We start from the raw sequence: 57,671 nt of genomic DNA on the forward strand, positions 1-57,671 counted from the left end.
CTGGAGCGCAGCGGTGTGGGGAAAGGCACGCGGTTGCTGGTGATCGGCGCCAATGGTGCTGTCGGCAGCGCGGCATTGGCCCTGGCGAACATTCGCGGTGCCCAGGTGCTGGCCGCAGTGCGGCGTCCTGAGCAGGTTGCGGTGTTGCAGGGGCAGGGCTTCGAGGCGATTGCCCTGGGCACGCCGGAAGAACTGGGTGCGGCGGTGAATGCCGTGTTCAAGGGCGGTGCCGATGTGATTTTCGACACCACGGGGTTCTGGCTGCCGGCGGCGGTGGCAGGCCTGGCGCCGTTCGGTCGCATCGCCATTATCGCGGCACCGGTGGACGGCCATGTGCAACTGCCGGCACTGGCCTTGTATCGCAAGGGCGGCTCGGTAGTGGGGATCAATTCGCTGCTCTACAACTGCGAACAATGCGCGGTCATGCTGGAGCAGTTCGGGCGCTTCTTTGACGAGGGCTTGCTGCCGCTGCCCACCGGCCTGCGTGAGGTGGCGCTGGCCGATGGGGTGCAGTGCTTCGACGCGGTAAACCAGGGCAGTGCGGACAAAATCATCTTCCTGCCCTGACGGCGCCTATGGGTGGATCCTCACGCTTCTGGAACGCCTTTCTCCCATGCTGACCAGTTCTTGAGGATCGCCTGCACCAACGGGTTACCCGTGCGGTACAGGTTTTCCAGCGCCGGCACGAAGCCCCCTTGATCGGCGTATTTGAGCAGGTTGTCCACTTCGCTGTAGCCAGGGTACGGGCGGTCGAAGTCCGAGCCGGCACGCACCACCGCCAGGCGCTGGATATCCACCAGGCCTTCGCGGCTGGCGCGTAGCAGGGCTTCATAGGTGGAATTGTCTTCCTGCTGGGTGGTGCAGTACTCGCCCTTGTTGTCGGTCAGCAACTGGGTCCAGACTTCGGCGCGTTCGCTTAAACGAGTGCCCGAGAACCAGGTGTTGCCCGCCAGCGTGTCGCAACGGGTGACTTGTGGCGGCTGGTTGGCAGGGGCGGCAGGGTAGTGCTTGCGCCAGGCGCTGGACTCCTTGCTTTCCGTCAGCTCGACTTTCTGCGACAAGGCGAAGGCCTTGGCCTGCAACTTGGGGTTCAGCTCAAACACTTCGGTCTTGTAATCCAAGGGTGGTTTTTCGTTGGGCCCCTTGGTGTTGATGCCGATATAGCCGGTCGGCCAATCCTTTGGGGCATCCCGTGAATCCAGCTCCCATTGAGTGCCGAACTCCACCAGGTAGTGCGCCCAGGCAGCGGTGCCGAGGGTGCCGTGCTTGGGGTTGATACCGGCGATTCCGGCGATCAGGAAGTAGCTCTGGCGCAAGTCGAACTTGGGTGACAGGGCCAGGGCGAGGGTGGACGCGGCGGCATTGGTCTGGCCCATGCCGGTCACCAGCAGGCACACGTCCTGGGTGTTGCAGCGGATCACCGGGTACTCAGCCGACAAGCCTGGCACGCGCACTTGCTGCTTGAGTTCCAGTCGATCGATCCAGGTTTGCGCTTCCGGGGCGAACATGGTGATCAGCATGACCTTGGGTTTGATCGGCGCCGGTGCATCCGCCAGCACCACGTGGGGCAGCAGGGCCAGGCCGACAGCCATCGAGAAGCCGGTAACGGAGAGACGGGTAAACGCTTTCATCTAAAGCTCCTTGATTAGAATTGGTAGCCCACGCCGGCGTAGTAGCCCCAGCCGTCGGACCGGGCGCGAAAGTTGCCTTCGCCGAAATTCAGCTCGCTGCCGTCTTCCCAGTTGCCGCCGTTATGGAAATAACGACCGACCAGGGTAAAGCGCAGGTGGGTAAACGAATACAACAGCACATTGGTCGCCACCACGGAGTTGGCGGTGCGCGCCGGGTTGTCCTTGTGCAGGTCCGAACCGAAATCGTAGTTGGTGAAGCCGATGTAAGTCAGCGAGGCGCCGTTATCGAACTTGCCGATGGGCACGATGTACTTCATTTGCGCGCGGTAGCCGTCCCAGGAATATTCGTTACTGGCGCCATAGTTTTCCCACTGGTAACGCCCGTAGAAGTTGGCCGACAGGTTGACCCGCGAGTGGGTGTCGATGTCGGTGCCGAGGCCGCTGTACAAGGCATTGGCGCGGTTTTCCTTGTTGCTGCCGTGGTCGTAGATCCAGTCGAACGCCACGTACCATTCCTTGAATGGCCCGATGGCCAGGCTGCGGCCCGCCAGGTAGTCGATGGAGATGCGCGGCTCGTGCTCCATGAACACTGGCGAGCCATGGTCCCACACGCCTTTGTCATTACTGTTACCGATCGTGAGGATCTTAGGCACGTCGATATAGCCGTACAACTCGAAGGGTCCCTTGCGGCCGAAGTACTCGTATTCCAGATAGATGTCATCTTGCGGCTTGGGGCCGAAGCTGATGTCTTTGCTGCCGATCAACGTCAGGTCCTGGTTGAACCAGTCCGACAGGTACGCGCCTTTTTTTGCCGGGCTGGCTTCAGGGCTGAGGGTTTCGCCCTGTGCTGAGTCATCGGCGGGTTTCTCCTGCGCCAAAATGGGGGCGCTGAGTACTCCCGTAACGGCGGCCAGTAGCAGGGAAACACCAAGGGAAGCAGGGTGCCAAGAGGAGTGATGCATTGAAAATCCCTATTCGTACGCGGTTTGGACCCGATTCTTCGGGTGGGGGTGAACTGGGTGGCCAAGTTCGTACCGCAAACGTTTGCACAGGCTGTACCAACTTTGCTCAATCGATTGATCAGCCTGAAAAAAAATGGGATTAGTCGACCTTTTGGTCAGAATTGACTGGGTGTCATTTTTTCAATGCGTTGGAACAGATGCATCGCCGTTTCCCGCCGATAGTCACTCGGCGTCTGGTTCATCTCGATGCGAAAGTGCCGGTTGAAATTGGACAGGTTGGCGTAGCCCACTTCAAAGCAGATGTCGGCCACCGACATGTCACTTTGCAGCAACAGCCGGCAGGCGCGTTGCACACGGAACTTGCGCATCAGGTCGATGAACCCGTGGCCGGTGTTGCGCTTGAAGAAGCGCGAGAAGCCTGGTTCGCTCATGTCCAGCTGTTGTGCGATCACCGACAAGCGCACATCGCCCGTCAGCTCGCGCATCAAATAGTCAAACGCCTTGTTGATGCGCTCGGCGCTGCGCGCGTCCAGGGTCGGCGCATAGCACGGGCTGGCCAGGGCCTTGACCTGCTGCGGCGGGGCGTTTTTCAGGGTGTCGAGCAATTGCAGGAACAGGATCAACCGGTGCAGGCCATGGGCGCTGCCGATGGCTTCCATCAGATTCGCTGCGGTGACGGCAGTGTCGCCTATGAATTCCAGACCGCGACGAGCCTGTTCGAACAATGCCGACAGGTCCCCGAGTTCCGGCAAGGTCTTGCGCAGGGCGAGGAGGGCGGCGCCGTCAAATTGCAGCACCACGTCGCGGCCGCTCAGGGACTCGCCGGGCGCCAGCTCGCCGATCCAGTCGTGGGGCAGGTCGGGGCCGATCAGCGCCACATGCCCGGCACTGAATGCACCGATATAGTCGCCGGCCACCAGTTTGCCGCTGCCTTGGCGGATCAGGTGGATTTCGAATTCGGGGTGGTGGTTCCAGCGCGCCAGGTCATAGGGATAGTCGTGTTCGAACCAGCGAAAGCAATGATCCGGTTCGGGCAGGATCACTTCGAGTTCAGCGGGGCGATGTTCGAACAGTTGGGCGCGACTGACGGGCATGGTGATGCCTCTGTTAGAGGTTGGATCGTCTCAAAATACGCGGGTTGGTAACGGACGCGCTACCCCCGGTTTCGCCCGGCACTGATACTTTTTTAACTTCCAGTCAGCGGTTAAAAAAGTATCGGTCGAGCATTCGCCATGCGTTTGTGAGGGCTTGGCCAAGCTGCTGTAATCGGCGCTCAACAACAAGAAAAACAACAGGTGGAAACCGCTATGTTCAAGATCCCGCAAGCGTTGTTCCTGCTTTCTGGCCTGGCCTTGGCAATGCCCAGCCATGCCGCCGACATCGTCACCATTGCCACGGTCAACAACAGTGACATGATCCGCATGCAGCGCCTGTCCAAAGTGTTCGAAGAACAGCACCCGGACATCAAGCTCAATTGGGTGGTGCTGGAAGAAAACGTGCTGCGCCAGCGCCTCACTACCGATATCGCCACCCAGGGCGGGCAATTCGACGTGCTGACCATCGGCACCTACGAAACCCCGCTATGGGGTGCCAAGCACTGGCTGGAACCCCTGGCCCCACTGCCGGCCGATTACGACGCTGACGATATCTTCCCCTCAGTACGCCAGGGCCTGTCGGTCAACGGCACCTTGTATGCCTTGCCGTTCTATGGCGAAAGCACCGTCACCTATTACCGTACCGACCTGTTCAAGCAGGCAGGCCTGAGCATGCCGGCGCACCCCACCTGGACCCAGCTCGGTGAGTTCGCGTCCAAGCTCACCGCCAAGGACAAGGACCAGTACGGTATGTGCCTGCGTGGCAAGGCTGGCTGGGGCGAAAACATTGCCTTGCTGAGCACCATGGCCAACGCCTTTGGGGCACGCTGGTTCGACGAACAGTGGAAGCCCGAACTGACCAGCCCCGAGTGGACCGCTGCCGCCAACTTCTACGTCAACACCCTCAAGCAATACGGGCCGCCGGGCGTGTCCAGCAACGGCTTCAACGAAACCCTGGCGCTGTTCAACAGCGGCAAATGCGCGATCTGGGTCGATGCCAGCGTGGCCGGTTCCTTCACCACCGATAACACTCAGAGCAAGGTCGCCGACCGCGTAGGTTTTGCCGCCGCGCCTACCGAAGTCACCGATAAAGGGTCCTCGTGGCTCTACGCCTGGTCCCTGGCGATTCCGGCCACCTCCAAGCACAAGGACGCCGCGAAGGCCTTTATCAGCTGGGCGACTTCCAAGGACTACATCCAGTTGGTGGCCGACAAAGAAGGCATCACCAACGTGCCGCCAGGCACCCGCCAGTCCACCTACAACGAGGCGTACCTGAAAGCGGCGCCCTTTGCCCAGGTGACCCTGGAGATGATGAGGCACGCCGACCCTGCACACCCGTCGACCAAGCCGGTGCCGTACGTGGGCATCCAGTACGTGACGATCCCTGAGTTCCAGGCGATTGGCACGTCGGTCGGCAAACTGTTCTCGGCTGCGCTGACCGGCGGCATGTCGGTTGACCAGGCCCTGTTGCAGGCGCAGTCCAGCACCGAGCGCGAGATGAAACGCGCCGGCTACCCGAAATAATGTTCACAGGACACCTCAATGAAACGACTCGAAGGTAAGAGCGCGCTGATCACCGGATCAGCACGCGGGATCGGCCGCGCCTTTGCCCAGGCCTACATCGCCGAGGGCGCCACCGTGGCCATCGCCGATATCAACCTGCAACGCGCCCAGGCCACCGCCACCGAACTGGGCCCGCAAGCCTACGCGGTGGCAATGGATGTCACCGACCAGGCCTCCATCGACGGCGCGATTGCTGCCGTGGTGGCCCAGGCCGGCAAGCTGGATATCCTCATCAATAACGCCGCGCTATTCGACCTCGCGCCTATTGTCGACATCACCCGCGACAGTTACGAGCGGCTGTTCTCGATCAACGTCGCCGGCACATTGTTCACCCTGCAGGCCGCCGCGCGGCAGATGATCAGCCAGGGGCACGGCGGCAAGATCATCAACATGGCCAGCCAGGCCGGACGGCGGGGCGAGGCGTTGGTGGCGATCTACTGCGCGACCAAGGCGGCGGTGATCAGCCTTACCCAATCGGCGGGGCTGAACCTGATCAAGCAGGGCATCAACGTCAACGCCATTGCCCCCGGCGTGGTCGAGGGTGAGCACTGGGACGGAGTGGATGCGTTGTTTGCCAGGCATGAAGGGTTGGCGCCAGGCGAGAAAAAGAAGCGGGTTGGGGAGGCGGTGCCCTTTGGGCGGATGGGGACGGCGGCGGACCTGACCGGGATGGCGATCTTCCTGGCCTCGAAGGAGGCCGACTATGTGGTGGCCCAGACCTATAACGTCGACGGCGGCAATTGGATGAGTTGACTGCAGGCCGAGCAAAAATGCGGGAGCGGGCTTGCTCGCGACTGCGGCCGTTTGAAGAACCGCGGTTTCTGTAGCGATGCCGCGGTCATGGTGTGGTAGAACGGCAGCTTGACGCTGCCATCAGCCACTGCGTTAAGTGGATGCCAGGCCACAGGAGAACGACCATGCCCCTTGCGAAAACCGCCATTGCTTCATTCGACGTGGATGCCCAGAAGAGCTTCACGCCACTGTGCCCCAACGAGCTACCGGTGGCGGGCGGTGACCAGATCGGTGCCGAACTCAATTACATGGCCAGCCTCGCCGGCCACCGCGTCGGCAGCAAGGACGCTCACACCCCGCACGCGCCCTGGGTGGTGTCGCAGCACAGCGAGATGCTACAACCGACGGGCCTGGCCCACGCCGATGTAACCTGGGTGAGCCACTGCGTACCGGGCACCGAAGGCTTCACCTTGCTGGACGAGTTGCCCACGCCCTACGACTACGATTACTTCATCTGGAAAGGTGTCGAACCCGACCTGCACCCCTACGGTGCCTGCTACCACGACCTGCACGACAAGTTGTCGACCGGCGTCATCGAGTACCTCAGGGCCCAGGGCGTTAGCCGCGTGATCGTCGGCGGCCTGGCCCTGGACTACTGCGTCAAGACCACCGCGTTGCAACTGCTCAGCGCTGGCCTTGAAGTGGTCTTGCACCTGCCGGCGTGCCGAGGCATCACGCAGGAGGGCGGCGTACAGGCGGTCAATGATCTGCTCAAGGCCGGTGCCCAGATCAGCAGCAGCCGCGAAGAACTGGTGGCGTTGGCCACACGTTGATGGCCGAGGTCGACTTGATTGGCTGGAATGATCGCTGTCGTGTGTCAGCCCGTTCCTATCTCAAGGCGTCCTCTTAAGCGTCTACGCGGCCACGGATCGGAACAACGCGGCCGCCCGTCGTTCTGCGCTCAACACTCGATGCAATATCGATGGATTCGTTAGTGTGAGTGCAATGATAAATAAAGTCGGCGCGATCACTGTTGTTATTCATGTTCTATTCTCTTAGTGCGCAACCTTGCTTGCCTTACTGACTTCAGATGATTGATGGCCGCGCGCTTTCGATCACCCGTCCAGTACTCTGCTTTTGGTGTACTGTTAAAAGACTTACCTACCAGAGGTTTCCAATGTCTAAGCTTGCCGAATTCCGCCAGCTCGAAAAACACCTCGCCGAACAACTCCAGGCACTCGAAGCGTTGAAGGGTGATGCTGGCCTCAAGAAAGAAATCGAATTCGAAACGAAGCTTCGGGATTTGCTCGCGAAATATGGTTACAGCTTGAAAAACGTGATCAACCTGCTGGATCCGCAAGCCGGCCGACGCGCCTCTTTAGCCGCGCCGAAAACCGGTACACGCAAAGCCCGCCAGGTTAAGGTCTACAAGAATCCGCACACCGGCGAGACCATTGAAACCAAGGGCGGCAATCACAAAGGGTTGAAAGAGTGGAAAGCTGAACATGGTTCGGCCACCGTGGAATCCTGGCTCGCCCAATGATCATCGCTTGAGGTAAAAATGGGCCCAACGAGGGCCCATTTTCAGTTAACCGCTGGCTGGCTTGAACCTCGACACGGCTGCCAATCGTCCCTTCGTTCAATCACACGTTCAGGGCACTTCGACTTGGCATCTTAATGACGGTCAGCCAGCAGTTTCTTTACCTCGTCAATGATCAAGTCGATATTAAACGGTTTCTCCAACACAACATTGAACAAGTCAGATCTCTGCATGCCAATGTGCGCCTGCGCGCCGCTGATCAGAATAATCGGCAAGTGTTTAACGGAGGGCAGGGCTCGTACGGCTTTGGCGAATTCGAGTCCATCCATCACCGGCATCATGAAATCGGTGATGATCAAGTCGGGGCGCTCTCTCTCAAGCACTTCAAGTCCCTTTTGACCGTGGCCTGCCTTCACGACCATGAACCCCTCATCCTCTAGCGCGAAGCCAAGAATGTCAGCGATCAAATACTCGTCGTCGACGACCAGAATGGTGGTCATGTGAATATAACCCGAATCAAAGACTTAGGAAGTTGAACCAGGCAGCGATGAATGACTGGATGTGGGTGGCTCATTGCTTGAAGCCTTTTTCAGATCAACGTCTTGGTCACGGATCACCATCTCAAAACGAGAGGGGTCGTAGGAGCTGTCTCGTACTTTAAGAATAGAGAGGGTCCTGCATAGTTCAGACTGATTCTCGAAGAAGCGCATAAGCATCAGGTTATCAACGAAACTGGACAGGTCAGAGTTGGGTGCGCTGACCTCCGAGCCGAAGAGATCACGCATTTCCCAGGACGCGAACACCGTTACTCCTCTGGCGCGAAGCTCGTTCATCAGCGCACTTAGAAAGTCGGTGATCCGTGCTGGGTTGGTCGAAACCCGCGTCATGCCGCTGAGGCTATCGATAAAAACACGCTTGATGCCCTTTTCCTCGACAATTTTCAGGAGTCGGGCGCCCAAGCCATCCAGCAGGCCTTCGGTGGTGGGTTGCCAGGCGATGCTCAAGGCGCCGCTTTTTTCCATACCTTCTACATCGACCCCCAGGGAGACACCTTTCAAGCGCAGCCGCTGTGGGCTTTCATAGAATCCAAACAGCAAGCCGGGTGCTTCAGGCGTGGACTCGCCGAGGAACTTGAGCCCCAGGGTCGTTTTACCTATTCCTGAGGGGCCCATGACCAGTGTCACGCTGGAGCTGTACAGACCGCCACCCAGTATGGTGTCTAACGAGGCGACGCCGCTGGCGATGCGCGTCAAGTCGGCACTGTCGAGTGCTGACGGGTGGCTGTAGAGGCTTTCCAGCCGTGGATAAACCACTAACCCATGATCGTTGATTTCACACTCGTGGAGGCCCGTCATCGCTCCGCTACCGCGAGTCTTTCGCAGTTGAATACGACGTACTGAGCGCGTGCCATAAAGCTCCTCACCCATTTCGATCACACCATCGACCATCGTGTGCTCTGGACTACCGTCATCCAGGCGGGAGCTGGTAAGAAATAACACGGTGCAACCCGCGAAGGCGGCGTGGCCTTGTAACTCAGAGATGAATTTTTTGGTGTCAATGTGCGAGTCAGCTCTGGAGCGTGCGTTGAGTAAACCGTCCACCACCATCACGGTTGCTTTCTGACGGCTTATCTCGCGCCGAAGCAGCTTCACTACTTCGTCAAGACCTTCGTTTTCCAAGGTGTCAAATGCGCTGACGAACTGGATTTCGGCGCCTACTTTGGAGGCGTCGTAAAAGCTGAGGGTAGAAAGAAATTGAAAAAGCCGGTCGTGCGATTCAGCCAGGAGCGTCGCAACCAGTACCCGCCCTCCATTATTCGCGTGATGGAATCCAAGTTGGTTGGCGAGGATCGTTTTGCCGGACCCTGGACGGCCCTGAATAATGTATGAGGAGCCCGCAACCAGTCCCCCCTTGAGCAGAGCATCCAGCCCTTCGATTCCGCTTTGAAGGCGTTTAAGCTTTTCCACAATGCGACCCTGATATGAAGACAGGCTATTCAAGCCGAATTAAGTTGAATGCTAACGTCAATTGCGTGTTGGGGCCATCCATCCCTTGGACAGGGATGGGCATGGTAGCAGGTGCCTATTTTTCCGTCGAATGACGGCTCTATTGTGAGTCTTGGCAACGGTGTCGCCCCTGCTAGACCGCTTGTTTTCGCATGAGGTGTTGAGAGGACAATGACGGAGCTCGGCAATTCAAATCATTTTCGAGTTCTGGCCAACAGCCTCTTGCACGGAACGTCGCGAGTTCTAAAAAACGGCGCTATTTGCCGTACAGCATTGTTGCGCAGTGACCAGGGGTAGTATTTGGACTTGGCAGGCAGGCATTAAACGCTTAACGCGCGCCAAGGCTTGATTCCAGAATGAAGCGGTTGCCTGGACCCTACGATCAAACCAGCCGTATCCAGTGAACGTCATCAGCAGTGATCCCAGCACATGCGGTAATCGTTGCTGCGGCTTATCGCAGCCGACCCTCTTGAAGCGACTACAGCGACTGGACTGCTTATTTGCATGCTTGTCGTCACTGCACAAGACTCACACGTATCTACTTCACACTCCCAGCGTTTGCGGCCTTGTTTCGACGGCAACGCTGCGAGCAGTAGCGGACCTCATCCCAACAGCGCGCCCATTTCTTGCGCCAGGCAAAATCTAATCCGCAGACCGCGCACTTTTTGACCGGCAGTTCGCTCTTCTTCACAACGATTCCCCTGCATCGAGCCTGGCGAGCAGTTCCTGGCCGCGATCCCACAGCGCTTGTTGTTTGGGTTCAGTCATCCGGTCGAGGTTTTTGTAGACCATGCCCAAGCGCTGATTGCTGCGCAGAAGGTCTGCGTGGCGCATCAGGAAATGCCAGTAGAGTGAATTGAAAGGGCAGGCGTCGTCGGTCGTGCTTTCACTGACCTTGTAGACGCAGGTGCGGCAGTAGTCAGACATGCGCTTTATATATTGGCCACTGGCGCAATAAGGCTTGGAACCCAGGTACCCGCCGTCGGCGTGCATGACCATACCCAGTGTATTGGGCAGTTCGACCCAGTCGAACGCGTCCATGTAAATTGCCAGGTACCAGTCGCAGATCTGAGTCGGGGTGATGCCTGCCAGCAGCGCGAAGTTGCCGGTCACCATCAACCGCTGGATATGGTGGGCATAGGCATGTTTCAAACTTTGGCCGATCGCCTGGCTCATGCACTTCATTTGGGTGTTGCCCGTCCAGTAGAACGCTGGAAGCGGCCGGTTGTTGCCAAACAGATTGCCGCCGGCGTAGTCGGGCATTTTCAGCCAGTAGACGCCCCGTACATATTCACGCCAACCTATGAGTTGACGAATAAAACCTTCGGCGGCGTTTAATGGAATCCTGTGGGCCCAATACGCCGACTCAACGTCACGGCACAGCTGACGCAGGTCCAACAGGCCAATATTGAGCGCGGCGCTGATCCGGGCATGAAACAGGAAGGGTTCATCACTGGCCATTGCATCTTGGTAGTCGCCGAACGCTGCCAGCCCCCAGTCGAGGAAATACTCCCACAACGCCTGGGCATCCGCGTGTGTAACCGGGTAGTCGAACGTGTCGAAGCTGCCATAGTGACTGGAGAAATGTTCGGCTACCAACGCAAGCACATCCTGGGTGATCGCATCTGGCTTGAAGCGGGCCGGCGACGGCGGTATGACGCCCTTGGGCAATGCCTTGCGGTTGTCCGCATCAAAGTTCCAGGCGCCTCCGACCGGGCTCCCATCGCCATTGAGTAATAGCCCGCTTTTGCGACGCATCTCGCGGTAGAAGAACTCCATGCGCAGTTGCTTCTTGCCCTTGGCCCAGTCAGAGAATTCGGTGCGCGTGCAAAGGAAGCGACTGTCGGGATGCCATTGGATGGCCAGGCCACAGTCCTTGAGGGCGTGTTCCAGGCGCCAGTCGCCGCACTCCGTGATATGTATTTCATCGGAATGCGTCAATGCCTGCCAGCGCTGCAGTTCGCCTTTGACGGATCCACTGTTTTTCGGATCATCAAGCGTGACGTATTGCACCTGGAACCCTTGCTGTCGTAACGCTTCGGCGAAATGACGCATGGCACTGAAGATCAGGATGATTTTCTGCGGGTGATGGGGCACATGGCTGGCTTCTTCCATCACCTCGACCAGTAGAACCGTGTCACGGTCCTTGTTGAGCCCTTGCAGTGAGGCAAGGTCGAAAGATAACTGGTCGCCCAAGACCAGGCACAGCCGGTTCGACTTCTTCATTCAGTAAGTTCCAGCTGAGTGTGGGTGCCAGGTAGCCGTCATCGGAGGAAAGTCGTTTGCAGTGGACACCAAAGAATCATTAATGCGTTGGGTTCTGAAGCATTGGGGACGTGGATTGCCATTGAGCCAGTTGAACCTTCAAGTGTTCGACTTCCGCTTCCAGTTCGCGCACACGCGCGACAGCCTCGAATTCGGCGCTCACGTCCTTCTGGATCCCGATGTAATAAGTCAGTTGATCAGCGTCGTTGAATACCGGGGTAATCGACAGCTCATTCCAGAACGCACTGCCGTCTTTACGGTAGTTGCGAATGATCTGCCGGCAAGGGCGATGGTTCTTTATCGCTTCGCGAATAACGGCCAAGCCGGCTTGGTCCCGGTCATCGCCCTGCAGGAAGCGGCAGTCCTGATACAGGATGTCGTCGACGCTGTAGCCCGTCAGGCGCTGGAAGGCGGGGTTGGCATAGATCAGGATGTTCTCATCGCCTTCCTGCTCGGCAATCACAATGCCGTCATCGGAGGTTTCAACCATCAATTTCAGCAGTTCTGCGTCGATCATTTTCAGAGCCCCTATGAGTTTCAAGCCATTCTATAACAACCTGGCTGATCTGGATTTCCAGAAGTGCTAGGGCATTTTTCCATGGTGGCTCGGCCGTTTGGACACTCGAACGCGTACCCACAAGCCACTGTTACACCCGTTCGCAGTCAAACGTAGTCGGCTCAAGTGTTTTTCGTACCAACCCACACTGTCGACGTGTATTGAATACCGGAGGGCACCCCGTTTAGACCCTTTATTGCCGATGGCCCTGCGAACGTCTTTCGAGGGTAAATCATCGACGCTGGCGGGCGTTCTTTCTTCGTAAAATAAGACTGCCTTGAAAAACAAAGACACTGCCAGGCGCCGCGCCGCCAGCATCACGTCGATTGTGAACCGATGCCCTTTGGCCAGGTAGGACACGCTGTGATGAGCGCGCCAAGAAGGGCAGGTTCCGTCCGAAATTTTTACGGCTTCTTTACGGTAGAGGGCGTTGCTCGCAACGATACTGGCGTCGATTTTTTGATCCTCTACGCGCCTCGTTTTTCCGATGGCCCTGAAAGAGTGCAATGACCAAGGATTGCGTGCATTCACTCCCCCTGATAACTGAGAGATGCGCCCCTTGAGTGAGACAGCGACCGCCGTAAATGAACACACCCCTTCCAAGACGTCAGGGGTGGGCTTGCTCGTCGCTGCGGTCGGGGTGGTTTATGGGGATATTGGCACCAGCCCCCTCTATACATTGAAGGAGGTTTTTTCCGGCCATTATGGCGTTCAGGTCAATCACGACGGTGTGCTGGGCATTCTGTCACTGATCTTTTGGTCATTGATCTGGGTCGTCTCGATCAAGTACGTGCTGTTTATTCTGCGCGCTGACAACCAGGGCGAAGGCGGCATCATGGCGTTGACAGCGTTGGCCCGCCGCGCAGCAGCGCCTTATCCGCACATGAGTAAAGTCCTGGTTCTGCTCGGCCTGTTCGGTGCAGCGCTTTTTTACGGGGACAGCATGATCACCCCCGCGATTTCTGTGCTCTCGGCGGTGGAAGGGTTACAGCTCGCCTTTGACGGAATAGAACACTGGGTCGTGCCACTGTCGGTGATCGTCCTAGTGGCGTTGTTCTTGATACAGAAACATGGCACGGCTCGCATCGGTGTCCTGTTTGGCCCGGTCATGGTGCTATGGTTCGTGGTGTTGGGTGCCCTCGGGATCTACGGTATCTTGCAGCGCCCCGAAGTGCTGCAAGCGCTCAACCCTGCTTGGGCGGTACAGTTTTTCGTCGCCCATCCGGGAATAGGCGTGGCAATACTGGGTGCCGTCGTATTGGCGTTGACCGGCGCCGAAGCACTGTATGCCGACATGGGCCACTTTGGTCGCAAACCGATTTCGCGTGCCTGGTTCATGCTGGTATTGCCTGGCCTGGCGCTCAATTACTTTGGCCAGGGTGCCCTGATCCTGGAGAACCCGGAGGCGGTGCGCAATCCATTCTATTTGCTCGCGCCTAGCTGGGCGTTGCTCCCCATGGTCGCGCTTTCCACACTGGCTACCATCATCGCTTCTCAAGCAGTGATCTCCGGTGCTTTTTCCCTGACGCGCCAGGCGATCCAGCTAGGGTACGTGCCCCGGATGTTTATCCAGCACACCTCCAGCCAGGAGCAGGGTCAGATTTACATCGGCACCGTCAACTGGGCATTGATGGTGGGTGTGGTACTGCTGGTGATCGGCTTCGAGTCTTCCAGTAACTTGGCGGCTGCGTATGGCGTGGCTGTCACAGGCACTATGTTGATCACCACCATTCTGTCTTCAGCCGTGGCCCTGCTGCTCTGGAAAACACCGCGCTGGGTGGCTATCCCGCTGCTGCTCGGTTTTCTACTGGTCGACAGCTTGTACTTCGCGGCCAATGCGCCGAAGATTTTCCAGGGGGGTGCGTTCCCGGTGATCGCCGGTATCGGGTTGTTCATCTTGATGACCACGTGGAAGCGGGGGCGCAAAATCATCGTCGAGCGGCTGGACGAGACCGCGCTGCCCCTGCCGTTGTTCATCAGTAGCATCCGTTCGCAGCCGCCGCACCGGGTGCAAGGTACAGCGGTTTTCCTGACCGCCAGGGCGGATGCCGTTCCCCATGCACTCTTGCACAACCTCTTGCATAACCAGGTGCTGCACGAGCAAGTGGTGCTTCTCACCGTAGTGTCCGAAGACAGCCCTCGAGTGAGTGCAGACCAACGGTTTGAGGTCGAAGCTTATGGAGAAGGGTTCTTCCGTGTCAGCCTCCACTTCGGTTTCATGGAGGAGCCCGACGTTCCCATGGCCTTGAAGCTGTGTCATTTGAATGAGCTGGATTTCAGCCCGATGCGCACGACCTATTTTCTCAGTCGTGAGACAGTGATCCCGACCCAGCGTATTGGCATGGCACGCTGGCGAGAAAACCTGTTCGCGTTTCTGCTGAAGAACGCCAACAGCAACCTCAAGTATTTCAAATTGCCATTGAACAGGGTGATTGAACTGGGTACTCAAGTGGAGATGTAACACATTCGTGCGTCACCATTCGCCTTGCTTTCGGTCAACCCCTGTCGATGACGGTTCACGACGCGCCTACCAGGGTAGGCGCTCTCCGTCGTAAGCAAAGAAGTGGCCGCTGTCGGCAGGCTCCAAGCGGTCAATCAGCGTTAACAATTCGCGTGCAGCGATGTCTGCTGGTCTCGCGGCAGAAGCCCCACGAAAGGGCTGTGACAAGCCCGAGATCACCGTGCCGGGATGCAGGCTCAGCAAGCGCGCCTGGGGACGGGTTCGTGCCAGTTCGATTGCCGCGGTTTTAATCAGCATGTTCAATGCCGCCTTGGAAGCGCGATAGGCGTACCAGCCGCCCAGGCGGTTATCACCGATGCTACCGACCTTGGCAGAGAGCATTGCCATTGCGCCCTGAGGGTCTAGCAACGGCAGGAAGTAACGCAACACCAGGGCGGGCCCCACAGTATTGACTTGAAATACCGAATGCAGTGCATCTGCTTCAATCGCGGCGTAACTTTTTTCAGGCTTTATTCCCTCGCGATGGAGCAGGCCGGCTGCATGCAAGATCAACTGATACGGTGCTTCTCCAGTCAATTCTGCGGCCGCTCTGGCGATACTGTCCGCATCCTCCAGGTCCAGGCATGGAACGCTGTTGCGCCCCAGCTCACGTACGCCCGCACACCGTGGATCCTGATTGAGCCATTCACAAAAAGCCGAGCCGAGCGCACCACTGGCGCCAATCACCAAGGCACGATAGCCCTCGCCAAGGGAATTCATCTTGAACGCACTGTTCATCTAGTCTCTCCCACCGTCTGGCGCGATGTGTTGGCGTTAACCCAGTCGTCCTATCAGTTGCAGGAACTCGTGACGTGTAGGGGAGGATTCACGAAAGGCGCCCAGCATCACCGATGAGGTCATCACCGAATTTTGTTTCTCTACGCCCCGCATCATCATGCACATGTGCTTGGCCTCGATCACCACCGCCACGCCGGCGGCATCGGTGATGTGCTGAATGGCGTCGGCAATTTGTTTTGTGAGGTTCTCCTGGATCTGTAGGCGGCGAGCGAACATATCCACCACTCGGGCGACCTTTGACAGGCCCAGCACCCTTCCGGTGGGGATGTACGCGACATGAGCCTTGCCGATAAAGGGCAGCATGTGATGCTCACATAATGAGTACAGTTCGATGTCGCGTACGATGACCATCTCATCATTCTGCGATTCGAATAACGCGCCGTTTACCACGCTTTCCAGGTCCATCGTGTAGCCGTTGCACAGGTACTGCATCGCTTTGGCCGCCCGCGTGGGCGTGTCCAGCAAGCCTTCGCGCTCAGGGTTCTCGCCTACGCCGACGAGAATTTCACGGTATTGATCTGCTAATGACGGGTTCATGTTGATTCCTCGCAGCGTTGACTCAGGTTCTTCGTTGGGCCAATGACAAGACGAAGTTTTCTAGACGTGCTTTATTTTCGACGCGGGCTTCTTGTCGGACTCGGGTTCTGACTGCGCCACCGTGCAACGGTTATCGACACAGCGACGACCACCGTCCGGGTGAGGTAACCACGCCAAATGGGGACGTAAGCGGCAGAAAAGGCGATAACCCAATTCAAACAGCGGGCGCAGTGCACGCCATGTCAGTGGCGTGGCCCAAAACCCCAAGCCAGCGGCTCGCCAGCTCCACAGGGTGGCGTCCAGGCCGGTTAGCCAGCGACCATCAGCGAAACGCGCATGCAGTGAGGACTGCATCTGCTCGACTGTGAAACCAAGTGCCTTGGCGTCAAACCCAGCGCTGCTGATGTCGACAAACAGCAGTCGATTATCAGAGGCGTGCCGTTGCAGGATCCGGATTTCGCGCGCACACAGCGGGCATTCACCGTCAAAGTACAGCGTCAGCGGCCAATCCGTATTGTTGTACATGGTGTATGGTCTTGTATAGGTTTTGTACAAGATATGCTTAAAGAAACGGACTGACAATGAGCATGAGTGTTTTGCCGTGCCATGGACCCTGACGCGCCGTTGCGTGGGCGGATCGCCCGTTCGTTCGACAGGGAGGTTCCTGGCGGCAAGGTACGCTAGGGCGTGCGCGTCATCGGGGGAGATGCCCAACAATTAAAAAAGCCGCCCCTGAGATCAGGGGCGGCCTGGTTGTCCTGCCGGGCAGGTACTCAATTCCCTCTGTAGGTAGAGAAACCGTACGGGCTGAGGAGCAAGGGAATGTGGTAGTGCGGGACAGTGCCGTCCACCTCAAAAATCACCGGTACCTCCGGGAAGAAACTCGAGGTGTTGTGGGCGGCGAACCATTCACCGGTTTTGAAGGTGACACGGTAAGTGCCTTTCTCCAGGGCCTGACCTTCCGGGTACAGCCCGGTCACACGACCTTGTTCGTTCGTCGTTGCATGGTTGAGCATGTTCCAGCTCTTCCCGGACTGTTTTTCCAGGGTGACATTGACACCCGCTGACGGCAGGCCATCTTGTAGGTTGAGCACATGCACGCTGAGCGGGTTGGTTGCCGCTGATGCCAGCGACGATACGACACTCAATACGATGCCAGCGAACAGCGTTTTCAATACAGTCATGATCATGTCCTTAGTGTTTGACGGCAGGTAGGATTTTGTTGATAGCGGCTAATGCACACCCTTCATCGGTTGCTGCCCCACCGGCACCGGCCATTCCGATAGCCCCGATGACTTGCCCCTCAAACAGCAACGGCACGCCGCCGCCTAGCAGCAACAGCTCATCCAGGGTGTTGAGGTTCTCAGCATCCGGCGTCGTGCGGGCACGTTCTGCCAATAGCCGTGTTGGGGTCTTGGTCGACAGCGCGGTGTAGGCTTTTCGCTGAGCCGCCAGCGTGTTGTGCGGGCCGACATCGTCGTCGCGTTGGACGGCGACCAAGTTGCCGCCACGGTCGACGACTGCGCCAACGGCGGTGCGCCCCTGGGCATGACAGGCTGCCAGCGCGGCATTCAATAAGTCATTGGCCATTGCCAGTGACACGTCCTTGCGCTGCACAACGTGGTCGGGCGCTGCAACGGCGAGCGCAGAGCTCATTGCGAGAGGCACCAGCAATGAAGTGGATAGGCTTTTACGCATGCTTTTTCCTGTGTTTGGTCTGGCTGAGTCATTGCCAGGCATGATGACCCGAGCGCTCCGTCAGAATGATTGCCTCATCATTACCAATATGTAATGTAACGAAACGGTCTGGCGCGCTAGCCTATGCGCCAGCCTTGGAGGAAAAGATGCGTATCCTGGTCGTTGAAGATGAAGCCAAAACAGCGGATTACCTCCACAAAGCCCTGACTGAATCTGGCTACGTGGTCGAAGTCGCCCTGGATGGCCTGGAGGGCCAGTACCTGGCGCAGGAAAGTGAGTTCGACTTGATCATTCTGGACGTCATGCTGCCGGGCCTGGATGGATGGCAATTGCTTCAGGTCATTCGGCGCAAGTGGCAAACCCCGGTGCTTTTTCTCACCGCCCGGGATTCCGTGGAAGACCGGGTCAAGGGGCTCGAGTCAGGGGCCGATGATTACCTCGTCAAACCCTTTTCCTATGCCGAGTTGTTGGCACGTGTACGGACCTTGCTACGCAGGGGGCCGCCCCGTGAGGTCGAGCAGTTTTTGGTCGCCGACCTGAGCCTGGATCTGTTGCGACGCAAGGTCACGCGCAGGGGCGAACGCCTGATCCTGACCAACAAGGAGTTTGCCCTCTTGCACCTGCTGGTCAGCCGAGAAGGGGAGGTGCTCTCGCGCTCGTTGATTGCCTCGCAGATCTGGCAGATGAACTTTGACAGTGACACCAATGTGGTCGATGTCGCCATCCGTCGACTGCGGGCCAAGGTGGACGACCCCTATGCGCTCAAGCTGATACACACCGTGCGAGGCATTGGCTACATGCTCGAGGTGCAATCCTGAAACTGTTTCCGCGTGCCCTGAGCCTGCGCCTGGCGGTCATGTTCGCGCTGGTCAGTGCGCTGCTGCTGGGTTCCATCGGTTTTTATCTTTATCAATCGTTACAACGGGAAATCGCCTGGCGCGATGACCAGGCGCTGCTAGGTCGCCTGGAGCGTATGCAAGCGTTGCTAAACGACAGCGCCAGCGTCGAGCAACTACGACATCGACCCAAGCTCTACGAAAATATGCTGGGCAACCGTGACAACCTGCTCTGGATTGTCGACGGCTCCGGTCAGGCGCTGATCGAAATCAACCCCGTCGGCATGAGCGTGCCCACGTTGCCTGCCGCAGCCCAGGCCCGGCTCGGTGACGGCGATGCTTCGCAGGGAGTCCGACTGGCCTGGAAGGATGTCATGCAGGGGGGACGAAGCTTGACCCTGATTGCTGGCAAGTTGTTAGGTGAGCGTGAGCAGATGCTGGGGGCTTACCGACTCAAGCTCTGGCTCGCCATGTCAGTCGGGGCTTTGTTGGCGTTTGTGCTGGGCGGGTGGGTCAGTCGACGAGGCTTGCAACCGGTGCGTATGCTGGCGCAACGCGCGGCCAGTATCGATGCACAACATCTGCATCTGCGGCTGGATGAGTTCAACGAACTGACTGAGCTGCAAGCGCTCAGCCAGGCGCTTAATCAAATGCTTGCACGCCTTGAAGACGGGTTCGCCCAGCTGTCACGCTTCTCGGAAGACCTCGCCCATGAGATGCGCACCCCGCTCAGCAACCTGATGGGGCATACCCAGCAAAGCCTGAGGCACAGTCGGTCGGTCGAGGACTATCAAAACCTGTTGGTGTCCAATCAAGAGGAATATGAGCGCCTGGCGCGAATGATCGACAGCATGCTTTTTCTCGCGCGTACCGAGCAGTCGCAAGCCTGCGTGCACGACGATCCCATCAACCTGCATGATCTGGTCGAGCAACTGTGTGAGTATTTCGAAGGCGTCGCGCAAGAACGCGATATGACGCTGGTCAATCATGCCCACGCCCAGTTGCGTGCTGATCCGGTGTTGATCCGTCGAGCGTTGGCTAACGTGGTGGCCAATGCACTGCGTTATGGATCGCCTGCGACGGACGTGGTTATCAACAGTGTGGTGTGGGAGGACAGGGTCGAGGTCTCTGTACACAACCAAGGCCCGCCGATTTCAGCGGAGCATCTACCTCGGCTGTTTGAACGGTTCTACCGGTGCGATCCGTCACGCAACCAGCCCGATGATTCCGGTGGCCTGGGGCTGGCAATCGTGCGCTCGATCATGCAATTGCATGGCGGACGGGTGACAGTGGAGAGCGATCAATCAGGCACGACCTTCCGCTTGGCGTTTCCTGCTTGACTGCCAAGCGCGCTGCCCGAGCGCGCCCGTCATGTCAGCCTACCGCTCGATCGACCGGCTCCAGCGCGCATTCCACTCTGGCCGCGCCTGGTTGACCTGGTCCCAGTCAATCGAAATGGCGGTCTGCAGATAACCCTGCATCGCTTCCACCCGTGCGCGGGTCTTGTCGGTGGTGGGGGTGGTCGGGTTGGACGGAATCTGATCACCTTCCTCCAGCGCCGGCGCCTGGGCCTCGGCGGTCAGCAGGAAGGCCGCGAGTTTTTGCGCCAGCTCCGGCTGGTCATTGCGCGCGATCACGCATTCGGCCACGTTCAGCACCACGGCGCCTTCCTTGGGTTGCGCATACTCCATGGGCACGCCAAGCAGCTTCTGGGTGGCGACCTGGGTTGGGGTGAGGGGGAAGATCGCGGCTTCGTCGGTCTGTACCATCTCGGAGATTTTTGCCGAGCTGGCAATGTATTCCAGCACGTTGGGGCCAACGGTCTTCGGCCAGGCCTTGAAGCCTGGGTCGACATTGGTCTCGTCGCCACCCTGGATGCGGTTGAACATCAGGAAACCGTGCAGGCCGAAAGTGGACGAAGCCAGCGACTGGAACACGACCTTTTCCTTGAAGCGCGGGTCGGCCAGGTCCATCCACGAGGTGGGCGCGGCCCAGCCCTTTTCCTTGAACATCTTGGCGTTGTAGCCCAGGCCGGTGACGCCGAGGGTCACGGCCACGGCTTCGTCCTTGATTTTGGCCTTGGCCGGGATCTGTTCCAGGGGCTGGCTGGGCGCGAGCTTGTCGCACAAGCCCATGGATATGGCGCGGTACATGATGCCGTCGTCGAGGAACATCACGTGCATCTGTGGGTTGTCTTTGTTGGCCTGGACCTTGGCGAGAATGTCCGACGAAGTGCCGGGCACGATCACCACCTTGACGTTATTGGCCTTCTCGAAGGCGGGCAGCACCTTGTCGGCGTACACCCGTTCCATGGTGCCGCCGTTCATGCCCAGGTACAGCGTGGGCGCGGCGTGCGCGGTGGAGGCGAGCAGGGCGAGGGACAAGCAGGACAGCGCAATACGTGGGTTCATGGATGTTTTTCCTCTCAGGCTTGGAAACGACGGATGGAAAACGCTTCGATAGGGTGGCGACTGGCCCCGTCGCAGACGAGCTCTGCCAGGGCTTCACCCACCGCGGGACCGAGCTGGAACCCGGCGCCGGCAAAGCCGAAACCGTGGAGCAGGCCAGGTTGGGTACTGCTGGGACCGATCACCGGTTCGTGATCGGGGAGGTAACCTTCGGTGCCGCTCCAGGTGCGAATCGCCTGGGCACCCTTGAGAAACGGGTAGAGCTCGGCGGCATTGCGCAGTATCTCCAGCACCGCTGCCTGGCCTGGGCGCGCGGTCAGCGGGCCAAGGGCAAAGCCGCGACCGCCGCCGAGGATGCAATTGCCCCGGGCGACCTGCCGCGCGTAAATACCGCCGCCTTCCACCCCCGTGCTCACATTCATCACCACTGGCAGCGGCTCGGTGACCAGCATCGCCGGGTGCGCCGAGGTGATCGGCACCGCTTCGCCAAACTGCGCAGCGACGGTGCCGGCCCAGGCGCCCGCACAGTTCAGCAACCACGGCGCTTGCAGATGCAGGCCGGTGGCGCAGTGCACGTGGAACTGGCGGCTGTCATGTTCGATGCGGACCGCTTCGGCCTGCTCGTACACCACTGCGCCGCAGCGCTGCGCGGCACGGGCGAAGGCCGGGGACACTACGCGTGGATTGGCGTGGCCGTCTTGCGGACACAACGAGGCGCCCACGGCGATATCGCCAACCCAGGGGAAGCGTGCGCGCAGCTCGGCGTGATCGAGCAACTGCAAGCCCAGGCCAAAGCCACGGGTCTGCACGGCGTACGCCTGCAGCGCGGCAAAATCAGTGTGGCTGCGCGCCAGTTTCAAATGCCCGGAGCGTACGTATTCGCCGTCGATACCGATCAATCCCGGCAAGTCGGCCCACAGTTGATGAGCACGCTGTGACAGCGGCAATTGATGCAATGGCCGGCCCTGGCGGCGCACACCGCCATAATTCACCCCACTGGAATGCGAGCCGCAAAAATCCCGCTCCACCAACGCCACGCGCTGGCCTTTTTGCGCGAGCATCAAGGCCGCCGATGCGCCGACGATCCCACCGCCCAAGACGATGACGTCGATCATGGCTGCACCTCCACGCCAAACGGCAGTGGCTTGATGGGCGCCTGGCCACGCAAGCGGCCGACGTTCTCGATGCCCCGGCCGCAGCGTTCGGCGACAATTTCCGCTGCCGCCAGCCCGCACATCCGGCCCTGGCAGCGGCCCATGCCGACGCGACAGTGGGCCTTGACGCGATTGATCTCCCAGTGGCCTTCGTCCACCACCGCGCGCACGTCACCGACGCTGACTTCTTCACAGCGGCACAGGATCAGTTCATCCGGCGCCTGTGCGGCCCATTGCTCAGGGAAGGGGAAGGCAGTTTCGAGGCCCTGGCGAAAGCGCTGGATGCCAGCCAAGTGCTGTTCCAACACGGCGGGGCGGCGGTGATCAATTGCGATGCCCGAGTCCTCGAGTAGCGCCAGCGCGGCCCGTTCGCCAGCCATTTGCGCCGCATCGGCGCCCATGATCCCGGCGCCGTCGCCGGCCAGGTACACGCCGCTGACGCTACTGCGCCCGGCGCTGTCGCGTTGTGGAAGCCAGGCGCGGTTCAACGCGTTCCAGGCGAATTCACAGCCGAGCAAATCCGCCAGTTGCGTCTCACAGCGCAGGGCGTGGGCAAAGCCCACGGCGTCGCATGCCAGGCTGTGTTCGCCCCACCGAATACCCGTGACCCGTTGTTCTCCTTCGATCTGCCTGAGCGTGGCGCCCTGATGCACGGCAATCCCGTGGGCCGTCAGCCAGGCGCGGTAATACAAGCCCTTGGCCAAGGTCAGCGGTTGCCCAAGCAGCGCCGGCAGCGCACGGCACTGGGCACTGAACGGCGCGCTGTCGAGCACCGCCACCACCTTGGCGCCGGCTTTGGCGTACTGATAGGCGACCAGGTACAACAACGGCCCGCTCCCGCAGAACGCCACCCGCTCGCCGATGGCGCAGCCCTGGTATTTCAAGGCAATTTGCGCGGCGCCGAGGCTGTAGGCACCGGGCAAAGTCCAGCCCGGCACTGGCAGGATGCGGTCGGTGGCGCCCGTGGCGACGATGATGCGCGCGTACTCGAGGCTTTCGGCGCGACCGTTGTTGAGCATGTCCAGGCGACCGTCCTCGGCATTCCATACCAGGGTTTCCGGCCGGTAGTCGATCAGCGGTGCCAGCTCATCAATCGTGCGGTGCACGGCGTCGGCCTTGTTCGCTTCAAATCCGTAGACCTGCTTGGCGGTGCGCTGGAAACCCAAGGGTTGCCGCCGATAGATCTGCCCGCCACCGCGCGGGCTCTCATCCACCAGGCAAGGTGTGACGCCATGGTCGAGCAGCGTACGCGCTGCGCTGATACCGGCCGGGCCAGCCCCCACAATCACTACCGGCTTCATGGTCGGCGCCCCGGATCACGGCTGATCGCCTGGCCTTCTTCCAGCAGCGTCGAACAGGCGCGCACCCGGCGGCCGTCTTCAAGTCGCACCCAGCAGTCCTGGCACGCGCCCATCAGGCAAAACCCGGCGCGCCGCTCGGCACTGAAGTCGCTGCCGCGCAGGTGCTCGGCACAGGTCAGTACGGCGGTGAGCAAGGTGTCACCGAGCAAGCCGCTGGCAGGTTGGCCGTCCAGGGTGAAGGACAGGGCAGGGCGTTCGGTCTCGGCCACGCGCTTGAACAGGGCCATCAATGTTTCCCCACCAGTACGCGGTCCAGGCCGTAGACCCGGTCGAGCAGAATCATCGTGGCTGCCGTCAGCGCAATCACCAGTGCCGACACGGCCGCCATCATCGGGTCGATGGATTCGGTGGCGTACACATACATGCGTACCGGCAGGGTTTGGGTGGCCGGCGAGCTGACGAAGATCGACAGCGTCACTTCATCGAAACTGTTGATGAAGGCCAGTAACCAACCCCCGGCGACACCGGGCAAAATCATCGGCAGGGTGATCTGGCGGAACAGCGTGAAGCGACTCGCCCCCAGGGACTCGGCGGCTTGCTCGGCGCTGCGATCAATACCGATCGCGGCCGCCAATACCAGGCGCAGCACATACGGTGTGATGATCACCACATGCGCGAGCATCAGCCAGGTAAAGCTGCCGTTGACACCCATCAGCGCGAACAAGCGCAGCATCGCCACGCCCAGCACCAGGTGCGGGATGATGATCGGTGACAGGAACAACGCACTGAAAAAGTTGCGCCCCGGGAACGTGTACCGACTGATCGCCAAGGCCGCCGGTACGGCAATCAAGGTGGCCAGGGTCGCGGCGGTGAACGCCAGGATCAGGCTGTTGTAGAACGCCTGGATAAAGTCAGCCCGCTCGAACACCGCGCGAAACCAGCGCAGCGAGAAGCCTGATGTGGGCAGGCTCAAGGTGTTTTCCGGAGTGAAGGCCACCAGGCACACCACCACCAGCGGCGCCATCATGAACAGCACTACCAAGCCATGGAAACCGAGGGCCAAAGGACCGTTTCTGGACATGCGCTCAAACTCCCAGGGACTTTTTGTAGCGGCCTTCGACCATGCGGTTCCAGCTCAGCATGATCAGCAGATTGACCAACAGCAGCACCACCGCGATGGTCGCGCCCATGGGCCAGTTGAGTTCCGAGAGGTACTGGTCGTACACCACGGTGGCGACCATTTTCAGGCGGCGTCCGCCGAGCAGGCCGGGGATCGCAAAGGAGCTGGCGGCCAGGCCGAACACGATCAGCGTGCCGGACAGCACACCGGGCATGACCTGCGGCAGCACGATCTTGCGCATCACCGTGGCCTGGCTGGCGCCCAGGGACAACGCGGCCTGTTCAGCCGACGGATCGAGCTTTTGCAGGGAGGTCCACACCGGGATGATCATGAACGGCAGCATCACGTGCACCAGGGCGATGATCACCGCGAACGGTGTGTAGAGCAGTTTCACCGGGCGCCCACCGAGGAACTGGATGACCTGGTTCACCAGCCCGTCCGCCCCCAGCAGGAGGCTCCAGCCAAAGGCGCGCACGACCACCGAAATCAGCAGCGGTGTGAGGATCAGGATCAGGAAGATCGAGCGCCACGGGGTGCCCATGCGGCTGAGGATGTAGGCCTCGGGCACACCGATCACCACGCACAGCAGGGTCACCAGCGCGCTAATCCAGAAGGTGCGCCAGAAGATCTCGTAGAAGTACGAATCACTGAACAGCGACAGGTAGTGCGCGAAGGTCCATTCATCGGCTTTTACACCCACCTGGTAGTCAAACACGTTGAACGACAGCACCAGGGTCAGGCCCAGCGGCAGAATCAGCAGCCCGGCAAACAGCACCAGCGCCGGCAGCGAGAGCAGATAACCACGACTCATGTGCGCACCTCATCCGCTGCCAGCACACGGAGGAGTTCGCAATGCCAGTCCAGGCCCACCGCTGCGCCGCAACCCAGCGGCGCGCTGCCATCGTTGCTGCGCACCACGGTGATTTCGCCCAGGTCGGTGTGGACGCGGTACAGCCATTGGCTACCGAAGAAGTAGCGGTCGAGCACCTTGCCTTGCAGGCGGCCTGAACCGACATCCCCCAGGCTGATCTTTTCCGGGCGCAGGCTCAGGACCAACTCACCGTCGCCGCGCTCATGCCGCACTTGCGGGATGCCCAACGGGTCGTAGTCGCCGGGCAGCAGGTTGGCCTTGCCGACGAAATCCGAAATGAAGCGCGTGCGCGGGTGTTCGTAGAGCTTGTAGGGTGCGTCGATCTGGGTCACGCGCCCGGCCTGCATCACCACCACGCGGTCGCTGATCGACAGCGCTTCGGCCTGGTCGTGCGTGACCATCAAGGTGGTGATACCCACGGCGCACTGGATGCGGCGGATCTCGAACTGCATCTCTTCGCGCAGATTCGCGTCGAGGTTGGACAGCGGCTCATCAAGCAGCAACACCGGCGGTTCGATCACCAGCGCACGGGCCAGGGCCACGCGCTGGCGCTGGCCGCCGGACAGTTCACGTGGGTAACGGTCAGCGTGGGGGGCCAGGCGCACCAGGTCCAGTACGGTCTTGACCTTGCTGGCGATTTCGCTGGCCGGCACTTTGCGCATTTTCAGGCCGAAGGCGACGTTGTCGCGCACGGTCATGTGCGGGAACAGCGCGTAGCTCTGGAACACAACGCCCAGGCCGCGGCTGGCGGGCTTGGCATGGGTGATGTCGCGGCCATCGAGCAGGATCTGCCCGCCGCTCACATCAACGAAGCCGGCGATCATTTGCAGGGTGGTGGTCTTGCCGCAGCCCGAGGGGCCGAGCAGGGAAACGAACTCGCCTTTTTCCACCGCAAGGTCGGTGGCGACCACCGCGTCGACGGCGCCGTAGCGTTTGCTCAAGGCGTTGAGTTGGAGAAATGCCATGTCTGCGTTCCACCTTTATGAGTCGCGTCGAAACGCGCTTTTTTGTTTTGGGCAGATGCGAAAAGGGTGTTTCGGGTGCGTTGGCGCTCGATCTCAAGTCGGCTGCCGGTTGTTGTTCATTTCGCCCCTGTGGACGCAGATTAGGACGAAGACTAGGATGGGCGGAAGATGGAATTTCACTGAACGGACTATTATTTTCGTATTTATTCACTCACCGGAATTTACAAAGAGATTAGTTGTTATGGATTCCACTGATCGAAATGAAAGTGGCAAAGAAGTCGGGGCGGGCGGCGTCTCTCGCCTGTTCGCATTGCTGCGCACCCTGGGTGAAGTGCCGGAGGGCGGCGAACGCGTCACCCAACTTGCGCAACAGGTGGGCCTGTCCCAGCCCACCACCCACCGTTTATTGCGCAGCCTGATGGAGGAGGGCATGGTCGAGCAGGACGCACGCAGCAAACGTTATCGCCTGAGCCTGGAGTTCTTCGCCCTGGCGGCTAACGCGGGCAAGACCGGCAACCTGCGCGACCTGGTGCGGCCGAGCATGTTGCGCCTGAGCGCTTCACTGGGGGATTCGTTATTCCTGCTGGCGCGCAGCGGCTTCGATGCGATCTGCCTGGACCGCAGCGAGGGTCCGTACCCGATCCGCACCTTCACCGGCGATATCGGTGGGCGGGTGGCCTTGGGCGTGGGGCAGGGCAGCCTGGCGATCCTGGCGTTTTTGCCGGAGGAAGAGCGCGAGACGGTGATCCGCTACAACCTGCCACGGCTCAAGGACTTCCACCTGTATGACGAAGTGCTGTTGCGTTCGGAAGTCGAGAACGTGCGCACCCTGGGCTACGCGGCGCGCAATACCGGGGTGCTGGAAGGCATGGCCGGCTTGGCGGTGCCCATCCTCAATCGGGACGGGCATGCAGTGGCGGCGTTGAGTGTAGCGACCATCAGTGACCGACTGGGGCCGAGCCGGTTACCCATGGTGGTGGAGTTGTTGAAGCGCGAAGCGGCGGCGATCGGGCCAAGGATCAACCCGTTCGATCCGACGTTGAGGCGGCCCTCGCATACCTTTGGTGGGTAATGCGAATCCGATGTGGGAGCTGGCTTGCCTGCGATGGCGGAATGTCAGCCACTTAAATGCAAACTGACCCGCCGCTATCGCAGGCAAGCCAGCTCCCACATTTTTAGATTGCAGCCAACGCGACTGACGTGGCCGCTGTGCGAGTCTCCACCCCCAACTTCACATACACATGCTCCAAATGCTTGTTCACCGTCCTTGGGCTCAACCCCAGGATATCGCCGATATCCCGATTGGTCTTGCCGCACGCCACCCAGCGCAACACTTCCACCTCGCGCTCGGTCAATTGGAATCGGGCCGAGAGCAGCCTTTGCGCCGGGGCATCTTCCAGCGTCAGCACACTCGGCTGTTGCGCCTCCCGCGCGGACAACAAAATCCGCGACGTGCGCAAATGCGCCGCCACCCGCGCCAGCACCTCGTCGGTCTGGATCGGCTTGGTCACGTAGTCACTGCCACCCACTTCAAAGCCCTGCACCACGTGCCGGGTGTCGGTCAGCCCGGTCATGAACACCACCGGGATATCCGCGCTGGCGGGTTGCGCCTTGAGCCGACGGCAGGTTTCGAAGCCGTCCAGGCCGGGCATCATCGCGTCCAGCAGAATAAGGTCCGGACGTCGGCGTTGCACGCGGTTCAACGCGCTGAGGCCATCGAGGGCCACCAGGACCATGTAGCCGGCATCGTCGAGGGCGTCCGAGAGCATCGCCAGGTTATCCGGGGTGTCGTCCACGATCAGCACGACACCGGGTTCAGTGCTGCGGGTGAGTGCATTCATCTTCGGCCTCCTTGAGGGTTCGGTTGAGTTCATCCAGGCGGAAACCCTTGAGCAGCCCGCGTACCTTGCTGATGAAAGGCTCGGTGTCGGGCTGGTGCGCAAGGAGGGTGTCGAGCTTTTCGTGCAGGCCGCGCACGTAACCGATGGCGCTGAGTTCGGCGAGGATGGCCAGGTCTTCCGGGCTGGGCAACACGCTGGGCGGTGGGGGCGGCACCAGGCTCTTGGTACGCCGTAGCCACTGCAGGTCCAGGTGCTGTTGCAGGCGCCCGAGCAGCTCCGGCGTGTGCACGGGCTTGGCCAGGTAGTCGTTGCACGCGGCGGCGATGCTGCGTTCGCGGTCGTCGGTGAAGGCGTTGGCCGAGATCACGATGATGGGCGCGGTGGACAGCGCATTGCGGCGGATCAAGCGACTGGTTTCGTAGCCATCCAGGGTTGGCATCGACAGGTCCATCAGGATCAGGTCCGGCGCCAGCAGCGCCACCTGGCGGATCGCGTCCTGGCCATTGCTGGCCTGGATCACTTCGAAACCCAGTGGCGTGAGCATGCCACTGAGCACCTTGCGATGGTCCACATGGTCATCCACCACCAGGATGCGTCGTCGCTCCCCTTGATAACCGATGATGTCGTGCTCCACATGCACCACGGCCTGCGGCGCACGCACCTGGGACAGGAACAGCCGCACCTGGAAGCAGGTGCCCTTGTCCAGCTCGCTGGTCACCCGCAGCTCGCCGCCCATCAATGACGTGAGCATGCGCGTGATGGTCAGCCCCAGGCCCACGCCGTTATCCTGGCGCATCAGGTCGCCGCGTTCGAACGGCTGGAATATCCGCTCCAACTGCCCTGGATCGATGCCGATGCCCGTGTCGATAATCTCGAAGTTGGCGGTCTCGCGCATATAACTGACCCGCAGGCGCACCTCGCCGCTGTCGGTGAAGTTCACCGCGTTGCCCAACAGGTTGATGAGGATCTGGCGCACGCGTTTTTCATCGCCGCGCACCACCGCCGGGATCTTGCCCACGCAGTCCAGGCGAAAGCGCAGGCCCTTGTCCCGTGCTTGCGGGGTGAACATCTGTTCCAGGTCGTGGAGCAACTCGGGGAAGGGGATTTCAGTCGGTTCCAGGCGCAATTTGCCGGCCTCGATCTTGGCCACATCCAGCAAACCATCGATCAATGACACCAAGTGCGAGCCGCTGCGCAGGATAGTCGCCAAGGCATCCTGGTGCTGCTCGGGCATGGCGCTGTCGCGCTGCAGAATCTGGGTGAAGCCCAGAATGCTGTTGAGCGGCGTGCGCAGTTCGTGGGACAGCCCGGTGACGTAGCGGCTCTTGGCGGCATTCGCGGCCTCCGAGGCTTCCTTGGCTTGCTGCAGGGCCTGGTCGGTGAGGCTGTGGGCGTCGATCTCCTGCATCAGCAGCAGGGTCTGGCGGTCGGATTCCTCTTGGGCCACACCCCGGCTTTCGCGGGTCAGCACCACCCACCAGGCGAGCACGGCGGCCAACACCGAGAGGGTCAGGAACGCCTTGAAGAACGCCTGGTACAAGGTCTCCGAATGGGGCAAGCCCTGGGCCGCCTGCATGTAGATCAACGCCAGCGCGCCGGCGAGCATCAGTACCAACGCCAGCAAAAGCCCCAGGTAATGGGCCAGGCGCGTGTGCAGGCGCGGCATCATCGTGTTCGGCAGCAACCAGCGCAGCACGCCTTCGAACTGGGTGACCAGGCGGGCGTGGGGTTTGCAACGGTCCCCGCAACGCGCATCCAGCGAACAACACAGCGAGCAGATCGGCGTGCTGTAGGCCGGGCAGAACGCCATGTCCGCGGTCTCGAACGGGTTGCTGCACAGCCCGCACACCGCGTGGGTCGCGGGTGCGATCGGGTGAATCAACTGTATGTCGCTGGTGCGGGCGATGTAGTACTTGCCTTTGGTCAGCCAGGCCAACAGCGGCGCCATCACCAGTGCGGTGCCCAGCGCGACGAAGGGTGGTGCCGCCTGGGCCAGGCTGCCGAACAGGCCGAAGTGGGCAAGGATCGACAGCAGCGACGCAATCAGCATCGAGCCGACGCCCACCGGGTTGATGTCGTAGAGGTGCGCGCGCTTGAACTCGATGTGCCTGGGCGACAGGCCCAACGGCTTGTTGATCACCAGGTCCGCCACCAGCGTGCCGATCCAGGCAATCGCGATATTGGCGTAGAGCCCCAGCACCTGGTCGATCACGTCGAACACGCCCAGCTCCATCAGCATCAGTGCGATGGCTACGTTGAACACCAGCCACACCACGCGGCCGGGATGGCTGTGGGTCACGCGGGCAAAGAAGTTGGACCAGGCCAGAGAACCGGCGTAGGCGTTGGTCAGGTTGATCTTCATCTGCGAGATGAACACGAACAGCACCATGGCGCCGAGGGCCCATTCCGGCGAGCTGAACACGTAGCGGAACGCGACCAGGTACATCTGCGTTGGCTCGGCGGCGCGTTCCATGGGGATTTCATGTTGCAGCGCCAGGAACGCCAGGAACGCCCCGGCGAACATCTTCAACGCGCCGGGGATGATCCAGCCGGGCCCGGCGCAGAGCAGGGCGGCCCACCAACGTTTGCGGTTGGCGGCGGTTTTTTCCGGAAGGAAGCGCAGGTAGTCCACCTGTTCGCCGATCTGCGTTACCAGCGACAACGCCACGGTGCAGGCGGCACAGAAGGCCAACAGGTTGAAGCCGCCGCCATCGCCGCTGCGCCCCACAAAGCTGGTCCAGTCGCTGAAGGCGTCGGGGTTCTTCCATGCCACAAAGCCATAGGGCAATAGCAGCAACAGCAGCCAGATCGGTTGTGTCCACAGCTGCAGGCGGCTGATCAGGGTCACGCCGTACGCCACCAGCGGGATCACCAGCAGCGAGCAGATCACATAGGCCAAGGCGAGCGGGATATGAAAATACAGCTCCAGCGCCAGGGCCATGATCGCCGCTTCCAGGGCAAAGAACAGGAAGGTGAAGCTGGCGTAGATCAACGAAGTGATGGTGGAACCGATATAGCCAAACCCCGCGCCACGGGTGAGCAGGTCCATGTCCACGCCGTAGCGCGCCGCGTAGTAGCTGATGGGCAGGCCGGTGAGAAAGATCACCACGCTGATGGCGAGGATCGCCCAGAAGGTGTTGGTGAAGCCGTAGCTCAGGGCCAACACGCCGCCGATGGCTTCCAGCGCCAGGAACGACACGGCGCCCAGGGCGGTGTTGGCAATGCGCAGTTCCGACCACTTGCGAAAGGACTTGGGGGTATAGCGCAGGGCGTAGTCCTCCATGGTCTCGTCGGCGACCCAGGTGTTGTAGTCGCGGCGGATCTTGACGATGCGCTGGGTGCCGGGAGGAGGGGGCATGGTGGGAGAACTCCGGAAAGAGGACGGGTGTGAGTGAGCAAGTTCCATGCCCCGGAAGGCGCCGCAGATCCAAATGTGGGAGCGGGTTTGCTCGCGAATGCGGTGGGCCAGCGTGTCCATCAGTGACTGAATACACCGCGTTCGCGAGCAAGCCCGCTCCCACACGGGATCTGGTGGTGGGGCGGGCGGGATCCTGCGCCGAAATGGTGCGCAGCGGCATACGTCAAATGACGTACACCGTTACGTCAGGCTGCGTATACCCGCGCTGGCCCGCTGCCGCCATGCTGAACCCCTCATTGCAGAGGAGTCGCCCCATGGCACCACGATTGATCCGCTCCAAACCGCTGTTGGCCCTGTCGTTGCTGGCGGCCGCTCTGTTCAGCCAGGGTGTGCTGGCCGATAACGAAGGCCTGGCCGTGACCCCTACCGAAGTCACCGTCGGCCAGTTGCACTCGGCCACCGGGACCATGGCGATTTCCGAAACCGGCTCGATCCAGGCCGAGCGCCTGGCGATCGAACAGATCAACGCCTCGGGCGGGATCCTTGGACGCCAGATCAAGGTGATCCAGGAGGACGGTGCTTCCGATTGGCCAACCTTTGCCGAAAAAGCCAAGAAGCTGCTGGTCAACGACAAAGTCGCCGCCGTGTTCGGCTGCTGGACGTCGGCCTCGCGCAAAGCCGTGCTGCCGATCTTCGAGAAAGAAAACGGCCTGCTCTACTACCCAACCTTCTACGAAGGCCTGGAACAGTCGAAAAACGTGATCTACACCGGCCAGGAAGCCACCCAGCAGATCCTCGCCAGTCTCGACTGGATCGCCAAGACCAAAGGCGCCAAGACCTTCTACCTGGTCGGCTCCGATTACATCTGGCCGCGCACTTCGATGAAGATCGCGCGCAAGCACATCGAAAACGTACTGCACGGCACAGTGGTCGGCGAAGACTACTACCCGCTGGGCAACACCCAATTCGGCTCGCTGATCAACAAGGTCAAGCTGAAAAAACCTGACGTGGTGTTCGCAGCAGTGGTGGGCGGCTCCAACGTGGCGTTCTACAAGCAACTCAACGCGGCGGGCGTGAACGCGTCCAAGCAGACGCTGTTGACCCTGTCGGTCACCGAGGACGAACTGCTCGGCATCGGCGGCGAAAACATGGCCGGTTTCTACGCGTCGATGAAGTACTTCCAAAGCCTGGACAACCCTAACAACAAAGCCTTCGTCGAGGCCTTCAAGGCCAAGTACGGCAAGGACGCAGTGATCGGTGACGTGACCCAGGCAGCCTACCTCGGGCCTTGGCTGTGGAAAGCGGCGGTGGAGAAGGCTGGCAGTTTCGACGTGGATAAAGTAGTGGCCGCGTCGCCAGGCATCGAGCTGAAAACGGCGCCCGAAGGCTACGTGAAGATTCACGAGAACCATCACCTGTGGAGCAAGTCGCGTATCGGCGAAGTGCAGCCCAACGGCCAGTTCAAGGTGATCTACGAGTCGGATCTGATCGAGCCGAACCCGTTCCCCAAAGGCTACCAATAACCCAAGGTCTGGCATTGATCTAACGGTGGGAACTGGCTTTGTGTGGGAGCAGGCTTGCCTGCGATGCAGGCGACTCGGTTTTGCAGTTGAACCGAGGTGATGCCATCGCAGGCAAGCCAGCGCCTAAATAAAGCAGATTGCACTTCAACTTGGCTCTCAGGAGACCATCATCATGGAATGGCTATCGGAATTTGGAGCCATCGCGGCGATGCAGGGGTTCAACGGCTTGTCCGTGTTCTGCGTGCTGTTGCTGATGGCATTGGGGTTGGCGATCATCTTTGGCCAGATGGGCGTGATCAACATGGCCCACGGTGAATTCCTGACCATCGGCGCCTACACCACCTACGTGTGTTCCAGCCTCACGGCGCACTTTGCGCCAAGCTTTCAACCCTATTACTTCTTCTTCGCCATTGCCCTGTCATTCCTCGTCGCTGGTGCCATCGGCTGGCTGGTGGAATGGGCGATGATCAGCCGGTTGTACAAGCGGCCGCTGGACACCTTGCTCGCCACCTGGGGCTTGTCGCTGGTGATGCAGCAGACCTTCCGCTCGGTATTCGGCGCCCGGGAAGTCAGCGCCGAACCGCCGGCCTGGCTGATGGGCTCGGTGAACTTCACCGATGCCATCGAGATTCCACGCAACGGGTTATTCATGATGGCCCTGACCCTGCTGCTCACCGCTGCGATCTTCCTGATGCTGTACCGCTCACGCTGGGGCTTGCAGGTGCGCGCCACGGTGCAGAACCGGCTGATGAGCCGTGCGGTGGGCATCAATACGCGCAAGGTCGACCGCATGACCTTTGCCTTGGGCTGCGGCGTCGCCGGTGTGGCCGGCGCGGCATTCACCACCATTGGCTCCACCGGGCCGACGGCAGGCTCGCAGTACATCGTCGACACCTTCCTGGTGGTGGTGTTCGGCGGCGCGCAAAGCCTGTTCGGCACCATCGCTTCGGCCTTCGTGATTGCCCAGACCCAATCGCTGTCGGAGTTTTTCCTCAGTGGCTCGATGGCCAAGGTGCTCACCTTGTCGTCGGTGATTCTGATCCTGATGCTGCGCCCGCAAGGGTTGTTCTCCATCAAAGTGCGCAAGTAGAGGCGACCGGATGAAGGCTTTAGACAAGCTGCTGGGCGGCCAGCAAAACCTGATCGGCATCGTGTTGCTGGCGCTGTTGATCCTGGTGGTATTCCCCCTGACGCTGGATGCGTTCCGCCTGAACATGGTCGGCAAATACCTGACCTACGCGTTTGTCGCGGTTGGCCTGGTGTTGTGCTGGGGCTACGGCGGCATTCTCAGCCTGGGGCAGGGCGTGTTCTTTGGCGTTGGCGGCTACTGCATGGCGATGTTCCTCAAGCTGGAAGCCTCGGACCCGGAGAGCACCAAGATCCAGTCCACACCGGGCATTCCTGACTTCATGGACTGGAACCAGATCACCGAGCTGCCATGGCTGTGGCAGCCGTTCCACAGTTTGAGCTTCACGCTGGTGGCGGTGATCGCGGTGCCGGTGCTGCTCGCGTTCATCATCGGCATGGCGCTGTTCAAGCGGCGCGTGGGCGATGTGTATTTCTCCATTGTCACCCAGGCGATTGCGCTGATCCTCACAGTGTTGATCGTCGGCCAGCAAGGCCTGACCGGTGGCGTCAACGGCATTACCGACCTCAAGACCCTGCTCGGCTGGGACCTGCGCACCGACAGCGCGAAGATGATCTTGTACTTCATCAACGCGGGGCTACTGTTCGGCTGCATCTTCATCGGCCGTTTCATCCTCGCCTCCAAGCTGGGTCGGCTGCTGATGGCGATGCGCGACAAGGAAGAGCGCGTGCGTTTCTCGGGGTATGACGTGGCCAGCTTCAAGATCTTCGTGTTCTGCGTGGCCGCCGCGTTTTCGGCAATTGGCGGGGCGATGTTTGCCTTGCAGGTAGGCTTTATGTCGCCGTCGTTCGTCGGCATCGTGCCGTCGATCGAGATGGTCATCTTTGCGGCGGTGGGCGGGCGCATGTCCTTGCTCGGTGCGGTGTATGGCGCACTGCTGGTGAACTACGGCAAGACCTACTTTTCCGAGTCCTTCCCCGAGCTGTGGCTGTACCTGATGGGGGGCTGTTTATCGCGGTGGTGATGTATTTCCCCAACGGTCTCGCCGGGTTGTGGGAAAGCCACGGGCGCCAGGCGTTGGCGAAACTGTTACGGCGCAAACCGCTGGCGCCGACCCCGGTGAATCCGCCGGTCAAAGCCAAGGCCAACACCAAGATCCTGGAGACCCAGCCATGACCGCCGTCGGCTTTGAGATGAAAAAACCGGTGCTGGCCATCGAAGGCCTCACGGTGTCGTTCGACGGTTTCAAGGCCGTCGACAACCTCAACCTGTATATCGACCGCAACGAAGTCCGCGTGGTGATCGGCCCCAACGGTGCCGGCAAGACCACGGTGCTCGACCTGATCTGCGGCAAGACCCGCGCCACCAGCGGCAGTATCCAGTTCGACGGGCAAGAGCTGACCAAGATGCGCGAGTACAACATTGTGCGCGCCGGCGTCGGACGCAAGTTCCAGAACCCGTCGATCTACGAGAACCTCACGGTGTTCGAGAACCTGGAGATGTCCTACCCGGCCGGGCGCAAGGTGTGGGGTGCGCTGTTCTTCAAGCGCAACGCCCAGGTGATCGCCCGGGTGGAGGAGGTGGCGCGGGAGATCTTCCTCGGCGACCTGCTGCAACAGCAGGCCGACCTGCTGTCCCACGGGCAAAAGCAGTGGCTGGAAATCGGCATGCTGCTGATGCAGGACCCCGAGTTGTTGATGCTCGATGAGCCGGTGGCCGGCATGAGCGTCAACGAGCGCGCACAGACCGCCGAACTGCTCAACCGCATCAGCCAGGGCCGTTCGGTGCTGGTGATCGAGCACGATATGGAGTTCGTCAAAAGCATCGCCCACAAGGTCACGGTGCTGCACCAGGGCAAGGTGCTGGCCGAGGGCAGCATGGAGTCGGTGCAAAGCAACCCGAAAGTCATCGAAGTGTATTTGGGCCACTGAGGAGCCGCGCATGTTCAAGATCGACCAGTTGTCCTGCGGCTACGGGCAGAGCCAGATCCTCCACGACCTGGACCTGAATGTGGCCAAGCGTGAAATCGTCGCGGTGATGGGCCGCAATGGCATGGGCAAGACCACCTTGTTCAAGAGCCTGATGGGCATCCTGCCGCAGTGGAAGGGCCAGGTGAGTGTGGATGGCCACGATGTATCGGCGCTGGAGACCCATGAGCGGGTAGAGCGCGGCATCGCCTATGTGCCTCAGGGCCGCATGATTTTCCCGAGCATGACGGTGCTGGAAAATATCCAGACCGGCCTGCCGGCGTCGGCCCGGGGCAAGGTGCCGGAGGATCTGTACGCGCTGTTCCCGGTGCTCTACGACATGCAATCGCGCAAGGGCGGCAACCTGTCTGGCGGCCAGCAACAGCAACTGGCGATCGCCCGGGCACTGGCGACCAACCCCAAGGTGCTGTTGCTGGATGAACCGACGGAGGGGATCCAGCCGTCGATCATCAAGGACATTGCGCGCACGTTGAAGGAGATTCGTAACCTGCGGGAACTGACCATCGTGGTGTCGGAACAGGTGCTGTCGTTTACCCTGGAAATCGCGGATCGCTTCCTGGTGATCGAGAAGGGCCGGTTTGTGATCGAGGAAACGCGGGATCGAGTGGATGAGGCGACGATCAGTCGGTACTTGTCGGTGTGAACGTTCGGTGAGCTGATCTACATCGGGTGAATGCCGGTAAGTTTTCCTGCACGTAAGTGTTGGGTTTACCTATGTCATTGGAACCGTTGCCCTTCATGGGGCCACAGATGGGCGTCGACAAAGTGCCAATCGAGTGTTGGTCAATTGCGACGCATTCAACCATCTAAGGTATTGCTATGTTTAATACTCAATACGGTCAAACCCCGCCCTTTCATTTCAATAGGTCGCCGGCTTCTGATGTGCGCCAATCCTCGTGGGAAGGCCAAGCTCAAACTCACTCAAGAGCGATGGCGGCGCGGGATTTTTCCAATAACTTTAGATACTTCCAGGGCCCTACCGGGTTCGTCACGCCGGCCGACGTCGAGCAGATTGCCAATCGTCCGCTGACCGGCAACCCGTTCCACGATCAAATGACAATGCTGGCCAGGTTCATCCTCAGCGACGCTGAAATGCAGCACTTGCTCGATGCAATCAACCATAACGGGCAGGAGGATGGGCTGATCAGCCAGGGTGACGCCGATGAGGTGGCTGCCTATTACGCTCAGCAAGAATCACCGCCCGGGCGTGAGTTGCCTGGGCGCTATAACGGCAACTTCCAGAGCCAGCGCCTGAACAATCAATTCGCCCCGCAGGACACCTGGCAACCTGTGGGCGCAAGTCAACGGGGCGACGCGGCGCAGGCCTCCGACCATCGCCCGTACGCCAACGATACGAAGGAGGCGTTCTGCGAAAGGGTGCTGGCACGTTTCAGTTCCTTTGAAGACCCGAGCACTCCGGGCCTGATCACCGATAAGTCGCTCAATGCGGTTGCCAGCGGATATCGCCTGGATGGCCAGCCCGCCACGCAGGCCGAGATAGATATAGCCACTGAAATGCTTGAGCGTCGTGGCAAGTTGTTCAAGACCCTCGATAAGGGGCGCAGCGGAGAACTGAATGGAGCGTTCTCCAGGCAAGACTTGGGTGATGCGTCGGACGAGTATCAAAGCATGAGTGATAAAGCACTTATCCTGAAGATCAAGGCAAACTTCGAGCAGTACACCAAGACACCCGGTGCGGGCTTGGCAAGTTTTGACGACTTGCAGGAAGCGGCTGGATTGAAACCGACCACCAGGTGTTTCAGCGCTGAGGCTGTGGCGGCGGCTCGTGAGCTCCTGCTGCATCGTCCTGAGCTCCTGCGACCGTTGGATATTGCTGGAGACAACGACAGGAACCCAGACGGAAAATTTGGCCATGGTGATATGGATAACCTGGCGGCCACGTCGTCGGATGCACCTCGTTGCTAACGCTGAACAAGGTCGTCGCATCGGACCGTGCTCAGGTGGACCGGCACACCGGTGACACCTGAGGTGGGTGCTCTTCGGAAACGGTCTACTCGGCAGACCGTTTCACCCTGACCATGCAGATGAAACGCGACAAACGCTAGGCCACGTTGAAAAACGCCACCTTGGTGCTCAAGCGATCCGCCAGCTCCGCCAGTTCGTGGTTGGCGTTTTCGACCTGCTCGGAACCGGCCGCCGATTGCACGGTGGAGCTGTGAATGCGCGTAACGTTCTGCGCCACTTCTTCTGCAGCGACGCTTTGCTGCACCGAGGCACTGGCAATCTGCGCGTTCATCGCGTTGATCGCGCCCACTTCCTGGCTGATCTTGCCCAGCGCCACTTGCGAGTCACGGGTTTGCGCCACGGTGACCTGGGCCAGGCTGCGGCTGCGTTGCATGATGTCGGCGGCGCCCTGGGTGCCGGTTTGCAGCTTGCCGATCATGTCGCGGATTTCCTGGGTGGACTCTTGGGTGCGCGTCGCCAGGGAGCGCACTTCATCGGCCACCACCGCGAAGCCTCGGCCGTGTTCACCGGCGCGTGCGGCTTCAATGGCGGCGTTGAGTGCCAGCAGGTTGGTCTGGGCGGCGATGGCGTTGATCACTTCGATCACGGTTTCGATGTGCTCACTGTCGCTGGACACCTGGTTGACCCGGTGGGTGGCCTCGTCGAGGATCGTCGCCAATTCCTCGATAGCCACGCTCACTTCGCCCACCAGGCGGTGGCCGCTGTCCACTTCGGCGTCGGCCAGGATCGTCGCCTTGGACGCAGCGGAAGCGTAGCCCGAGACTTCGCTGACCGAGGCGGCCATTTGCGTGATCGCGGCCGCAACGTGCTGGGCTTCGCTGGTTTGCAGAGTGATCTGCTGGCGGTTGTCACTGGCTACCGACAACAGCGTGACCGAGGCGTGGCGCAGCGCCTGGGCTGCCGAGCGCACTTCGGTGATGGTGTCGCCCAGGCGTGCCAGGGCGTTTTTCAGGATGCCCATCACGCTGTCGGGGTAGCGGGTGTCGATGGGCTGGTTCAGCTCGCCATTGGCCAGGCGGCGGATCGCCTCGGCGACTTCTTCCGGCTCGGCACCGAGGGTGGCCTTGACCTTGCGGATAATCAGCAGCGACACCAGCACGCTCAAGATAATCGCGACGGCGCTGGCCAGCACCATCAGCACGGCAAAGTTGCTGGCGGTCGATTGCACGGTGTCCAGGCGTTGCTTGATTTGCGCTTCTTCGAAGTCGATCAGCGCATTCACGCGCTTGAGCCACTCGGTGTAGTGGGCCGAGGCCTGGACCAACAGCAAGTCCTGGGCGCCGGCGATGTCATTGCTGCGACGCAGGGTGATCACGCGTTCGGTGGAGGCCAGCGCCTGGGTCTCGATGGCCTTGATGTCGCCCAGCAGGCGGGTCTCCTCGGCGCTGGCGGCGGTGTTGGCGAACAGGCGATCCATGCTCGCTGCGGAGTCCTGGTAATCGCGCTTGAGCTGGTCGATCTCGGCCAGGTGGCGGTTGAGCGTCGGCTCATCCTTGACCAGTACCGCGTCGCGAATGGCGATGGCGCGGTTGTGCACGCTGCCACGGAAGTTGATCGCGTAGCGCTGGACCACGGCGGCTTTTTCACCGACGTCCTTGAGTGTGCTGTCGATAAAACCCACGCGTTGAATACCCACGGCGGTGATCAGCACGAGTAGCGACAGGGTGGACGCGAAGCCCAGGCCGATGCGCATCGCCAGCGAGACAGGTTTTTTCATGGAAAGCTCGATATAGAAGGGGTTAAAGGTGATGGCTAAACGCTATCTTGTGGTGAAATCTAACGACCCGTCGGCCGAGCGTCCAATCAGTAAATACTGAAACCGTCATCGAGCGAATTGATGGAATAAAACCGCGACAACCTCGTTCATACGTCATCCAACGTATTTCCCGTTTTCCCTGGCCGCCCGAGACTGGATCTCACGCACCCGTCATCCGTCCAGGAGCCAGTCCATGACTGAAACGCTGATCAAAGTCGACCTCAACCAGCCTGTCACCGAGAACGAGCAAATCCATAACCGCTGGCACCCGGATATCCCGATGGCCTGCTGGGTCAAGCCGGGCGATGACTTCATCCTGGAAACCTATGATTGGACTGCCGGCGCGATCAAGAACAACGATGACGCCAGCGATGTGCGCGATGTGGACTTGTCTACCGTGCATTACCTGTCGGGCCCTGTGGGGGTCCACGGTGCCGAACCGGGCGACCTGCTGGTGGTGGACTTGCTGGATATCGGTGCCAAGGCCGACTCTCAGTGGGGCTTCAACGGTTTCTTCTCGCGTCAGAACGGCGGTGGCTTTCTCACCGATCACTTCCCCAGCGCGCAGAAAGCCATCTGGGACTTCAAAGGCATGTTCACCAGCTCGCGGCACATCCCCGGGGTGAACTTTGCCGGGCTGATCCATCCTGGCTTGATTGGCTGCCTGCCCGACCCGGTAATGCTCGCCGACTGGAACCGTCGCGAGCAGGAGTTGATTGACACCAACCCGACTCGCGTTCCGCCGCTGGCCAACGCACCGTTGGCCGCCACCGCTCATATGGGCAAGCTCACCGGCCAGGCCCGTGATGACGCGGCGGCGACCGGCGCGCGCACGGTGCCGCCGCGTGAGCATGGCGGTAACTGCGATATCAAGGATCTGTCGCGGGGCTCGAAGATCTTCTTCCCGGTCTACGTCAATGGCGCCGGTCTGTCGGTGGGCGACCTGCACTTCAGCCAGGGCGATGGCGAGATCACTTTTTGCGGCGCGATCGAGATGGCGGGCTGGGTGCACATGAAGGTCGAACTGATCAAGGGCGGCATGGCCAAGTACGGGATCAAGAACCCCGTGTTCAAGCCGAGCCCGATTACGCCCAATTACAAGAATTACCTGATTTTCGAAGGTATCTCGGTGGACGAACAGGGTCAGCAGCACTACCTGGACGTCAATGTCGCCTACCGCCAGGCGTGCCTGAATGCGATCAACTACCTGACCAAGTTCGGCTATTCGCCGGCACAGGGGTATGCGCTGCTCGGCTCGGCGCCGGTGCAGGGACACATCAGCGGTGTGGTGGACATCCCGAACGCCTGTGCGACCTTGTGGCTGCCCACGGAAATCTTCGAGTTCGATATCAACCCCAATGCCAGCGGCCCGACCAAGTTCCTCGACGGCAGCATCGACCTGCCCATCGCACCGGACCTGTAGCCATGCCGACCTACGAATACGCCTGCGACACCTGCGGCACCTTCACCCTGCTGCGCCCAATGGCGCAGCGTAACGAGCCCTGCCAATGCCCTTACTGCGCAGGGCCGGGCGGTCAGTTGCGGGTGTCGGCCCCGGCGCTGCAAACGCTGTCGGCCAACCAGCGCAAGGCTATCGCCGGCAACGAGCGCAGTGCCCATGCGCCGCAAACGGTCGGCGAATACCAGCAAAGCCGCCAACACCCGGCGGGTTGCAGTTGCTGCGGTACCCGCAAAAAGGTAGAGCCCAGCAAGGCCAACCCCTTGGGGCTCAAGACCAAGACCGGCCCACGGCCGTGGATGATCAGTCACTAGAACAGGAGCGTCGTAATGCGCCATGGCGACATTTCCAGCAGCCCGGACACCGTCGGTGTAGCAGTGGTGAACTACAAGATGCCGCGCCTGCACAGCAAGGCCGAGGTCATCGACAACGCGAAGAAGATTGCCGAGATCATTGTCGGCATGAAGCAAGGACTGCCCGGCATGGACCTGGTGGTGTTCCCGGAATACAGCACCATGGGCATCATGTACGACCACGATGAGATGATGGCCACCGCCGCGAGCATTCCCGGCGAGGAGACCGCGATTTTCTCCGCGGCCTGCCGCCAGGCGAATACCTGGGGCGTGTTCTCCCTGACCGGTGAGCGCCACGAGGAACATCCGCACAAGGCGCCCTACAACACTCTGGTGTTGATCAATAACCTTGGCGAGATCGTGCAGCGTTATCGCAAGTGCATTCCCTGGTGCCCCATCGAGGGGTGGTACCCAGGTGATCGCACCTACGTGTGCGACGGGCCTAAGGGCATGAAGATCAGCCTGATCATCTGCGACGACGGCAACTACCCGGAGATCTGGCGCGATTGTGCAATGAAGGGTGCCGAGCTGATCGTGCGTTGCCAGGGCTATATGTACCCGGCCAAGGAGCAGCAGGTGCAGATGTCCAAGAGCATGGCCTGGGCCAATAACTGCTATGTGGCGGTGGCCAACGCGGCCGGGTTCGACGGGGTGTATTCGTACTTCGGCCACTCGGCGATCATCGGCTTTGATGGGCGCACCCTGGGCGAGTGTGGCGAGGAGGAAATGGGCATTCAGTATGCGCAGCTGTCGGTGTCGCAGATCCGCGATGCACGGGCTAATGACCAGTCGCAGAACCATCTGTTCAAGCTGCTGCACCGCGGCTACACCGGCATGCATGCCTCGGGCGATGGCGACAAGGGCGTGGCGGATTGCCCATTCGAGTTCTACCGCACCTGGGTGTTGGACGCGCAGAAAGCCCAGGAAAACGTGGAGAAAATTACCCGCAGCACGGTAGGCGTTGCCGAGTGCCCGGTGGGGCAATTGCCCCACGGCGGTCAAGAAAAGACGGCGGGGTAGAGCATGCGCTTTACCTTTGAACCGGCCCAGGTGATGGCCCTGCTGCGCAGCCGGATCGTCGGCCAGGAGGCGGTGCTGGTGCAGGTGGAGGGGATGCTCAAGGTGGTCAAGGCCGATATCGGCGAACGCGACCGACCGCTGAGCGTCAACCTGTTCATGGGACCGACCGGGGTCGGCAAGACTGAAATCGTGCGCGTGCTGGCCCAGGCGCTGCACGGTCGCGCCGATGGTTTTTGCCGCATCGACATGCACACCCTGGCCCAGGAGCATTATGCCGCCGCCCTGACCGGCGCGCCGCCTGGGTATGTGGGCAGCAAGGAGGGTATCAGCCTGTTCAACAGTGAGCTGATCCAGGGTGCCTATAGCCGGCCGGGGATCGTGCTGTTCGACGAACTGGAAAAAGCCAGCCCGCAGGTGGTGCGCAGCTTGCTTGGCATACTGGAAAACGGCCAGTTGGCCTTGGCCGGTGGCACGCGCACGTTGGACTTTCGCAACAGCCTGGTCTTCATGACCAGCAATGTCGGCGCGCAACAGGCACGTCGGCATCACCTGCGTTTTACCCAGGGTTGGCGACGCCTGTTGCGCGTGTTTGCCCGCAAGGAGGCGCAGGTGCTGGAAGAGGCGTTGCATGGGCATTTCGAGCCGGAATTTCTCAACCGTATCGACCGTATCCTGATGTTCGAGCCCATCGACGCGCAGTGGCTGGAGGCACTGCTGGCGGTGGAACTGGGCAAACTTAACCAGCGCCTGGTGACGCAACAGCGTTCGTTGGTGCTGGATGAGCAGGCGCGGGCTTGGTTGTGCCGTGAGCACGACGTGCGATTTGGCGCTCGAGCGCTGGCTAGACGCTTGCGGGTCGAACTGGAACCGGCGATTGCCGAATGCCTGTTGCAAGGGCATGCCCGACACCTGCGTGCGACGGTGCGCAACGCCGGTCTGGTGGTTGAACCCGAAAGCACAGGAAGATGGGATCCACTTCCGGTATAACCCTCGGACGCTTTAGTTTTCCGAGGCCCTGTTTTTCATGCAAAGCTCCTTGCAACGCCCGCTGTGGCAGGTCTACCTGATCTTTCTGGCGCCGATGGTGCTGTCCAACTTCCTGCAAAGCTTCTCTGGCACCCTCAACGGCATCTATGTCGGGCAGATGCTCGGCACCCAGGCGTTGGCAGCGGTGTCGGGGATGTTTCCCATCGTCTTCTTCTTTATTGCCCTGGTGATCGGCCTGGGGGCGGGCGCCTCGGTGTTGATCGGCCAGGCCTGGGGGGCGCAGGAGACGGGGATGGTCAAGGCGATTACCGGCGCCACCCTGACCCTGGGCGCGCTGGTAGGCCTGATTGCGGCAGTGCTGGGTAGCCTGTTTGCGCGTCCGGCGTTGCAGGCGCTCGGCACGCCGGTTGATGTGCTGGACGATGCGGTAGGCTATGCCCAAAAAATGATGCTGATCATGCCGTTGCTGCTGGTGTTCATCCTCTACACCCAGTTGCTGCGCGGCGTAAGCGACACGCTATCGCCGTTGCTGGCGCTGATGGTTTCGACCCTGGTCGGCCTGCTGCTGACGCCGGCGCTGATTCGCGGCTGGGTCGGCTTGCCACCCCTGGGCATCCAGAGCGCGGTGTATGCGGGGCTGGTAGGTAACGCGTTGGCCATGCTGTTTCTGATCTTGAGACTTCGGCATAAAAACCATGTGATGGCGCCAGATCGCGAACTGCTCGCGGCCTTGCGCCTGGACCGCGTGATTCTCGGCAAAGTCCTGCGCATCGGCTTGCCCACCGGCCTGCAGATGGTGGTGCTGTCGCTGTCGGAATTGGTCATCCTCGCCCTGGTCAACAGCCATGGCTCACAGGCCACGGCGGCCTATGGCGCGGTGACGCAAATCGTCAACTACGTGCAATTCCCGGCGCTATCGATTGCCATCACGGCGTCGATCCTTGGCGCACAGGCGATTGGCGCCGGGCGTCTGGAGCGCATCGGCCCGATCCTGCGCACCGGCTTATTGATCAATACATGCCTCACCGGCGGCCTGATCGTGCTGGGTTACGTCATGTCGCACTGGTTGCTCGGCCTATTCATCACCGACGACGCGGCGCGGGTCAACGCCGAACACCTGCTGCACATCATGTTGTGGAGCATCCTGGTGTTCGGTTTCCAGGCCGTGATCGGCGGGATCATGCGCGCCAGCGGCGTGGTGCTGATGCCGGTGATCATCTCGATCTTCTGTGTGCTGTGCGTCGAGCTGCCGATGGCGTACCTGCTCAACGCCCACTTTGGCCTGGAAGGGGTGTGGATGGCGTTTCCGGTGACTTACCTGGCCATGCTGGCATTGCAGACTGCTTATTACCGGTTGGTGTGGCGGCACAAGCAGATCAAGCGGTTGGTGTGAGGCTGAGGCCGCGCAGCAACAACTCGAGTGCCTGCAACCCTTGCTCCAGGCGGTCGCCCGGGTGTTCATCGCGGGCAATCCACAGGGCGGTGTTGACCAGGCTGCCATTGATCAATTGCGCCAGTGCGCCGCTCGGGGCGTGGTGGATCACACCGGCGTGCATCAGCGCCTCCAGTCGTTGGCGCAACGATTCAACACAATATTGCTGGGAGCCGGTGTCGCCCAATACGGCTGGCGCATCCTGCAACACAATGCGCTGGATCTCACCGTCCTGGGCCATGCGCAAATAGGCGCGGCAACGTTCGCAAAAGCCGCTCCACGGGTCTGCAGCTTCGTCTGTAATACGCTGCAAACGGCTGTCCATCTCACTGTCGAGCTGGGCCACCACGGCGGCTAGCAGCCCCTTTTTGTCACCAAAGTGATGGTACAACGCGCCCCGCGTCAGGCCGGCGCGGGCGGTAAAATCGTCCATCGACGTGTTCGCATAACCTTGGGTGGCGAAGGCCTTGCGGGCGCTGGCGATCAGGCGTGCGCGGGTGTCTTCGATCATTTCGGCACGGACTCGGCTCATGGTAGGGCTCACATTGGGCAAGGCAAAGATTGACATACGCTGCGTATGTTACGCATGATTTGTGACATACGCACCGTATGTATTTTGCCTCGCTCATTGCAGATAGCAAGTTGCAGGCATTCAGGAAGAGGTCCATCAGGATGGCAAACCCTTACGCCGAGCTGTTCCAGGTCCCAGGCGCCCGGGCTTTTGTACTGGCGGGGATGCTGGCGCGCATGCCGGTGTCGATGACCGGGATTGGCTTGATCACCATGCTTTCGCAGGTGCACGGCGGTTACGGCCTGGCGGGCTCGGTGGCGGCGGTGTTTGCCTTGGCCACGGCATTTTGTGCGCCGCAGGTCTCACGCCTGGTGGACCGCTACAGCCAGGGCCGGGTGCTGCCGATTGCCGCGCTGATCGGCGGCGGGGCGTTGTTGATGTTGCTGCTGTGCACCCGCTTGCAGGCGCCGAACTGGACGCTGTTCCTGTTCGCGGCCCTGGCCGGTTGCATGCCCAACATGTCGGCCATGGTGCGCGCACGCTGGACCGAGGTGTACCGAGGCCAGCCCAAGCTGCAGACCGCCTTTGCCCTGGAGTCGGTACTGGATGAAGTGTGCTTCATCATCGGCCCGCCGATCTCGGTGGGGCTGAGCGTGGCGCTGTTCCCGGAGGCGGGGCCCTTGGTGGCGGCGTTGTTGCTGGCGGTGGGCGTTACCACGTTTGTATTGCAACGCGCGACCGAGCCTCCCGTCCATGAACATCAGGACCATCACGGCCGCTGGCTGATCGCGTCACCGCCGGTGCTGATCCTGATGATCCTGCTGCTGGCCATGGGGGTGATCGTCGGCGTGGTGGACGTGGTCAGCGTCGCTTTCGCCCAGCATCAGGGCCAGCCAGCGGCGGCAAGTATCGTGCTGTCGGTGTACGCCATCGGTTCGTGCCTGGCGGGGCTGGCGTTCGGCACCCTGAAACTCAAGGCGCCGTTGCCGCGACAGTTCCTGTTCTGCGGTGTCGCCACGGCATTGACCACCTTGCCGTTGCTGCTGGTGAACAACATCCCGGGGCTGGCGGTGGCGATCTTTATTTCCGGGCTGTTCTTCGCGCCAACCCTGATCGTATCCATGGCCCTGGTGGAGCAGATCGTGCCGGCCAGCCGCCTGACCGAAGGCATGACCTGGCTGATCACCGGCCTCAGCATCGGCGTGGCCATTGGCGCCGCCAGTTCCGGTTGGATGATCGACCACTTTGGCGCCACCAGCGGGTTCTGGGTCGCGTTGGTGGCGGGGGCGGTGGTGCTGGGGTCAGCGGTGTTGGGGTATCGGCGGTTGGGATAGTCAGCCGATCGCCGGGGAAGTATTTGCACTGTGGTGTTGCAAAAACGCTTGCAAAGCCTGGCGGGCCAGGTGAATGCCATGTGTTCGTTGAGCAGTTTGGCGAGCAGCTTTTCATTTTTGGACACAGTGCTCCCGGTGTGTAACTGGATTTAGTTGCAAAAGGTGGTGTTCGTCAATGCCAGCTCGTGATCGGTTCGTCTTCCCGAGTTTGAAGTAACCCTTGAAGACACCTCGTTCCAGGCCATCCATCCCCCGCTAATTTTTCCCTCTCCGGTTCGTTTTATAGGGACGACGTGCCTTTGTGCTTCCTGCCTATTGCTCCGGACTCCAAGAAATGAATGCTGAAGACTCCTTGAAACTTGCTCGCCGGTTTATCGGGTTGCCTCTGGAAAAGCGCCAATTGTTCCTGCAAGCCTTGCAGAAAGAAGGGGTGGATTTTTCCCGGTTTCCGATTCCGGCAGGGGTGGAGGTGGAGGATCGCCAGGCGCTGTCCTACGCGCAGCAGCGCATGTGGTTTCTGTGGCAATTGGACCCAGCCAGCGGTGCCTACAACCTGCCGGGCGCCGTGCGGCTCAAAGGTGCGTTGAACCTGGACGCGATGGAGCAGGCGTTCGCCAGCCTGGTCGCGCGGCACGAAACCCTGCGCACGGTGTTCCAGCGCCAGGCCGATGAGCGCCTGTTGCAGGTGGCGACAGACACGCCGTTAACCGTCGAGCACGATGACCTGAGCCACCTGGCACCCGCCGAGCGTGAGCAGGCCGTCGACCAGGCCGCGACCCGTCAATCGCTGCTGCCGTTCGACCTGGAAAACGGCCCGCTGCTGCGTGTGCAGTTGCTCAAGCTCGACGCCCAGGAGCACGTGCTGCTGTTGACCCTGCACCACATCGTTTCCGATGGCTGGTCGATGAATGTGCTGATTGATGAGTTCATCCGCCTTTACGACGCCCATGAGCGCAACCAGACCCCGCAACTGCCGGCCTTGCCGATCCAGTACAGCGACTACGCCCTGTGGCAGCGCCGCTGGCTGGAAGCCGGGGAGCAGGCCCGCCAGCTGGAATACTGGCAGGCGCGGCTGGGCGACGAGCATCCGGTGCTGGAGTTGCCCACCGACCGCCCGCGCCCGGCCATGCCGAGCTATCAGGGCACACGCCATAACTTCGCGATCGACCCGCAGTTGGCCGCACAGCTGCGTGCCTGCGCACAACAGCACAACGTTACGTTGTTCATGCTGTTGCTCGGCGCCTTCAATGTGCTGCTGCACCGATACACCGGGCAGGGTGATATCCGCGTCGGCGTGCCGATCGCCAACCGCAACCGCACGGAAGTCGAAGGGCTGATCGGTTTCTTCGTCAATACCCAGGTCCTGCGCACCGAGCTGACCGGGCAAACCCTTGTCACTGAGCTGCTGCAAGGCATAAAGGAGCACGCACTGGGTGCCCAGGCCCATCAGGAATTGCCGTTCGAGCGCCTGGTAGAAGCCCTCAAGGTCGAGCGCAGCCTCAGCCATACACCGCTGTTCCAGGTCATGTACAACCACCAGCCGGTGGTGGCTGATATTACGAACGTCAGCACCGCCTCCGGCCTGGCGTTGGCGCTGGTGGAGTGGCAAGGCCGTACCACCCAGTTCGACCTGACCCTCGACACCTATGAGAAATCCGGCACCCTGCACGCCGCGCTGACCTACGCTAACGACCTGTTCGACGCGCCGACCATCGAGCGCATGGCCGGGCACTGGATCAGCCTGTTGCGGGCCATGGTGGCTGATGGCGGGCAGCGTATCGGTGAGTTGCCGATGTTGGCTGCGGATGAGCAGCAGGTGCTGGTCCATACCTGGAACCAGACGGCCGAGGCGTACCCGACCGAGCGCGGTATTCACCACCTGATCGAAGACCAGGTCCACGCGACGCCCGACGCGCCGGCGCTAGCGTTCGGTGCTACCACACTCACCTACGCGCAGCTTGATGCGCGTGCCAACCAGTTGGCCCATGCCTTGCGCGAGCAGGGCGTTGGCCCGGACGTACTGGTAGGGATCTGCGTCGAGCGCTCGATCGAAATGGTGGTCGGCCTGTTGGCGATTCTCAAGGCTGGCGGTGCCTACGTGCCGTTGGACCCGGAATACCCGCGGGAACGCCTGGCCTATATGATCGAGGACAGTGGCATCCAGTTACTGCTCAGCCAGCAGCGCCTGCTGCCGTCGTTGCCTGTCGCCAGTCTCCAAGTGATAGCCCTGGACCAGCCTGCGCTGTGGCTCGACGGCTACAGCAACGAATCGCCTGCCGTGGCGATCCAGGCACTGAACCTCGCCTACGTGATCTACACCTCCGGCTCCACCGGCAAGCCCAAGGGCGCCGGCAACAGCCATCGCGCGCTGGTCAACCGCCTGTGCTGGATGCAGCAGGCCTATGGGCTGGACGCCAGCGACGCGGTGCTGCAGAAAACCCCCTTCAGTTTCGACGTGTCGGTGTGGGAATTCTTCTGGCCGCTGATGGCCGGCGCACGCCTGGTGGTGGCGGCCCCCGGTGAACACCGTGAGCCGGCGCGGCTGATCGAAACCATCGGGCAGCACGGCATTACCACCTTGCACTTCGTGCCCTCGATGCTCCAGGCCTTTATCCATGAGCCGGGCGTACAGGCCTGCGTCAGTCTGCAACGTATCGTCTGCAGCGGCGAAGCCTTGCCGCTGGATGCGCAGTTGCAAGTGTTCGCCAAGTTGCCACGGGCGGGTTTGTTCAACCTCTACGGCCCGACCGAAGCCGCCATCGACGTCACCCACTGGACCTGCATCGACGAAGGTGCCGACAGCGTGCCCATCGGCAGGCCCATCGCTAACCTCGGCACCTACGTGCTCGACGCCCAGCTCAACCCTGTTGCCGCGGGCGTCAGTGGCGAGCTGTTCCTGGGCGGTACTGGCCTGGCGCGCAGTTATCATCGGCGCCCGGCACTGACCGCCGAGCGTTTTGTGCCCAGCCCCTTCGGTGACGGCGCGCGCCTGTATCGCACCGGCGACCGCGTGCGCCAGCGCGCCGACGGCGTGATCGACTACCTGGGTCGCCTCGACCACCAGGTCAAGCTGCGCGGCCTGCGTATCGAACTGGGCGAGATCGAGACGCGCCTGATGCAACACCCCTCGGTGCGCGAAGCCGTGGTGCTGGTGCAGGGCGGCAAGCAACTGGTCGCGTACCTGGTGCTGGAAGACCAGGCGCCGGCCGACCTCAAGGCTTGGCTGCTCGGCAGCCTGCCGGAATACATGGTGCCGACCCATATGGTGCCCCTGGCCAAGCTGCCGGTGACCGCCAACGGCAAGCTCGACCGCAAGGCCTTGCCGTTACCGGACGCCGCGCCGCAGCAGGCCTATATCGCCCCGCAAAACGACCTGCAGAAAGCCCTGGCGGCGATCTGGAGCGACGTGCTGGGTGTGGAACAGGTCGGCCTGGACGACAACTTTTTCGAGCTGGGCGGCGATTCGATCATCTCCATCCAGGTGGTCAGCCGTGCGCGCCAGGCGGGTATTCGCTTAAGCCCACGGGACCTGTTCCAGTACCAGAGCGTGCGCAGCCTGGCGCTGGTGGCGGGCTTCGAGCAGGCGACGGTCATCGACCAGGGGCCCGTCAGTGGCGAGGTGATCCTCACGCCCGTGCAGCACAGTTTTTTCGAGCAGGCGATCCCGGCGCGCCAGCATTGGAACCAGTCGCTGCTGCTGACCCCGCGTGAAGCCCTGGAACCCGCGCGCCTTGACGCGGCCTTGACCCGATTGATCAACCACCATGACGCCCTGCGCCTGCGTTTTTCGCCGCGCGCAGACGGTTGGCAACAGGCTCATGCCGCGCCGGTTGCAAGCGCCTCAATGTGGCAGTCCCAGGTCGCTGACGAGGTTGAGCTGGCCGCACTCTGCGACGAAGCCCAGCGCAGCCTCGACCTTGAACAGGGCCCGCTGATGCGCGCGGTACTGGTCACGATGGCCGACGGTGCCCAGCGCCTGCTGCTGGTGGTGCATCACCTGGCGGTCGATGGCGTGTCGTGGCGCATCCTCCTCGAAGACCTGCAACAGGCCTACCGCAACGCCGCATTACCGGCCAAGACCAGTGCCTACCAAGTGTGGGCGCAGCAGTTGCAGGCCCATGCGCAGACACTGGACGACCAACTGCCGTACTGGCAAGCCCAGACCGCGAGCGCCGACCTACCGTGCGACAACCCCCAAGGTGGCCTGCAGAACCGCCTTGGCAGCAAGCTCGAAATCCGCCTGACTGCCGAACACACCCGTCAACTGCTGCAAGACGCCCCTGGGGCCTACCGGACCCAGGTCAACGACCTGCTGCTGACCGCACTGGCGCGCGTTATCAGCCGCTGGAGCGGGCAGTCTGCCGCGCTGATCCAACTGGAAGGCCATGGCCGTGAAGACCTGTTCGACACCGTTGACCTGAGCCGCACCGTCGGTTGGTTCACCAGCCTGTTCCCGGTGTGCCTGCACGCCGAGGGCGAGCTGTCGGCGGCGATCAAGTCGGTGAAGGAACAGCTGCGCGCCGTGCCGCACAAAGGCATCGGCTACGGCCTGCTGCGCTACCTCGGCACGCCTGACGCCCGTGAAACCCTGTCGGGCCTGGCCGCGCCGCGTATCACCTTCAACTACCTGGGCCAGTTCGACCGCCAGTTCAACGAGTCGGCGCTGTTCGTACCCGCTACCCAGGGCAGCGGGCAGGCCCAGGACCCGGAAGCACCGCTGGCCAACTGGCTGACGGTGGAAGGGCAGGTGTATGGCGGTGAACTGGCCCTGCAGTGGGGGTTCAGCCGCGAGATGTTCGAAGTGGCGACTGTGCAGCGCCTGGCGGAGGATTTCCAGCAGGAACTGCTGGCGCTGATCGCGCATTGCGTCGATCCGAAACAGGGCGGCCTGACACCGGCCGACGTGACCCTGGCCCGACTGACCCAATCCCAGCTGGACGATCTGGCGCTGCCCGCACGCGAGGTGCAGGACCTGTATCCGCTGTCGCCGATGCAACAGGGCATGTTGTTCCACAGCCTCTACCAGCAGGGCCTTGACGATATCTATGTCAGCCAGCTGCGTGCCGATATCCACGGCCTTGATGTGCCTCGGTTCCAACGCGCCTGGGAGCAGGTGCTGGCACGGCATGACATGCTGCGCACCGGGTTTGTCTGGCAACAGGGCCAGACGCAGCCGTTGCAAGCGGTGTATCGCGTAGCGGGCCTGCCGTTCGCCGAATACGACTGGCAGGCCCTGCCGGATCAGCACGCCGCGCTGGACGCGTTGAGCGAGTCGACGCGGGCACAAGGTTTTGTGCTGGAGCAGGCGCCGCTGCTGAGCCTGAAACTGGTACGCACCGGTGTCGACCGCTTCCATCTGATCTACACCAATCATCACATTCTCCTGGATGGCTGGAGCCGTGCGCAGTTGTTCGGCGAGGTCCTGGAGTGTTACGCCGGCCGGCCGTTACCGACGCTGCAAGGGCATTACCGTGACTATATCGGTTGGTTGCAAGCTCAGGAATCGGCTGCCAGCGAAGCCTTCTGGAAGGACCAATTGGTCACGATGCAGGAGCCAACGCGCCTGGCACGCGGCGCCGGTTCCAATCCTTCGGCCGCCAAAGGCAGCTACGCACTGGCCCTAAGCATCGCACAGACTGACCAACTCAAGGGGTTTGCCCAGACCCACAAAATCACCCTGAACACCCTTGTACAAGCCGCCTGGCTGTTGTTGCTGCAACGCCAGACTGGCCAGGACACCGTGGTGTTTGGCGCCACGGTTTCCGGTCGGCCAGCAGGTTTGCCGGGTGTGGAACAGCAGGTCGGTCTGTTTATCAACACCTTGCCGGTTATCGCCACCCCCAGTCCGATGTTGTGGGTGGGGGAATGGTTGCAGCAGGTGCAGGCACTGAACCTCAGCCTGCGTGAACACGAACATACGCCGTTGTTCGATATCCAGCGCTGGGCGGGTACGGGCGGCGCAGCGTTGTTCGACACGCTGCTGGTGTTTGAAAACTACCCGGTGTCCACAGCGCTGGCCGCAGGCGCACCGGCTGGGCTGACCTTCAGTCATGTGCAGAACTTCGAGCAGACCCACTATCCGTTGACGGTGCTGCTTGGCGCCGGGGCGGCCCTGGCGTTCGACTTCAGCTTTGACGTGCAGTCGTTCGGCGACGACGAGATTCGGCAGTTGGCCGAGTCTTTCCAGCACCTGCTTCACGGCTTGACCAGTGTCACACCGCGGCGTGTGGGTGAGGTGCCGTCGCTGACGGACGCGGTGCGCCGGCAAGTGGTGGAGGGGTGGAACGCCACCCAGCGCGACTATCCGCAAGGGCAGTGGGTACACCAGCTGTTCGAGGCCCAGGCGCTGGCACAGCCGGAAGTGCCGGCGTTGCGCTTCAACGAGACAACCCTGAGCTATAGCGACCTCAATAGCCGCGCCAACCGTCTTGCTCATCGCCTGATCGAAGCCGGGGTGGGCCCGGACGTGCTGGTGGGCCTGGCCGTGGAACGTTCCATCGAAATGGTCGTGGGCCTGCTCGCTGTGCTCAAGGCCGGTGGTGCCTATGTGCCGCTGGACCCGGAATACCCGCGTGAGCGCTTGGCCTACATGCTCGACGACAGTGGTTTGAAACTGCTGTTGACCCAGGCCCATCTGCTTGATCAGTTGCCGATCCCGGATGGACTGGAAACCCTGGTGCTGGGTGACTCGGCCTTTGAGGCCTACAGCGACGCCAACCCCGGGATCGCGCTGGACGGTGAAAATCTTGCCTACGTGATCTACACCTCGGGCTCCACCGGCCAGCCTAAAGGCGCGGGCAACCGTCATTCGGCATTGCTGAACCGCCTGCAGTGGATGCAGGACGCCTATGGCCTGGACATCAGTGACACGGTGCTACAAAAGACCCCGTTCAGCTTCGACGTGTCGGTGTGGGAATTCTTCTGGCCGCTGATGACCGGCTCACGCCTGGTCGTCGCGGCGCCTGGCGATCACCGTGATCCCGCCAAGCTGGTTCGCCTGATCAATGCCGAACACGTCACCACGCTGCACTTTGTGCCGTCGATGTTGCAGGTGTTCCTGCAGGATCCGGCGGTGTGGAGCTGCCAAAGCCTGCAACGCATTGTTTGCAGCGGCGAAGCCTTGCCGGTGGACGCCCAGCAGCAAGTCTTCGCCAAACTGCCGCAAGCCGGGCTCTACAACCTGTACGGCCCGACTGAAGCCGCCATCGACGTGACCCACTGGACCTGTGTGGACGAAGGCCGCGACGCGGTGCCGATCGGCCGTCCGATTGCCAACCTTGGGTGCTACATCCTCGACAGCAACTTCGAACCGGTGCCGGTGGGTGTATTGGGCGAGCTGTACCTGGGCGGCGTTGGCCTGGCCCGTGGTTATCACCGCCGTCCTTCCCTGACCGCCGAGCGTTTTATCGCGCATCCGTTTATCAAGGGCGAGCGCCTGTACCGCACCGGCGACCTGGCGCGTTATCGCGAAAACGGCGTGATCGAATACGCCGGGCGTATCGACCACCAGGTCAAGCTGCGCGGCCTGCGTATCGAGTTGGGTGAAATCGAAGCGCGCCTGCTGGAGCACGACTGGGTCCGCGAGGCCGCCGTGCTGGCCGTCGATGGCAACTACCTGGTGGGCTACCTGGTGCTGCACAACGCCGGCGATGACTGGCGCGATGTGCTGAGTGCACACCTGGCTCAACACTTGCCGGACTACATGGTCCCGGCCCAATGGATGCTGCTGGTACAGATGCCCCTGGGTCCCAACGGCAAACTGGACCGCAAGGCCCTGCCCAAACCCGAGGCAGCGGGTGGTGAGTACATCACGCCACTGACTGAACGGGAGCAACAGATCGCTGCGATCTGGGCCGAAGTACTCGGTGTCGAACGTGTCGGCCTCAATGACCACTTCTTCGAGCGCGGCGGGCATTCGCTGATCGCTACCCAGGCCGTCTCGCGCATCCGTCATGGCCTGGGCCTCGATGTGGGCTTGAAAGCCCTGTTCGATCAGCCGGTGCTGGGCCTTTTTGTCCGTAGCCTGACCCAGGCACACGTTGAAAGCACCCGTATGGAACGCGTCGAACGTGAGCAGCCGCTGGGGCTGTCCTATGCGCAGGAGCGCCAATGGTTCCTGTGGCAACTGGACCCCCGCAGCGCGGCCTACCATGTACCCCGCGCGTTGCGCCTGAAAGGGCAACTCGACTGCGACGCCCTGCAGCGTGCCTTCGATACACTGGTCGCGCGCCACGAAAGCTTGCGTACCCACTTGCAGCAAGATGCCGGCCGCACCGTGCAAGTGATCAGCCCGCCAGCAAGGATCGAGATCGCCTTGGCGGACGTCGATGAAGCGAGTCTGAAAGCCCAGGTAGAAGCGAGCATCACCCAGCCATTCGACCTCCGCCAGGGCCCGCTTATGCGTGTCAGACTGTTGCGCCTGGCGCAAGACGAACACGTGCTGGTGCTGGTGCAGCACCACATTATTTCCGATGGTTGGTCGATGCAGGTGATGGTCGATGAACTGGTGCAGCTTTATGCCGCCTACAGCCGGGGCGAAGGGCTGCAACTGCCGGCGCTGCCGATCCAGTACGTCGATTACGCACTGTGGCAGCGCAGCTGGATGGAAGCAGGCGAGAAAGCTCGCCAGCTCGATTACTGGCGTGAAGTGTTGGGTGGCGAGCAACCGGTGCTGGAACTGCCATTCGATCATCAGCGCCCGGCAGTGCCGACCCATCGCGGTGCACGCTTGCACATCCCGTTGCCAATTCCGTTGCTCGACAGTCTCAAGGCCCTGGCCCAGCGCGAGGGTGTGACGCTGTTCATGCTGTTGCTGGCGTCCTATCAAGTGTTGCTGCATCGCTACAGCGGCCAGCCGGATATTCGCGTCGGCGTGCCGATTGCCAACCGCAACCGGGTCGAGACCGAGCGCCTGATCGGCTTTTTCGTCAACACCCAGGTGCTCAAGGCCGAAATCGATGGGCACACCACCGTCAGCCAGTTGCTGGCCCAGGTCAAGCGGCGTGCGCTCGAAGCCCAGGCCCATCAGGACTTGCCCTTCGAACAACTGGTTGAGGCGCTGCAGCCCGAGCGCAGTCTCAGCCTGAACCCGCTGTTCCAGGTGGCGTTCAACCACCATATCAGCCTAGCCGGCCAGCATTTACAACGCCTGGGCCAGCTTGAAGTCAGTCCTATGAGCTGGGACGAGGCGGTCGCGCAATTCGACCTGACCCTGGACATCGAAGAATCCCGGGAGCAGTTAAATGCCTCGCTGAGTTATGCCACCGACCTGTTCGAGGCTTCTACCATCGAGCGCATGGCGCGGCATTGGCAGAACCTGTTGCAGGCAATGGTTGCCGATCAGCAGCAGAACATTGGGCAGTTGCAGTTGTTGGACGGCGAAGAGCAGCAACATATCATCCAACTGTGGAACCAGACCGACGCGGGTTTCCCGGCCAAGCGCCTGGTCCACGAACGAGTCGCCGATCGTGCCCGGGAAACACCGACGGCGGTGGCGGTGAAGTTCGACGCGCAAACCCTGACCTACGGCGAGCTGGACCGCCAGGCCAACCGCCTGGCTCATGCGCTGATCGCCCGTGGTGTCGGCCCGGAAGTGCGCGTGGCCATCGCCATGCCGCGCAGTGCCGAAATCATGGTGGCGTTCCTCGCGGTGATGAAAGCCGGTGGCGTCTACGTGCCGCTAGATATCGAATACCCGCGCGATCGCCTGCTGTACATGATGCAGGACAGCCGCGCCCAACTGCTGCTGACCCACACAAGCGCCTTGCAGCAACTGCCGATTCCTGATGGCCTCGATAGCCTGGCGATTGATCGTACCGAGGAATGGGCCGGCTTCAGCGACACTGCCCCTCAGGTGACGCTGGACGGCGACAACCTTGCCTACGTGATCTACACCTCCGGCTCCACCGGCATGCCCAAGGGCGTGGCAGTGTCCCACGGTCCGTTGGTGGCGCACATCATCGCCACCGGCGAGCGTTATGAAACCTCGCCGGCCGATTGCGAACTGCACTTCATGTCCTTCGCCTTCGACGGTTCCCACGAAGGCTGGATGCACCCGCTGATCAACGGTGCCAGCGTGCTGATCCGCGATGACAGCCTGTGGCTGCCGGAATACACCTACCAGCAAATGCATCGTCACAACGTGACCATGGCCGTGTTCCCGCCTGTTTACCTGCAACAACTGGCCGAGCATGCCGAGCGTGACGGTAATCCTCCTGCTGTTCGTGTGTACTGCTTTGGCGGTGACGCTGTGGCCCAGGCCAGCTATGACCTGGCTTGGCGCGCACTCAAGCCGACCTACCTGTTCAACGGCTACGGCCCGACGGAAACCGTGGTTACGCCGTTGCTGTGGAAGGCGCGCAAGGGCGACCCGTGCGGCGCGGTCTACGCCCCCATCGGCACGCTGTTGGGCAACCGCAGCGGCTACGTGCTGGATTCGCAACTCAACCTGCAACCGATCGGCGTGGCCGGTGAGTTGTACCTGGGCGGCGAGGGCGTGG

The 57,671-nt window shown here is 61.2% G+C and carries 45 protein-coding genes and 3 pseudogenes (2 of these 48 running past the window's edge); 22 read left to right on the top strand and 26 right to left on the bottom strand.

Annotation, left to right across the window (positions count from 1 at the left end):
* Window positions 1–567: the 3' portion of a quinone oxidoreductase family protein gene (locus tag ATH90_RS11275; protein WP_098466272.1), read on the top strand. Its footprint begins 393 nt before the window's first position; 567 of the gene's 960 nt are visible here — the last part of the coding sequence; the start codon falls outside the window, past its left edge; it ends in the stop codon at window positions 565–567.
* 20 nt (window positions 568–587) lie between these two features.
* Here the strand turns inward: ATH90_RS11275 and ATH90_RS11280 are convergent, their stop codons facing one another.
* From ATH90_RS11280 to ATH90_RS11290, 3 genes are all read right to left on the bottom strand, one after another.
* Entirely contained in the window at window positions 588–1,631 is a 1,044-nt protein-coding gene (locus ATH90_RS11280) for a purine-nucleoside phosphorylase (protein ID WP_098466273.1), read from the bottom strand.
* A 14-nt stretch (window positions 1,632–1,645) separates the two neighbouring features.
* Window positions 1,646–2,593, bottom strand: a complete 948-nt coding sequence (locus tag ATH90_RS11285) for a nucleoside-specific channel-forming protein Tsx (protein ID WP_098466274.1) — start codon at window positions 2,591–2,593, stop codon at window positions 1,646–1,648.
* A gap of 155 nt (window positions 2,594–2,748) precedes the next feature.
* A complete protein-coding gene (locus ATH90_RS11290; RefSeq protein WP_069023138.1) occupies window positions 2,749–3,687 on the bottom strand; it encodes an AraC family transcriptional regulator in 939 nt (312 codons plus the stop codon).
* 264 nt (window positions 3,688–3,951) lie between these two features.
* Here ATH90_RS11290 and ATH90_RS11295 point away from each other — a divergent pair, with 264 nt between their 5' ends.
* From ATH90_RS11295 to ATH90_RS11310, 4 genes are all read left to right on the top strand, one after another.
* Window positions 3,952–5,211 carry an ABC transporter substrate-binding protein gene (locus tag ATH90_RS11295; protein ID WP_420884287.1) on the top strand — a complete coding sequence of 420 codons (1,260 nt, stop codon included), beginning with the start codon at window positions 3,952–3,954 and terminating at the stop codon, window positions 5,209–5,211.
* 18 nt (window positions 5,212–5,229) lie between these two features.
* Window positions 5,230–6,003: an L-iditol 2-dehydrogenase gene (locus ATH90_RS11300; protein ID WP_098466276.1), complete on the top strand. Its 774-nt coding sequence runs from the start codon at window positions 5,230–5,232 to the stop codon at window positions 6,001–6,003.
* Window positions 6,004–6,167: 164 nt separating this feature from the next.
* Window positions 6,168–6,815 (top strand): nicotinamidase, encoded by a 648-nt coding sequence (locus ATH90_RS11305; protein ID WP_069023144.1) that lies wholly within the window; start codon window positions 6,168–6,170, stop codon window positions 6,813–6,815.
* Between the two features lie 344 nt (window positions 6,816–7,159).
* Window positions 7,160–7,525, top strand: a complete 366-nt coding sequence (locus ATH90_RS11310; RefSeq protein ID WP_069023146.1) for a histone-like nucleoid-structuring protein, MvaT/MvaU family — start codon at window positions 7,160–7,162, stop codon at window positions 7,523–7,525.
* Window positions 7,526–7,656: 131 nt separating this feature from the next.
* Here ATH90_RS11310 and ATH90_RS11315 read toward each other — a convergent pair whose 3' ends face one another.
* The 5 genes from ATH90_RS11315 to ATH90_RS11335 form a co-directional block, all read right to left on the bottom strand.
* The gene (locus tag ATH90_RS11315) at window positions 7,657–8,022 is read right to left on the bottom strand and encodes a response regulator (RefSeq protein ID WP_069023148.1); all 366 of its coding nucleotides are present in this window, start codon (window positions 8,020–8,022) and stop codon (window positions 7,657–7,659) included.
* Between the two features lie 24 nt (window positions 8,023–8,046).
* Window positions 8,047–9,492 (bottom strand): ATPase domain-containing protein, encoded by a 1,446-nt coding sequence (locus tag ATH90_RS11320; protein WP_164403629.1) that lies wholly within the window; start codon window positions 9,490–9,492, stop codon window positions 8,047–8,049.
* A gap of 574 nt (window positions 9,493–10,066) precedes the next feature.
* Window positions 10,067–10,219 carry a DUF2256 domain-containing protein gene (locus ATH90_RS11325; protein WP_081327099.1) on the bottom strand — a complete coding sequence of 51 codons (153 nt, stop codon included), beginning with the start codon at window positions 10,217–10,219 and terminating at the stop codon, window positions 10,067–10,069.
* Window positions 10,216–11,754 carry a cryptochrome/photolyase family protein gene (locus ATH90_RS11330; protein WP_098466277.1) on the bottom strand — a complete coding sequence of 513 codons (1,539 nt, stop codon included), beginning with the start codon at window positions 11,752–11,754 and terminating at the stop codon, window positions 10,216–10,218. The genes ATH90_RS11325 and ATH90_RS11330 overlap by 4 nt, the downstream gene beginning before the upstream one ends.
* Window positions 11,755–11,833: 79 nt before the next feature.
* Window positions 11,834–12,310, bottom strand: a complete 477-nt coding sequence (locus ATH90_RS11335) for a PAS domain-containing protein (RefSeq protein ID WP_098466278.1) — start codon at window positions 12,308–12,310, stop codon at window positions 11,834–11,836.
* Between the two features lie 589 nt (window positions 12,311–12,899).
* Here ATH90_RS11335 and ATH90_RS11340 point away from each other — a divergent pair.
* Entirely contained in the window at window positions 12,900–14,810 is a 1,911-nt protein-coding gene (locus ATH90_RS11340) for a potassium transporter Kup (RefSeq protein WP_098466279.1), read from the top strand.
* Between the two features lie 66 nt (window positions 14,811–14,876).
* On the opposite strand, the gene ATH90_RS11345 is transcribed toward ATH90_RS11340, so the two are convergent.
* The 5 genes from ATH90_RS11345 to ATH90_RS11365 form a co-directional block, all read right to left on the bottom strand.
* Window positions 14,877–15,587 carry an SDR family oxidoreductase gene (locus tag ATH90_RS11345; protein WP_069023159.1) on the bottom strand — a complete coding sequence of 237 codons (711 nt, stop codon included), beginning with the start codon at window positions 15,585–15,587 and terminating at the stop codon, window positions 14,877–14,879.
* A gap of 36 nt (window positions 15,588–15,623) precedes the next feature.
* Window positions 15,624–16,184 (bottom strand): GTP cyclohydrolase I FolE, encoded by a 561-nt coding sequence (folE, locus tag ATH90_RS11350; RefSeq protein WP_069023161.1) that lies wholly within the window; start codon window positions 16,182–16,184, stop codon window positions 15,624–15,626.
* Window positions 16,185–16,244: 60 nt separating this feature from the next.
* On the bottom strand, window positions 16,245–16,709 hold the full coding sequence (locus ATH90_RS11355) for a thiol-disulfide oxidoreductase DCC family protein (RefSeq protein ID WP_069023164.1): 465 nt from the start codon (window positions 16,707–16,709) through the stop codon (window positions 16,245–16,247).
* Between the two features lie 248 nt (window positions 16,710–16,957).
* Window positions 16,958–17,368, bottom strand: coding sequence for a hydroxyisourate hydrolase (gene uraH, locus ATH90_RS11360; protein WP_069023166.1), 411 nt, complete (start codon window positions 17,366–17,368; stop codon window positions 16,958–16,960).
* 10 nt (window positions 17,369–17,378) lie between these two features.
* The gene (locus ATH90_RS11365) at window positions 17,379–17,882 is read right to left on the bottom strand and encodes a GlcG/HbpS family heme-binding protein (RefSeq protein ID WP_098466280.1); all 504 of its coding nucleotides are present in this window, start codon (window positions 17,880–17,882) and stop codon (window positions 17,379–17,381) included.
* Between the two features lie 146 nt (window positions 17,883–18,028).
* On the opposite strand from ATH90_RS11365, the gene ATH90_RS11370 reads away from it, so the two are divergent.
* Both ATH90_RS11370 and ATH90_RS11375 read left to right on the top strand, forming a co-directional pair.
* Entirely contained in the window at window positions 18,029–18,700 is a 672-nt protein-coding gene (locus ATH90_RS11370) for a heavy metal response regulator transcription factor (RefSeq protein ID WP_069023171.1), read from the top strand.
* Window positions 18,697–20,058: a heavy metal sensor histidine kinase gene (locus tag ATH90_RS11375; protein ID WP_098466281.1), complete on the top strand. Its 1,362-nt coding sequence runs from the start codon at window positions 18,697–18,699 to the stop codon at window positions 20,056–20,058. The genes ATH90_RS11370 and ATH90_RS11375 overlap by 4 nt, the downstream gene beginning before the upstream one ends.
* Window positions 20,059–20,097: 39 nt before the next feature.
* On the opposite strand, the gene ATH90_RS11380 is transcribed toward ATH90_RS11375, so the two are convergent.
* The 7 genes from ATH90_RS11380 to ATH90_RS11410 are packed head-to-tail and all read right to left on the bottom strand — an operon-like array spanning window position 20,098 to window position 26,537.
* The gene (locus tag ATH90_RS11380) at window positions 20,098–21,129 is read right to left on the bottom strand and encodes an ABC transporter substrate-binding protein (protein ID WP_069023175.1); all 1,032 of its coding nucleotides are present in this window, start codon (window positions 21,127–21,129) and stop codon (window positions 20,098–20,100) included.
* Between the two features lie 14 nt (window positions 21,130–21,143).
* Window positions 21,144–22,241: an NAD(P)/FAD-dependent oxidoreductase gene (locus ATH90_RS11385; RefSeq protein WP_098466282.1), complete on the bottom strand. Its 1,098-nt coding sequence runs from the start codon at window positions 22,239–22,241 to the stop codon at window positions 21,144–21,146.
* Complete coding sequence (locus ATH90_RS11390) at window positions 22,238–23,581, bottom strand: FAD/NAD(P)-dependent oxidoreductase (protein WP_098466283.1); 1,344 nt, start codon at window positions 23,579–23,581, stop codon at window positions 22,238–22,240. The genes ATH90_RS11385 and ATH90_RS11390 overlap by 4 nt, the downstream gene beginning before the upstream one ends.
* Entirely contained in the window at window positions 23,578–23,868 is a 291-nt protein-coding gene (locus tag ATH90_RS11395; RefSeq protein WP_069023181.1) for a (2Fe-2S)-binding protein, read from the bottom strand. The genes ATH90_RS11390 and ATH90_RS11395 overlap by 4 nt, the downstream gene beginning before the upstream one ends.
* Complete coding sequence (locus tag ATH90_RS11400; RefSeq protein ID WP_069023182.1) at window positions 23,868–24,662, bottom strand: ABC transporter permease; 795 nt, start codon at window positions 24,660–24,662, stop codon at window positions 23,868–23,870. Before ATH90_RS11400 ends, ATH90_RS11395 begins: the two co-directional genes overlap by 1 nt.
* A 4-nt stretch (window positions 24,663–24,666) precedes the next feature.
* A complete protein-coding gene (locus tag ATH90_RS11405; RefSeq protein ID WP_069023183.1) occupies window positions 24,667–25,512 on the bottom strand; it encodes an ABC transporter permease in 846 nt (281 codons plus the stop codon).
* Window positions 25,509–26,537, bottom strand: a complete 1,029-nt coding sequence (locus tag ATH90_RS11410; RefSeq protein WP_098466284.1) for an ABC transporter ATP-binding protein — start codon at window positions 26,535–26,537, stop codon at window positions 25,509–25,511. The genes ATH90_RS11405 and ATH90_RS11410 overlap by 4 nt, the downstream gene beginning before the upstream one ends.
* Window positions 26,538–26,778: 241 nt before the next feature.
* Here ATH90_RS11410 and ATH90_RS11415 point away from each other — a divergent pair, with 241 nt between their 5' ends.
* Window positions 26,779–27,609 carry an IclR family transcriptional regulator gene (locus tag ATH90_RS11415; protein ID WP_098466285.1) on the top strand — a complete coding sequence of 277 codons (831 nt, stop codon included), beginning with the start codon at window positions 26,779–26,781 and terminating at the stop codon, window positions 27,607–27,609.
* A gap of 103 nt (window positions 27,610–27,712) precedes the next feature.
* On the opposite strand, the gene ATH90_RS11420 is transcribed toward ATH90_RS11415, so the two are convergent.
* Together ATH90_RS11420 and ATH90_RS11425 are read right to left on the bottom strand one after the other, a co-directional pair.
* On the bottom strand, window positions 27,713–28,378 hold the full coding sequence (locus tag ATH90_RS11420) for a response regulator (RefSeq protein ID WP_069023189.1): 666 nt from the start codon (window positions 28,376–28,378) through the stop codon (window positions 27,713–27,715).
* The gene (locus ATH90_RS11425) at window positions 28,353–31,736 is read right to left on the bottom strand and encodes an ATP-binding protein (protein ID WP_098466286.1); all 3,384 of its coding nucleotides are present in this window, start codon (window positions 31,734–31,736) and stop codon (window positions 28,353–28,355) included. The genes ATH90_RS11420 and ATH90_RS11425 overlap by 26 nt, the downstream gene beginning before the upstream one ends.
* A 314-nt stretch (window positions 31,737–32,050) precedes the next feature.
* On the opposite strand from ATH90_RS11425, the gene urtA reads away from it, so the two are divergent.
* The 6 genes and pseudogenes from urtA to ATH90_RS11455 all read left to right on the top strand — a co-directional run bounded on the left by urtA (window position 32,051) and on the right by ATH90_RS11455 (window position 38,260).
* A complete protein-coding gene (urtA, locus tag ATH90_RS11430) occupies window positions 32,051–33,259 on the top strand; it encodes an urea ABC transporter substrate-binding protein (RefSeq protein ID WP_043274194.1) in 1,209 nt (402 codons plus the stop codon).
* A 172-nt stretch (window positions 33,260–33,431) separates the two neighbouring features.
* Window positions 33,432–34,349, top strand: coding sequence for an urea ABC transporter permease subunit UrtB (gene urtB, locus ATH90_RS11435; RefSeq protein ID WP_069023195.1), 918 nt, complete (start codon window positions 33,432–33,434; stop codon window positions 34,347–34,349).
* A gap of 10 nt (window positions 34,350–34,359) precedes the next feature.
* Window positions 34,360–35,522 (top strand): annotated as a pseudogene (gene urtC, locus ATH90_RS11440) (urea ABC transporter permease subunit UrtC).
* Window positions 35,519–36,277, top strand: coding sequence for an urea ABC transporter ATP-binding protein UrtD (urtD, locus tag ATH90_RS11445; protein WP_025855702.1), 759 nt, complete (start codon window positions 35,519–35,521; stop codon window positions 36,275–36,277). The pseudogene urtC and the gene urtD overlap by 4 nt, the downstream one beginning before the upstream one ends.
* Window positions 36,278–36,287: 10 nt before the next feature.
* The gene (urtE, locus tag ATH90_RS11450; RefSeq protein ID WP_098466287.1) at window positions 36,288–36,977 is read left to right on the top strand and encodes an urea ABC transporter ATP-binding subunit UrtE; all 690 of its coding nucleotides are present in this window, start codon (window positions 36,288–36,290) and stop codon (window positions 36,975–36,977) included.
* A gap of 176 nt (window positions 36,978–37,153) precedes the next feature.
* A complete protein-coding gene (locus ATH90_RS11455) occupies window positions 37,154–38,260 on the top strand; it encodes a hypothetical protein (protein WP_141537475.1) in 1,107 nt (368 codons plus the stop codon).
* 136 nt (window positions 38,261–38,396) lie between these two features.
* Here ATH90_RS11455 and ATH90_RS29920 read toward each other — a convergent pair whose 3' ends face one another.
* Window positions 38,397–39,455 (bottom strand): methyl-accepting chemotaxis protein, encoded by a 1,059-nt coding sequence (locus tag ATH90_RS29920; protein ID WP_420884288.1) that lies wholly within the window; start codon window positions 39,453–39,455, stop codon window positions 38,397–38,399.
* 66 nt (window positions 39,456–39,521) lie between these two features.
* Window positions 39,522–40,037: pseudogene (locus ATH90_RS29925) on the bottom strand (MCP four helix bundle domain-containing protein); the annotation flags it as partial.
* A 232-nt stretch (window positions 40,038–40,269) separates the two neighbouring features.
* On the opposite strand from ATH90_RS29925, the gene fmdA reads away from it, so the two are divergent.
* Genes fmdA through ATH90_RS11485 form a run of 5 tightly spaced genes read left to right on the top strand, consistent with a single transcriptional unit; the run spans window position 40,270 to window position 45,288 of the window.
* Window positions 40,270–41,499 carry a formamidase gene (fmdA, locus tag ATH90_RS11465; RefSeq protein WP_098466290.1) on the top strand — a complete coding sequence of 410 codons (1,230 nt, stop codon included), beginning with the start codon at window positions 40,270–40,272 and terminating at the stop codon, window positions 41,497–41,499.
* Window positions 41,500–41,501: 2 nt separating this feature from the next.
* Window positions 41,502–41,849, top strand: coding sequence for an FmdB family zinc ribbon protein (locus ATH90_RS11470; protein ID WP_098466291.1), 348 nt, complete (start codon window positions 41,502–41,504; stop codon window positions 41,847–41,849).
* Window positions 41,850–41,864: 15 nt separating this feature from the next.
* Window positions 41,865–42,908 carry an aliphatic amidase gene (locus tag ATH90_RS11475; RefSeq protein ID WP_069023217.1) on the top strand — a complete coding sequence of 348 codons (1,044 nt, stop codon included), beginning with the start codon at window positions 41,865–41,867 and terminating at the stop codon, window positions 42,906–42,908.
* Window positions 42,909–42,911: 3 nt separating this feature from the next.
* Complete coding sequence (locus ATH90_RS11480; RefSeq protein WP_098466292.1) at window positions 42,912–43,895, top strand: AAA family ATPase; 984 nt, start codon at window positions 42,912–42,914, stop codon at window positions 43,893–43,895.
* A 37-nt stretch (window positions 43,896–43,932) separates the two neighbouring features.
* Window positions 43,933–45,288, top strand: a complete 1,356-nt coding sequence (locus ATH90_RS11485) for an MATE family efflux transporter (protein ID WP_098466293.1) — start codon at window positions 43,933–43,935, stop codon at window positions 45,286–45,288.
* Here ATH90_RS11485 and ATH90_RS11490 read toward each other — a convergent pair.
* Complete coding sequence (locus tag ATH90_RS11490) at window positions 45,272–45,859, bottom strand: TetR/AcrR family transcriptional regulator (RefSeq protein ID WP_098466294.1); 588 nt, start codon at window positions 45,857–45,859, stop codon at window positions 45,272–45,274. The genes ATH90_RS11485 and ATH90_RS11490 overlap by 17 nt on opposite strands.
* A 140-nt stretch (window positions 45,860–45,999) precedes the next feature.
* Between ATH90_RS11490 and ATH90_RS11495 the strand changes: the two genes are divergently transcribed.
* Complete coding sequence (locus tag ATH90_RS11495; protein WP_098466295.1) at window positions 46,000–47,172, top strand: MFS transporter; 1,173 nt, start codon at window positions 46,000–46,002, stop codon at window positions 47,170–47,172.
* 53 nt (window positions 47,173–47,225) lie between these two features.
* On the opposite strand, the pseudogene ATH90_RS29775 reads toward ATH90_RS11495, so the two are convergent.
* Window positions 47,226–47,297: pseudogene (locus ATH90_RS29775) on the bottom strand (type II toxin-antitoxin system HicA family toxin); the annotation flags it as partial.
* 209 nt (window positions 47,298–47,506) lie between these two features.
* On the opposite strand from ATH90_RS29775, the gene ATH90_RS11500 reads away from it, so the two are divergent.
* On the top strand, window positions 47,507–57,671 hold the 5' portion of the coding sequence (locus tag ATH90_RS11500) for a non-ribosomal peptide synthase/polyketide synthase (protein ID WP_098466296.1). Its footprint extends 770 nt past the window's final position; only the first 10,165 of its 10,935 coding nucleotides appear in the window; it begins with the start codon at window positions 47,507–47,509; its stop codon lies off the right edge, out of view.

It is taken from the genome of Pseudomonas lurida, assembly GCF_002563895.1.
Lineage (GTDB): Bacteria > Pseudomonadota > Gammaproteobacteria > Pseudomonadales > Pseudomonadaceae > Aquipseudomonas > Aquipseudomonas lurida.

Coding starts and splice junctions, on each gene's coding strand:
- ATH90_RS11280 (WP_098466273.1), bottom strand. CDS start 1,631: ATGAAAGCGTTTACCCGTCTCTCCGTTACCGGCTTCTCGATGGCTGTC.
- ATH90_RS11285 (WP_098466274.1), bottom strand. CDS start 2,593: ATGCATCACTCCTCTTGGCACCCTGCTTCCCTTGGTGTTTCCCTGCTA.
- ATH90_RS11290 (WP_069023138.1), bottom strand. CDS start 3,687: ATGCCCGTCAGTCGCGCCCAACTGTTCGAACATCGCCCCGCTGAACTC.
- ATH90_RS11295 (WP_420884287.1), top strand. CDS start 3,952: ATGCCCAGCCATGCCGCCGACATCGTCACCATTGCCACGGTCAACAAC.
- ATH90_RS11300 (WP_098466276.1), top strand. CDS start 5,230: ATGAAACGACTCGAAGGTAAGAGCGCGCTGATCACCGGATCAGCACGC.
- ATH90_RS11305 (WP_069023144.1), top strand. CDS start 6,168: ATGCCCCTTGCGAAAACCGCCATTGCTTCATTCGACGTGGATGCCCAG.
- ATH90_RS11310 (WP_069023146.1), top strand. CDS start 7,160: ATGTCTAAGCTTGCCGAATTCCGCCAGCTCGAAAAACACCTCGCCGAA.
- ATH90_RS11315 (WP_069023148.1), bottom strand. CDS start 8,022: ATGACCACCATTCTGGTCGTCGACGACGAGTATTTGATCGCTGACATT.
- ATH90_RS11330 (WP_098466277.1), bottom strand. CDS start 11,754: ATGAAGAAGTCGAACCGGCTGTGCCTGGTCTTGGGCGACCAGTTATCT.
- ATH90_RS11335 (WP_098466278.1), bottom strand. CDS start 12,310: ATGATCGACGCAGAACTGCTGAAATTGATGGTTGAAACCTCCGATGAC.
- ATH90_RS11340 (WP_098466279.1), top strand. CDS start 12,900: ATGCGCCCCTTGAGTGAGACAGCGACCGCCGTAAATGAACACACCCCT.
- ATH90_RS11345 (WP_069023159.1), bottom strand. CDS start 15,587: ATGAACAGTGCGTTCAAGATGAATTCCCTTGGCGAGGGCTATCGTGCC.
- folE (WP_069023161.1), bottom strand. CDS start 16,184: ATGAACCCGTCATTAGCAGATCAATACCGTGAAATTCTCGTCGGCGTA.
- ATH90_RS11355 (WP_069023164.1), bottom strand. CDS start 16,709: ATGTACAACAATACGGATTGGCCGCTGACGCTGTACTTTGACGGTGAA.
- uraH (WP_069023166.1), bottom strand. CDS start 17,368: ATGACTGTATTGAAAACGCTGTTCGCTGGCATCGTATTGAGTGTCGTA.
- ATH90_RS11365 (WP_098466280.1), bottom strand. CDS start 17,882: ATGCGTAAAAGCCTATCCACTTCATTGCTGGTGCCTCTCGCAATGAGC.
- ATH90_RS11370 (WP_069023171.1), top strand. CDS start 18,029: ATGCGTATCCTGGTCGTTGAAGATGAAGCCAAAACAGCGGATTACCTC.
- ATH90_RS11380 (WP_069023175.1), bottom strand. CDS start 21,129: ATGAACCCACGTATTGCGCTGTCCTGCTTGTCCCTCGCCCTGCTCGCC.
- ATH90_RS11385 (WP_098466282.1), bottom strand. CDS start 22,241: ATGATCGACGTCATCGTCTTGGGCGGTGGGATCGTCGGCGCATCGGCG.
- ATH90_RS11390 (WP_098466283.1), bottom strand. CDS start 23,581: ATGAAGCCGGTAGTGATTGTGGGGGCTGGCCCGGCCGGTATCAGCGCA.
- ATH90_RS11395 (WP_069023181.1), bottom strand. CDS start 23,868: ATGGCCCTGTTCAAGCGCGTGGCCGAGACCGAACGCCCTGCCCTGTCC.
- ATH90_RS11400 (WP_069023182.1), bottom strand. CDS start 24,662: ATGTCCAGAAACGGTCCTTTGGCCCTCGGTTTCCATGGCTTGGTAGTG.
- ATH90_RS11405 (WP_069023183.1), bottom strand. CDS start 25,512: ATGAGTCGTGGTTATCTGCTCTCGCTGCCGGCGCTGGTGCTGTTTGCC.
- ATH90_RS11410 (WP_098466284.1), bottom strand. CDS start 26,537: ATGGCATTTCTCCAACTCAACGCCTTGAGCAAACGCTACGGCGCCGTC.
- ATH90_RS11415 (WP_098466285.1), top strand. CDS start 26,779: ATGGATTCCACTGATCGAAATGAAAGTGGCAAAGAAGTCGGGGCGGGC.
- ATH90_RS11420 (WP_069023189.1), bottom strand. CDS start 28,378: ATGAATGCACTCACCCGCAGCACTGAACCCGGTGTCGTGCTGATCGTG.
- ATH90_RS11425 (WP_098466286.1), bottom strand. CDS start 31,736: ATGCCCCCTCCTCCCGGCACCCAGCGCATCGTCAAGATCCGCCGCGAC.
- urtA (WP_043274194.1), top strand. CDS start 32,051: ATGGCACCACGATTGATCCGCTCCAAACCGCTGTTGGCCCTGTCGTTG.
- urtB (WP_069023195.1), top strand. CDS start 33,432: ATGGAATGGCTATCGGAATTTGGAGCCATCGCGGCGATGCAGGGGTTC.
- urtD (WP_025855702.1), top strand. CDS start 35,519: ATGACCGCCGTCGGCTTTGAGATGAAAAAACCGGTGCTGGCCATCGAA.
- urtE (WP_098466287.1), top strand. CDS start 36,288: ATGTTCAAGATCGACCAGTTGTCCTGCGGCTACGGGCAGAGCCAGATC.
- ATH90_RS11455 (WP_141537475.1), top strand. CDS start 37,154: ATGTTTAATACTCAATACGGTCAAACCCCGCCCTTTCATTTCAATAGG.
- ATH90_RS29920 (WP_420884288.1), bottom strand. CDS start 39,455: ATGGTGCTGGCCAGCGCCGTCGCGATTATCTTGAGCGTGCTGGTGTCG.
- fmdA (WP_098466290.1), top strand. CDS start 40,270: ATGACTGAAACGCTGATCAAAGTCGACCTCAACCAGCCTGTCACCGAG.
- ATH90_RS11470 (WP_098466291.1), top strand. CDS start 41,502: ATGCCGACCTACGAATACGCCTGCGACACCTGCGGCACCTTCACCCTG.
- ATH90_RS11475 (WP_069023217.1), top strand. CDS start 41,865: ATGCGCCATGGCGACATTTCCAGCAGCCCGGACACCGTCGGTGTAGCA.
- ATH90_RS11480 (WP_098466292.1), top strand. CDS start 42,912: ATGCGCTTTACCTTTGAACCGGCCCAGGTGATGGCCCTGCTGCGCAGC.
- ATH90_RS11485 (WP_098466293.1), top strand. CDS start 43,933: ATGCAAAGCTCCTTGCAACGCCCGCTGTGGCAGGTCTACCTGATCTTT.
- ATH90_RS11490 (WP_098466294.1), bottom strand. CDS start 45,859: ATGAGCCGAGTCCGTGCCGAAATGATCGAAGACACCCGCGCACGCCTG.
- ATH90_RS11495 (WP_098466295.1), top strand. CDS start 46,000: ATGGCAAACCCTTACGCCGAGCTGTTCCAGGTCCCAGGCGCCCGGGCT.